Origin of the sequence: Streptomyces spongiicola (assembly GCF_003122365.1) — a bacterium.
GTDB classification, from domain to species: domain Bacteria; phylum Actinomycetota; class Actinomycetes; order Streptomycetales; family Streptomycetaceae; genus Streptomyces; species Streptomyces spongiicola.
The window spans coordinates 6,326,418-6,383,539 of sequence record NZ_CP029254.1; the positions used below are offsets into that span (position 1 = coordinate 6,326,418).

At 73.0% G+C, this 57,122-nt stretch carries 50 protein-coding genes and 2 pseudogenes (1 of these 52 only partly in view); 20 read left to right on the plus strand and 32 right to left on the minus strand.

The features are described 5' to 3' along the window. Positions 1-18: 18 nt before the first annotated feature. Complete coding sequence (locus tag DDQ41_RS27580; protein ID WP_109296891.1) at positions 19-252, minus strand: DUF397 domain-containing protein; 234 nt, start codon at positions 250-252, stop codon at positions 19-21. A gap of 155 nt (positions 253-407) precedes the next feature. Here DDQ41_RS27580 and DDQ41_RS27585 point away from each other — a divergent pair, with 155 nt between their 5' ends. Beyond that, entirely contained in the window at positions 408-965 is a 558-nt protein-coding gene (locus DDQ41_RS27585) for an ATP-binding protein (RefSeq protein WP_245991408.1), read from the plus strand. A 562-nt stretch (positions 966-1,527) separates the two neighbouring features. Here the strand turns inward: DDQ41_RS27585 and pssA are convergent. The 9 genes and pseudogenes from pssA to DDQ41_RS27635 form a co-directional block, all read right to left on the minus strand. Further along, on the minus strand, positions 1,528-2,397 hold the full coding sequence (gene pssA / locus DDQ41_RS27590; protein ID WP_172607787.1) for a CDP-diacylglycerol--serine O-phosphatidyltransferase: 870 nt from the start codon (positions 2,395-2,397) through the stop codon (positions 1,528-1,530). Next, positions 2,384-3,031 (minus strand): phosphatidylserine decarboxylase, encoded by a 648-nt coding sequence (locus DDQ41_RS27595; RefSeq protein WP_109296894.1) that lies wholly within the window; start codon positions 3,029-3,031, stop codon positions 2,384-2,386. Before DDQ41_RS27595 ends, pssA begins: the two co-directional genes overlap by 14 nt. A gap of 182 nt (positions 3,032-3,213) precedes the next feature. Then, positions 3,214-4,428: an acyl-CoA dehydrogenase family protein gene (locus DDQ41_RS27600; protein WP_109296895.1), complete on the minus strand. Its 1,215-nt coding sequence runs from the start codon at positions 4,426-4,428 to the stop codon at positions 3,214-3,216. Positions 4,429-4,430: 2 nt separating this feature from the next. Next, complete coding sequence (locus DDQ41_RS27605; RefSeq protein WP_109296896.1) at positions 4,431-5,012, minus strand: MaoC family dehydratase; 582 nt, start codon at positions 5,010-5,012, stop codon at positions 4,431-4,433. Between the two features lie 3 nt (positions 5,013-5,015). Continuing rightward, positions 5,016-5,981 carry an HpcH/HpaI aldolase/citrate lyase family protein gene (locus DDQ41_RS27610; protein ID WP_109296897.1) on the minus strand — a complete coding sequence of 322 codons (966 nt, stop codon included), beginning with the start codon at positions 5,979-5,981 and terminating at the stop codon, positions 5,016-5,018. Beyond that, positions 5,978-7,993, minus strand: a pseudogene (locus DDQ41_RS27615) (protein meaA); the annotation flags it as partial. The gene DDQ41_RS27610 and the pseudogene DDQ41_RS27615, both read right to left, overlap by 4 nt. Positions 7,994-8,005: 12 nt before the next feature. Further along, positions 8,006-9,343, minus strand: a complete 1,338-nt coding sequence (gene ccrA, locus DDQ41_RS27620) for a crotonyl-CoA carboxylase/reductase (protein ID WP_109296899.1) — start codon at positions 9,341-9,343, stop codon at positions 8,006-8,008. A 974-nt stretch (positions 9,344-10,317) separates the two neighbouring features. Further along, entirely contained in the window at positions 10,318-11,148 is an 831-nt protein-coding gene (locus DDQ41_RS27630; protein ID WP_217364451.1) for a TetR family transcriptional regulator, read from the minus strand. 295 nt (positions 11,149-11,443) lie between these two features. Then, positions 11,444-13,225, minus strand: coding sequence for a 3-hydroxyacyl-CoA dehydrogenase family protein (locus tag DDQ41_RS27635; protein WP_109296901.1), 1,782 nt, complete (start codon positions 13,223-13,225; stop codon positions 11,444-11,446). A 592-nt stretch (positions 13,226-13,817) separates the two neighbouring features. Between DDQ41_RS27635 and DDQ41_RS27640 the strand changes: the two genes are divergently transcribed. Continuing rightward, positions 13,818-14,393: a HEAT repeat domain-containing protein gene (locus DDQ41_RS27640; RefSeq protein WP_109296902.1), complete on the plus strand. Its 576-nt coding sequence runs from the start codon at positions 13,818-13,820 to the stop codon at positions 14,391-14,393. On the opposite strand, the pseudogene DDQ41_RS32760 reads toward DDQ41_RS27640, so the two are convergent. From DDQ41_RS32760 to DDQ41_RS33145, 8 genes and pseudogenes are all read right to left on the minus strand, one after another. After that, positions 14,342-14,485 (minus strand): annotated as a pseudogene (locus DDQ41_RS32760) (GNAT family N-acetyltransferase); the annotation flags it as partial. The gene DDQ41_RS27640 and the pseudogene DDQ41_RS32760 overlap by 52 nt on opposite strands. A gap of 89 nt (positions 14,486-14,574) precedes the next feature. Beyond that, positions 14,575-14,970 (minus strand): D-ribose pyranase, encoded by a 396-nt coding sequence (gene rbsD / locus DDQ41_RS27650; RefSeq protein WP_109296903.1) that lies wholly within the window; start codon positions 14,968-14,970, stop codon positions 14,575-14,577. A 166-nt stretch (positions 14,971-15,136) separates the two neighbouring features. Further along, positions 15,137-15,310 carry a hypothetical protein gene (locus tag DDQ41_RS27655; RefSeq protein WP_174720331.1) on the minus strand — a complete coding sequence of 58 codons (174 nt, stop codon included), beginning with the start codon at positions 15,308-15,310 and terminating at the stop codon, positions 15,137-15,139. Positions 15,311-15,331: 21 nt separating this feature from the next. Further along, positions 15,332-16,189 carry an ATP-binding cassette domain-containing protein gene (locus tag DDQ41_RS27660; RefSeq protein WP_109296904.1) on the minus strand — a complete coding sequence of 286 codons (858 nt, stop codon included), beginning with the start codon at positions 16,187-16,189 and terminating at the stop codon, positions 15,332-15,334. 12 nt (positions 16,190-16,201) lie between these two features. Beyond that, complete coding sequence (locus tag DDQ41_RS27665; protein ID WP_109296905.1) at positions 16,202-17,161, minus strand: ABC transporter permease; 960 nt, start codon at positions 17,159-17,161, stop codon at positions 16,202-16,204. A gap of 7 nt (positions 17,162-17,168) precedes the next feature. Further along, on the minus strand, positions 17,169-18,245 hold the full coding sequence (locus DDQ41_RS27670; RefSeq protein WP_109296906.1) for a sugar ABC transporter substrate-binding protein: 1,077 nt from the start codon (positions 18,243-18,245) through the stop codon (positions 17,169-17,171). Positions 18,246-18,672: 427 nt separating this feature from the next. Beyond that, a complete protein-coding gene (locus DDQ41_RS27675) occupies positions 18,673-19,716 on the minus strand; it encodes a LacI family DNA-binding transcriptional regulator (protein ID WP_109296907.1) in 1,044 nt (347 codons plus the stop codon). Positions 19,717-20,262: 546 nt separating this feature from the next. Continuing rightward, the gene (locus DDQ41_RS33145; protein WP_361691165.1) at positions 20,263-20,445 is read right to left on the minus strand and encodes a hypothetical protein; all 183 of its coding nucleotides are present in this window, start codon (positions 20,443-20,445) and stop codon (positions 20,263-20,265) included. Between DDQ41_RS33145 and DDQ41_RS32765 the strand changes: the two genes are divergently transcribed. From DDQ41_RS32765 to DDQ41_RS27715, 7 genes are all read left to right on the plus strand, one after another. After that, entirely contained in the window at positions 20,372-20,650 is a 279-nt protein-coding gene (locus tag DDQ41_RS32765; protein WP_262508699.1) for a hypothetical protein, read from the plus strand. The genes DDQ41_RS33145 and DDQ41_RS32765 overlap by 74 nt on opposite strands. Positions 20,651-21,158: 508 nt before the next feature. Beyond that, positions 21,159-21,602 (plus strand): SRPBCC family protein, encoded by a 444-nt coding sequence (locus tag DDQ41_RS27690; protein ID WP_109296908.1) that lies wholly within the window; start codon positions 21,159-21,161, stop codon positions 21,600-21,602. Between the two features lie 655 nt (positions 21,603-22,257). Beyond that, positions 22,258-22,956 (plus strand): nitrogen regulation protein NR(II), encoded by a 699-nt coding sequence (locus tag DDQ41_RS27695; protein ID WP_109296909.1) that lies wholly within the window; start codon positions 22,258-22,260, stop codon positions 22,954-22,956. 220 nt (positions 22,957-23,176) lie between these two features. Then, positions 23,177-24,010, plus strand: a complete 834-nt coding sequence (locus DDQ41_RS27700) for a M55 family metallopeptidase (protein ID WP_109296910.1) — start codon at positions 23,177-23,179, stop codon at positions 24,008-24,010. Between the two features lie 76 nt (positions 24,011-24,086). Beyond that, complete coding sequence (locus tag DDQ41_RS27705; protein WP_109297977.1) at positions 24,087-25,421, plus strand: M20/M25/M40 family metallo-hydrolase; 1,335 nt, start codon at positions 24,087-24,089, stop codon at positions 25,419-25,421. Positions 25,422-25,432: 11 nt separating this feature from the next. Next, positions 25,433-27,433, plus strand: coding sequence for a S9 family peptidase (locus tag DDQ41_RS27710; RefSeq protein WP_109296911.1), 2,001 nt, complete (start codon positions 25,433-25,435; stop codon positions 27,431-27,433). 5 nt (positions 27,434-27,438) lie between these two features. Continuing rightward, on the plus strand, positions 27,439-28,395 hold the full coding sequence (locus tag DDQ41_RS27715) for a S66 peptidase family protein (protein ID WP_172607788.1): 957 nt from the start codon (positions 27,439-27,441) through the stop codon (positions 28,393-28,395). A 185-nt stretch (positions 28,396-28,580) separates the two neighbouring features. Here DDQ41_RS27715 and DDQ41_RS27720 read toward each other — a convergent pair whose 3' ends face one another. Then, on the minus strand, positions 28,581-29,693 hold the full coding sequence (locus DDQ41_RS27720; protein ID WP_109297978.1) for an adenosine deaminase: 1,113 nt from the start codon (positions 29,691-29,693) through the stop codon (positions 28,581-28,583). Positions 29,694-30,304: 611 nt separating this feature from the next. Continuing rightward, positions 30,305-31,057: a GntR family transcriptional regulator gene (locus DDQ41_RS27725; RefSeq protein ID WP_109296913.1), complete on the minus strand. Its 753-nt coding sequence runs from the start codon at positions 31,055-31,057 to the stop codon at positions 30,305-30,307. A gap of 465 nt (positions 31,058-31,522) precedes the next feature. On the opposite strand from DDQ41_RS27725, the gene DDQ41_RS27730 reads away from it, so the two are divergent. After that, entirely contained in the window at positions 31,523-32,170 is a 648-nt protein-coding gene (locus tag DDQ41_RS27730; protein WP_109296914.1) for a GNAT family N-acetyltransferase, read from the plus strand. Between the two features lie 192 nt (positions 32,171-32,362). Here the strand turns inward: DDQ41_RS27730 and DDQ41_RS27735 are convergent, their stop codons facing one another. From DDQ41_RS27735 to DDQ41_RS27750, 4 genes are all read right to left on the minus strand, one after another. Then, a complete protein-coding gene (locus DDQ41_RS27735) occupies positions 32,363-33,016 on the minus strand; it encodes a DUF4232 domain-containing protein (protein ID WP_162602748.1) in 654 nt (217 codons plus the stop codon). A gap of 660 nt (positions 33,017-33,676) precedes the next feature. Next, on the minus strand, positions 33,677-34,057 hold the full coding sequence (locus tag DDQ41_RS27740) for a VOC family protein (protein ID WP_109296916.1): 381 nt from the start codon (positions 34,055-34,057) through the stop codon (positions 33,677-33,679). A 360-nt stretch (positions 34,058-34,417) separates the two neighbouring features. Further along, a complete protein-coding gene (locus DDQ41_RS27745) occupies positions 34,418-35,230 on the minus strand; it encodes a class I SAM-dependent methyltransferase (RefSeq protein ID WP_109296917.1) in 813 nt (270 codons plus the stop codon). Positions 35,231-35,370: 140 nt separating this feature from the next. Next, positions 35,371-37,002: a bifunctional phosphatase PAP2/diacylglycerol kinase family protein gene (locus DDQ41_RS27750; RefSeq protein WP_109296918.1), complete on the minus strand. Its 1,632-nt coding sequence runs from the start codon at positions 37,000-37,002 to the stop codon at positions 35,371-35,373. Positions 37,003-37,511: 509 nt separating this feature from the next. Between DDQ41_RS27750 and DDQ41_RS27755 the strand changes: the two genes are divergently transcribed. The 3 genes from DDQ41_RS27755 (at position 37,512) to DDQ41_RS27765 (ending at position 41,612) form a co-directional block, all read left to right on the plus strand. Further along, entirely contained in the window at positions 37,512-38,084 is a 573-nt protein-coding gene (locus tag DDQ41_RS27755; protein ID WP_109296919.1) for a TIGR03086 family metal-binding protein, read from the plus strand. A 698-nt stretch (positions 38,085-38,782) separates the two neighbouring features. Then, positions 38,783-40,000, plus strand: a complete 1,218-nt coding sequence (locus DDQ41_RS27760; protein WP_109296920.1) for an aminotransferase class I/II-fold pyridoxal phosphate-dependent enzyme — start codon at positions 38,783-38,785, stop codon at positions 39,998-40,000. Between the two features lie 628 nt (positions 40,001-40,628). Then, on the plus strand, positions 40,629-41,612 hold the full coding sequence (locus DDQ41_RS27765) for an MBL fold metallo-hydrolase (RefSeq protein WP_109297979.1): 984 nt from the start codon (positions 40,629-40,631) through the stop codon (positions 41,610-41,612). On the opposite strand, the gene DDQ41_RS27770 is transcribed toward DDQ41_RS27765, so the two are convergent. Together DDQ41_RS27770 and DDQ41_RS27775 are read right to left on the minus strand one after the other, a co-directional pair. Further along, on the minus strand, positions 41,592-42,230 hold the full coding sequence (locus DDQ41_RS27770; RefSeq protein ID WP_109296921.1) for a DedA family protein: 639 nt from the start codon (positions 42,228-42,230) through the stop codon (positions 41,592-41,594). The two genes, DDQ41_RS27765 and DDQ41_RS27770, sit on opposite strands and share 21 nt — an antisense overlap. Beyond that, positions 42,227-43,000: an MBL fold metallo-hydrolase gene (locus DDQ41_RS27775; protein ID WP_109296922.1), complete on the minus strand. Its 774-nt coding sequence runs from the start codon at positions 42,998-43,000 to the stop codon at positions 42,227-42,229. Before DDQ41_RS27775 ends, DDQ41_RS27770 begins: the two co-directional genes overlap by 4 nt. A gap of 183 nt (positions 43,001-43,183) precedes the next feature. On the opposite strand from DDQ41_RS27775, the gene DDQ41_RS27780 reads away from it, so the two are divergent. The 5 genes from DDQ41_RS27780 (at position 43,184) to DDQ41_RS27800 (ending at position 48,722) form a co-directional block, all read left to right on the plus strand. Further along, the gene (locus DDQ41_RS27780; RefSeq protein WP_109296923.1) at positions 43,184-43,600 is read left to right on the plus strand and encodes a recombinase family protein; all 417 of its coding nucleotides are present in this window, start codon (positions 43,184-43,186) and stop codon (positions 43,598-43,600) included. Positions 43,601-44,048: 448 nt separating this feature from the next. Further along, positions 44,049-46,202 (plus strand): alkaline phosphatase family protein, encoded by a 2,154-nt coding sequence (locus DDQ41_RS27785; protein ID WP_109297980.1) that lies wholly within the window; start codon positions 44,049-44,051, stop codon positions 46,200-46,202. 315 nt (positions 46,203-46,517) lie between these two features. Then, the gene (locus tag DDQ41_RS27790; RefSeq protein WP_109296924.1) at positions 46,518-46,862 is read left to right on the plus strand and encodes a hypothetical protein; all 345 of its coding nucleotides are present in this window, start codon (positions 46,518-46,520) and stop codon (positions 46,860-46,862) included. A 91-nt stretch (positions 46,863-46,953) separates the two neighbouring features. Then, complete coding sequence (locus DDQ41_RS31805) at positions 46,954-47,118, plus strand: hypothetical protein (RefSeq protein ID WP_167450287.1); 165 nt, start codon at positions 46,954-46,956, stop codon at positions 47,116-47,118. A gap of 1,298 nt (positions 47,119-48,416) precedes the next feature. Then, a complete protein-coding gene (locus DDQ41_RS27800) occupies positions 48,417-48,722 on the plus strand; it encodes a 4a-hydroxytetrahydrobiopterin dehydratase (protein ID WP_109296925.1) in 306 nt (101 codons plus the stop codon). Between the two features lie 176 nt (positions 48,723-48,898). Here the strand turns inward: DDQ41_RS27800 and DDQ41_RS27805 are convergent, their stop codons facing one another. The 5 genes from DDQ41_RS27805 to DDQ41_RS27825 form a co-directional block, all read right to left on the minus strand. Beyond that, positions 48,899-49,945 (minus strand): YeiH family protein, encoded by a 1,047-nt coding sequence (locus tag DDQ41_RS27805; protein WP_109296926.1) that lies wholly within the window; start codon positions 49,943-49,945, stop codon positions 48,899-48,901. After that, the gene (locus DDQ41_RS27810; protein ID WP_109296927.1) at positions 49,942-50,514 is read right to left on the minus strand and encodes a cysteine dioxygenase family protein; all 573 of its coding nucleotides are present in this window, start codon (positions 50,512-50,514) and stop codon (positions 49,942-49,944) included. Before DDQ41_RS27810 ends, DDQ41_RS27805 begins: the two co-directional genes overlap by 4 nt. 238 nt (positions 50,515-50,752) lie before the next feature. Continuing rightward, a complete protein-coding gene (locus DDQ41_RS27815; protein WP_109296928.1) occupies positions 50,753-51,658 on the minus strand; it encodes a LysR family transcriptional regulator in 906 nt (301 codons plus the stop codon). Positions 51,659-51,948: 290 nt separating this feature from the next. Beyond that, on the minus strand, positions 51,949-52,785 hold the full coding sequence (locus DDQ41_RS27820; RefSeq protein WP_109296929.1) for an aldo/keto reductase: 837 nt from the start codon (positions 52,783-52,785) through the stop codon (positions 51,949-51,951). A gap of 342 nt (positions 52,786-53,127) precedes the next feature. Then, positions 53,128-54,927 carry an AMP-dependent synthetase/ligase gene (locus DDQ41_RS27825; protein ID WP_109296930.1) on the minus strand — a complete coding sequence of 600 codons (1,800 nt, stop codon included), beginning with the start codon at positions 54,925-54,927 and terminating at the stop codon, positions 53,128-53,130. A gap of 10 nt (positions 54,928-54,937) precedes the next feature. Here DDQ41_RS27825 and DDQ41_RS31490 point away from each other — a divergent pair, with 10 nt between their 5' ends. Beyond that, entirely contained in the window at positions 54,938-55,114 is a 177-nt protein-coding gene (locus DDQ41_RS31490; protein ID WP_162602749.1) for a hypothetical protein, read from the plus strand. A gap of 252 nt (positions 55,115-55,366) precedes the next feature. On the opposite strand, the gene fdhD is transcribed toward DDQ41_RS31490, so the two are convergent. Continuing rightward, positions 55,367-56,206 (minus strand): formate dehydrogenase accessory sulfurtransferase FdhD, encoded by an 840-nt coding sequence (fdhD, locus tag DDQ41_RS27830; RefSeq protein ID WP_109296931.1) that lies wholly within the window; start codon positions 56,204-56,206, stop codon positions 55,367-55,369. Between the two features lie 503 nt (positions 56,207-56,709). Between fdhD and DDQ41_RS27835 the strand changes: the two genes are divergently transcribed. Next, positions 56,710-57,122 carry the beginning of a beta-ketoacyl-ACP synthase III gene (locus tag DDQ41_RS27835; RefSeq protein WP_109296932.1) on the plus strand. It continues 532 nt past the right edge of the window, so the window shows 413 of its 945 coding nt (coding positions 1-413); the start codon lies at positions 56,710-56,712; its stop codon lies off the right edge, out of view.

The window sequence follows — 57,122 nt, forward strand, 5'->3', positions numbered from 1 at the left end:
ATGGTGAGAGCCTTCTTTTCAGCCAATCACATCATCGAAATCGCCGCCGCGGGCCCCGGCGACGAAGGCCTCCACCTCGTCCCGCGTATAGACGAGCGCGGGCCCGTGCGGGTCGCGGGAGTTGCGCACGGCCACCCGTCCGCCGGGGAGTGCTGCCAGTTCCACGCAGTTGCCGGTGGCGTTGCTGCGGCTGCTCTTGATCCAAGTCACCGGACCGAGCTTCCCCGCCGGCATGCCATTGGTGAACTCCATCCCCAACAACCCCTCCCTTTTCGCACGCTCGTTCGGCCCGAATCCGGTCAATGCAATCTCAGATGCAATTGCATTTTCTTGGCCGACTCGACAATACTCGGTCAGCACCGGTTGCCGCAGCGTTCAACACCCAGGCCTGCAGGGGGACATGACCAGTGACGACTCACGTGTCAACCATCTCCACCACGACGGCCGGGCACGGAAGTCGGCGCGCGACACAGCGGTGCGGCCCGAAACCGCTGCCCGAGGGCCCTTGTGCCACACCCCAGGAACCCGCCCTGGAGGGACTTCCGCCGCTCGGCGGCTTCGCGGCCTGCGGGCTGGACGGCAGTCTCCGCAATCCGTGCCAGGCGCGGCGGTTCGTCGCCCATACCCTGCACCTCTGGGAACTGCCGCTTCTGGTCGCGGACATGACGCTTGTGGTCAGCGAGCTGGTGACCGGCGCGGTCCGGCACGCGCTGCTCGCCGAACCACAGGAGCACCCCGTGGACTACCCCCTGTGGCTGGGGCTCGTCCGCCACCCGGACCATGTCGTGTGCTCGGTCGCGGACCCGAACCCGGAACCGCCTGGGAGGCGCGACGCCGACTCCGGCGACTTCGAGGGCTTCGGCCTGGAGCTGATCGGCGCGCTGAGCGAGAGCTGGTCCTGGTCGCTCACCGAGCCCAGGGGCAAGACCGTGTGGGCGAGCCTGGCCCTGCCCGGCCGGGACTGAAGCCGGACCGAGCCGGACTGAGCCCGCGGCGCGCCGGGGGAGTCGCGCCCCCAAGGAAGGTGCGCGCGCACCCGCGCACCCGCGCACTCCGGCGCCGGCCGTCGCCCCGCCGGACCCGGGCGGGTCCCTGCGGCCGGTACGCTGCCGGGTCCTGCCGGGTCCTGCCGGGGTCCTGCCGGGTCCTGCCGGGTCCTGCCGGGGTCCGTTGGGCATGGAACCGGCGCCGACCGGCCCTGTCCCGGCGCCGGCCGGCAGCCGCTCGCCATCCCCCAGCCCGTCTGGGCGGGGCCCGCGCACACGGGCTGGGGGGACACCGTATGCCCGTGTGGGCTCCCCACCGCCGCACGGCCGGTTCCTCAGCGGGCCGGGCCCTCAGCCCGCGGAGCCCGCCCGCGGCCCCCGCACCCTCCCGGGCCGTCTGTCGATTCCCGTCCACCCGGCCCCGGCGTCACCGCCCCGGCCCCGGCGTCACCGCCCCGGCCGCGGCGGCACCGCACGGCGAGGGGCCCGGGGCGCATGCGTCGCATGCGCCCCGGGCCCCTTTGCCATGCCCCGCCGGCCCTCAGGGAAGCTGTGCCGAAGCCCTCGCCTCGCGCCGGTTGTCCCGGAAGGTGTTCACCCGCCGGGCCGTCGCGAACAGCGGGATCGTCGCCGCCAGCACGATCTGCAGTGCGCAGCCGGTCTGCAGCAGCAGCTGTCCGCCCGGCGCGTCGAAGGCCCATGCCGCCAGCAGGCCCATCGCCCCCACGATCCAGCTGAGCATCGCGACCGCCAGCTTGCCGCGCGGCTTCGGGTACTCGACCCGGCTCACCATCAGCCAGGCGGTACCGATGATCGCGAGCAGTGTCGGGATGAACGGCAGCTCCAGCAGCACGATCGACACGACCGTCAGCGCGCCGAAGGGGCTCGGCATGCCCTGGAACATGCCGTCCTTCATCGTCACGCACGAGAACCGGGCCAGCCGCAGCACGACCGCCAGCAGCACCACGATCGCGGCCACCGCCGAGACCTTCTGGTGGGCGTCGTCGGCGACCATGCCGTAGACCAGCACGAAGTACGCCGGGGCCAGTCCGAAGCTGATCAGGTCCGAGAGGTTGTCCAGCTCCGCGCCCATCGGGCTGCTGCGCAGCTTGCGCGCCACCAGCCCGTCGAACAGGTCGAAGACGGCGGCGCACAGCATGAGGATCACCGCGGTCGCGGCGGAGTGCCGGGCCATGCCGCTCTCGCCGCTGCCGACGAGGTGCGGGATCAGGATCCCGGTGGTGGTGAAGTACACCGCCATGAAACCGCAGGTGGCGTTACCGAGAGTGAGCGTGTCCGCTATCGACAGCCGGAGTGAGAGGGGCATCTCCTCCGCGTCGTCCGGCGCGCCGGACCGGGGCTCGGCCCCGTCGGCCCAGCCCGCCTGTGTGTCGGGATCAATCACGGTCAATGCGAGTCACCCCCGCGGTCGTGACCTGACCCACTTCGACGCCGGCCTCGACACCTTCCGGGAGGTAGATGTCGACACGCGAGCCGAAGCGGATGAGGCCGATGCGCTCGCCCTGCTCGACCTTGGTGCCCTGGGGGATGTACGGGACGATGCGGCGTGCGACGGCGCCGGCGATCTGGATCATCTCGATGTCACCGAGTTCGGTGTCGAAGTGCCAGACTACGCGCTCGTTGTTCTCGCTCTCCTTGTTGAACGCCGGAACGAATCCGCCGGGCACATGCTCGACGGAGGTCACCGTGCCGGCGAGCGGGGCACGGTTGACGTGGACGTTCAGGGGGCTCATGAAGATGGCGACGCGGGTGCGCCCGTCCTTCCACGGCATGATGCTCTGCACCACACCGTCGGCCGGGGAGATGACCCGGCCCTGGGCGATCTCGCGCTCGGGGTCGCGGAAGAACCACAGCATGCCCGCCGCGAGAGCGGTGGTGGGCACGGCGATGGCCGCGGCGCGCCTCGACCGGCGCGCACGCGCCAGGCTGAGCGCCGCGGTCGCGACGGTCGGCAGGAGCCACGGCGATGCTCCGCGCGCGAGGCGGACGCGGCCGCGAGGTGCAGAGGTTTGGCTGTGGGGCATGGTTGACCTTCGTAGCGGATGATGCCGCGCTGGCAACAAGGAGGACGGCGGCTTTCCGGCGATGCTATCGGTTGCGGGCCGCAACTGGGAAAGCCAGAAGCCGAGTCGGTCGGCCGGAAGCCTTCGGCAAAGGCTGCCGGAATGTGATCTTCTTCGCGGCCGAACCGACTCAAAAGCCTCATTCAGCCCTGGAGCCGGTATTCCTCGAGGAGCCGGCGCCCAATGATCATTTTCTGGATCTCGGCGGTACCTTCGCCGATCAGGAGCATCGGGGCCTCCCGGTAGAGGCGCTCGATCTCGTACTCCTTGGAGAAGCCGTAGCCGCCGTGGATCCGGAAGGAGTCCTCGACGACTTCCTTGCAGTACTCGGAGGCGAGGTACTTCGCCATCCCCGCCTCCAGGTCGTTTCGCTCCCCGGAGTCCTTCTTGCGGGCCGCGCTCACCATCATCGCATGGGCCGCCTCGACCTTGGTGGCCATCTCCGCGAGCTTGAACTGGATGGCCTGGTGCTGGGCGATCGGCTTTCCGAAGGTGTGGCGCTGCTGTGCGTATCCGATACCGAGTTCGAAGGCGCGCTGAGCGACGCCGCAGCCACGGGCCGCCACATTGACGCGGCCGACCTCGACCCCGTCCATCATCTGGTAGAACCCCCGGCCGGTCGTGCCGCCGAGGACGCGATCAGCCGGAACGCGCAGTCCGTCCATGATGAGCTCGGTCGTGTCGACGCCCTTGTAGCCCATCTTGTCGATCTTTCCGGGGATGGTCAGGCCGGGCCGCACCTCCCCGAAACCGGGCTCCTTCTCGACGAGGAAGGTCGTCATCGACCGGTGCGGGGCCGCGGCCGCCTCCGCGGGGTCGTGTCCTTCGTCACTCCGGACCAGCACGGCCACCAGCGTCGACGTACCTCCGTTGGTCAGCCACATCTTCTGGCCGGTCAGGACGTACTCGTCGCCGTCCCTGACCGCCTTGGACGTGATGGCCGACACGTCCGAGCCGAGCCCCGGCTCGGACATCGAGAACGCGCCGCGCACCTCGCCGGCCGCCATCCGGGGGAGGAAGCGGTCCTTCTGCTCCTGCGTGCCGTGCTGCTTCAGCATGTACGCCACGATGAAGTGCGTGTTGATGATGCCCGAGACGGACATCCAGCCCCGGGCGATCTCCTCCACGCAGAGCGCGTACGTGAGCAGGGACTCGCCCAGGCCCCCGTACTCCTCGGGGATCATCAGGCCGAAGAGGCCGAGCTCCTTCAGGCCGTCGACGATCTGCTGCGGGTACTCGTCGCGGTGCTCCAGCTCGGTGGCGACCGGGATGATCTCCTTGTCGACGAACGCGCGGACCGTCGAGAGGATCTCCTGCTGGACATCGGTCAGACCGTGGGTCTGGGCGAGTCGGGCCATGGCTACTTCTCCGCCTTCGTGGTGGGCTCGGTCGGGCCGTCGCCGGGGCCGGCTTCCCGCGAAGGCGCCGTTCGCGGGTGCTGCGGGGAGACGGCCGGGCGGCCGGGCTGCTCCCCGCCGCGCTCCTTGACGTACGTCTCGGTGGGGACCATCACCTTGCGGCGGAACACGCACACCAGGGTGCCGTCCTGCTTGTAGCCCCTGGTCTCCACGTGGACGATCCCGCGGTCCGACTTCGACTTCGAGGGGGTCTTGCCGAGGACGGTCGTCTCGCCGTAGACGGTGTCGCCGTGGAACGTCGGGGCGACATGGCGCAGCGACTCGATCTCCAGGTTGGCGATCGCCTTGCCCGACACGTCGGGTACCGACATGCCGAGCAGCAGCGAGTAGACGTAGTTCCCCACGACGACGTTCCTTCCGAAGTCCGTCGTCCGCTCGGCGTAGTTCGCGTCCAGGTGGAGGGGGTGGTGGTTCATGGTCAGGAGGCAGAAGAGGTGGTCGTCGTACTCGGTGACCGTCTTCCCGGGCCAGTGCTTGTAGACCGCCCCGACCTCGAACTCCTCGTACGTGCGTCCGAACTGCATCGCTCAGGCCTCCGGTGCTTCGAACTTCGAGGTACGGGTCATTCCGGCGGCCCGGCCCTTACCGGAGATCACCAGGGCCATCTTGCGGCTGGCCTCGTCGATCATCTCGTCGCCGAGCATCGCCGAGCCCTTCTTCCCGCCGGCCTCGGACGTGCAGTAGTCGTACGCGTCCAGGATCAGCTCGGCGTGGTCGAAGTCCTCCTGGGAGGGCGAGAAGATCTCGTTGGACGCCTCGACCTGGCCCGGGTGCAGCACCCACTTGCCGTCGAAGCCCAGCGCCGCGGCGCGCTGCGCGACCTCGCGGTAGCCGTCGGTGTTGCGGATCTGGAGGTAGGGGCCGTCGATCGCCTGGAGGTCGTTGGCGCGGGCGGCCATCAGGATCTTCATCAGGATGTAGTGGTAGGCGTCCGCCGGGTAGCCGGGCGGCTGCTCCCCGACGACCAGCGACTTCATGTTGATGGACGCCATGAAGTCGGCCGGGCCGAAGATGATCGTCTCGATGCGCGGCGACGCCTCGGCGATCGCGTTGACGTTGTTGAGGCCCTGCGCGTTCTCGATCTGCGCCTCGATGCCGATCCTGCCGACCTCGAAGCCCATCGTCTTCTCGATCTGCGTCAGCAGCAGGTCGAGGGCGACGACCTGCCGGGCGTCCTGGACCTTCGGCAGCATGATGCAGTCGAGGTTCCGGCCGGCGCCCTCGACGACCGTGACCACGTCGCGGTACGTCCAGTGGGTGGTCCAGTCGTTGACCCGCACGACGCGCGTCTTGCCCGTCCAGTCGCCCTCGTTCAGGAACTTCACGACGGTGTGCCGGGCCTCCGGCTTGGCGAGCGGGGCGCAGGCGTCCTCGAGGTCCAGGAAGACCTGGTCGGCAGGCAGGCCCTGGGCCTTCTCCAGGAAGCGCGGGTTCGAACCGGGCACCGCGAGGCAGGAGCGGCGCGGGCGCAGCCGGTTGACGGGGCTTGTCATGCGGGGACCTCCAGGGGGTCGAGCTTGTTCGCTTGGCGGATCTCGTCGACGATACGGCCGATGATCTCCGTGATGCCGAAGTCCTTCGGGGTGAAGACGGCGGCCACACCCGCACGCCTCAGTTCCTCGGCGTCGCCGTTCGGGATGATCCCGCCGACGATCACCGGGATGTCGGCGGCGCCCGCCTCACGCAGCCGCTCCAGCACGTCCGGCACCAGCTCGGCATGGGAGCCGGACAGGATCGACAGGCCCACGCAGTGCACGTCCTCCGCCAGGGCGGCGCTGACGATCTGCTCGGGGGTGAGCCGGATGCCCTGGTAGACCACCTCGAAGCCGGCGTCGCGCGCCCGCACGGCGATCTGCTCGGCGCCGTTGGAGTGCCCGTCCAGTCCCGGCTTGCCGACCAGCAGCCGCAGCCGGCCGGAGCCGAGCTCCTCGGCGGTGCGGGACGCCTTCTCGCGGACGAGGGCGAGCGGGGTGCCCTGCTCGGCGGCGACGGCCACGGGGGCCGACGACACGCCGGTCGGGGCGCGGAACTCGCCGAAGACGTCCCGCAGCGCCCACGCCCACTCCCCGGTCGTGACGCCGGCGCGGGCGCACTCGACCGTGGCCGCCATCAGGTTCGCGTCGCCCGCCGCCGCTGCCTTGAGCGCCGCCAGGGCGTCCTGGGCCCGGCTCTCGTCCCGGTTGTCGCGCCACTCGTGGAGCGCTGCCACGACACGGGCCTCGTTCGCCGGATCGACCGTCATGATCGCGGTGTCGAGGTCCGCGGTGAGCGGGTTGGGCTCGGTGGTCTCGAAGATGTTGACGCCGACGATCTTCTCGTCGCCGGCCTCGATCCGGGCCCTCCGCTCGGCGTGCGAGGCCACCAGCTGCGACTTCAGATAGCCGGACTCGACGGCCGCCATGGCGCCGCCCATCTCCTGGATGCGCTCGATCTCCGCGAGGGAGTCCGCGACGAGGGCGTCCACCTTGGCCTCGATCACGTGCGAGCCGGCGAAGATGTCCTCGTACTCCAGCAGGTCGCTCTCGTGGGCGAGGACCTGCTGGATGCGCAGCGACCACTGCTGGTCCCAGGGGCGGGGCAGGCCGAGCGCCTCGTTCCACGCGGGGAGCTGGACGGCGCGGGCGCGGGCGTCCTTGGAGAGCGTCACGGCCAGCATCTCGAGGACGATGCGCTGGACGTTGTTCTCCGGCTGGGCCTCGGTCAGTCCGAGCGAGTTGACCTGGACCCCGTAGCGGAAGCGCCGCTGCCTGGGGTCCCCGACGCCGTAGCGCTCGCTGGTGACCTTCTCCCAGATGCGGCCGAAGGCCCGCATCTTGCACATCTCCTCGACGAAGCGGACGCCCGCGTTCACGAAGAAGGAGATCCGGGCGACGACGTCGCCGAACTTCTCCGGCGGTACCTGTCCGGAGTCGCGCACCGCGTCCAGCACCGCCACCGCCGTGGACATCGCGTAGGCGATCTCCTGGACGGGGGTGGCCCCGGCCTCCTGCAGGTGGTAGCTGCAGATGTTGATCGGGTTCCACCTGGGGATGTTCGCCACCGTGTAGGTGATCATGTCGGTGGTCAGCCGCAGCGACGGACCGGGCGGGAAGACGTGCGTCCCGCGCGACAGGTACTCCTTGACGATGTCGTTCTGCGTCGTCCCCTGGAGTCTGGTGGCGTCGGCGCCCTGCTCCTCCGCGACCACCTGGTAGAGCGCCAGCAGCCACATGGCGGTGGCGTTGATGGTCATGGAGGTGTTCATCTGCTCCAGGGGGATGTCGTGGAACAGCCTCCGCATGTCACCGAGGTGCGAGACCGGCACCCCGACCCGGCCGACCTCGCCGCGGGCGAGGACGTGGTCGGGGTCGTAGCCGGTCTGCGTCGGCAGGTCGAAGGCGACCGACAGTCCGGTCTGGCCCTTGGCCAGGTTCCGCCGGTACAACTCGTTGGACGCCTCGGCCGTGGAGTGGCCGGCGTATGTGCGCATCAGCCACGGCCGGTCCTTCTGGCGCTCTGTCATCTGCGGACCTCTGACTCAGACGTTCCGGAAGCGGTTGACGGCGTCGAGGTGCCTGGCGCGCATCTCCCCGTCCTGCACGCCCAGGCCCTCCTCGGGCGCCAGGCAGAGCACGCCGACCTTGCCCTGGTGCGCGTTGCGGTGGACGTCGTGGGCGGCCTGGCCGGTCTCCTCCAGCGGGTACACCTTCGACAGGGTGGGGTGGATCTTGCCCTTGGCGATGAGGCGGTTGGCCTCCCATGCCTCGCGGTAGTTGGCGAAGTGGGAGCCGATGATGCGCTTCAGCGACATCCACAGGTAGCGGTTGTCGTACTCGTGCATATAGCCCGAGGTCGAGGCGCAGGTGGTGATGGTGCCGCCCTTGCGGGTGACGAAGACCGAGGCTCCGAAGGTCTCGCGGCCCGGGTGCTCGAAGACGATGTCGATGTCCTCGCCGCCGGTGAACTCGCGGATGCGCTTGCCGAAGCGCTTCCACTCCTTCGGGTCCTGGGTCCGTTCGTCCTTCCAGAACCTGTAGCCCTCGGCGTTGCGGTCGATGATCGCCTCCGCGCCCATGGACCGGCAGATGTCGGCCTTCTGCGGCGAGGAGACCACGCAGATCGGGTTGGCGCCGCCGGCCAGCGCGAACTGGGTGGCGTAGCTGCCGAGACCGCCGCTGGCGCCCCAGATCAGGACGTTGTCGCCCTGCTTCATCGCCGCGCCGTTCTGCGAGACGAGCTGGCGGTAGGCGGTCGAGTTGACCAGGCCGGGGGCGGCGGCCTCCTCCCAGCTGAGGTGCCTGGGCTTCGGCATCAGCTGGTTGGACTTCACCAGCGCGATCTCGGCGAGGCCGCCGAAGTTGGTCTCGAAGCCCCAGATCCGCTGCTCGGGGTCGAGCATGGTGTCGTTGTGGCCGTCCGAGGACTCCAGTTCGACGGAGAGGCAGTGGGCGACGACCTCGTCGCCCGGGTTCCAGGCGTTCACTCCGGGGCCGGTGCGCAGCACCACACCCGCGAGGTCGGAGCCGATGATGTGGTACGGCAGGTCGTGGCGCCTGGTCAGCTCGGAGAGCCGGCCGTAGCGCTCCAGGAAGCCGAAGGTCGACAGGGGTTCGAAGATCGAGGTCCACACGGAGTTGTAGTTCACCGAGCTGGCCATCACGGCCACCAGGGCCTCACCCGGCCCGAGCTCGGGCAGCGGGACCTCGTCGAGGTGCAGGGACTTGCGCGGGTCCTTCTCGCGCGTGGTGAGCCCCGCGAACATCTCGGTCTCGTCCTTGTGCACGGTCACCGCACGGTACGACTCGGGGAGCGGCAGTGCGGCGAAGTCGGCGGACGTGGTGTCCGGCGACTGGATCGCGTCCAGGATTTCCTTCACGGTGTGCCTCCGGCGAATGGTCCCCCCGGCCCGGGGGCCGAGGGGGGTGCGTCTCGCGGACGAGAGCGCTGAGGGGCAGGTAGGGGAAGAGCTGCTTCTCTGGAGGTGTGCCGTCGGTTCGGCGGGTGGTGCCGGCTGCGCTGGTGTGCGCGGGAGGGTGCCTGTGACGCAGGCGTCCGGGCGCGCGAGCGGGAGGCTTGCGGGGACAGCCGGCGTACGGTGCCTCTCTGCACGCCGGCCGCCCGGACAACATCAACGTATGGCACGCCGTGCCATCCCGCAAGACACTGCGTGCCAATAGTTTCACTCGTATGCAATCTCGGCGTCACGGATGAGCGATGATCGATCGAATGGCCGGCTGAGCTGCGGAGACGACGGCTTGCCGGAGATGCCCCTCACCCGCGACGGGCAGCCGTGCACGTCCCGTGACGGGTGTGGGGGATGTGTCATGCACGGGGTGGACGGGGCGTGGAGGTGGTGGAGGTGGTGGGGGTGGCGGACGGGGTGGACGGGGTGGACGTGGCGTGGAGGCGGCCCCTGGATCGCGGTGCCGTCCTCGGGGGTGCGGGCCGGTCCGCCGCGGTCCCGCCCTCGGCGAGCCGGGCACCGCGCCGGGCTCGCCGAGGGCGGGACAGCCGTCCCGCCCGTCCGCGTCCCGCTCGTCGCCGCGGGCGGCACCGCACGGTCGGCACGGCCCCGCCGCGGTGGGGCCGTGGCCCGGACCGCCCTCGCGGGCTTCCACCCGGTGTGTCCCACCCGGTCTGTCCCACCCGGTGTGTTCCGCTCCCGCTCGACCCGATGCGCCCGCGAGCCCCGCGGCGGCGTGCGGCAGTACCCATGCCCGGGGGCGCCAAGCAGGGAAGTTCGCCAGAACCCGCGCGAGTGCGCGAGTGCGCGGGAGCGCCCCTCCGTGATCTGCCGTCAGCTGCCCGGTCCACGCCCACCGCCCGCCGGCCCCGGCCGGAACGGCGGTGTCAGCGGCGGCGCAGCGCTTCCTCGATCGTCCGCATCACCTCGGGCAGCGGGGCGTCCGTGCGGGCCACCGCCACCAGGACCCCGTCGCCGGTCCGCGGCTGCCCGTCGGCGGGAGCCTGCTCCGCCCCGGCGCGCCCCGCGCCGATGTTGGAGCCGAACGTCTCGCGGACGATGGCGAAGGCGTGGTCGAGCTGGGTCTCCACGTCGCCCCGGCCCCCCGCCCGCAGCCAGCGCCTGAGCACATGGTTGTGCGCGGTGACCACCGCGGACGCGGCCACCTCGGCCAGCAGCGGGTCGTCGTTGCCGTCGTGATGGTCACGCTCGTCGAAATGGCCCAGCAGATAACGGGTGAACAGGCGCTCGTAACGGGCCACCGAAGCGATCTCCCGCTCCCTGAGCGTCGGCACCTCGCGGGTCAGGCGGTACCGCTCGACCGACACCGCCGGCGACGCCGCGTACATCTTCATGACTTCCTTGATGCCCCGGCAGACGGTGTCCAGCGGATGCTCGTGGGCCGGAGCGGCGTTGAGCACGGCCTCGGCCCGCACCAGCGTGTCGTCGTGGTCGGGGAAGATCGCCTCTTCCTTGGAACGGAAGTGCCGGAAGAAGGTGCGCCGGGCGACCCCGGCCGCCGCGGCGATCTCGTCGACCGTCGTCGCCTCGTATCCCTTGGTCGCGAACAGTTCCATCGCCGCCGCGGCCAGCTCCCGGCGCATCTTCAGCCGCTGGGCTGCCGCGCGGCTGCCCGCGGCGCTCTCGGGGGCGTCGGACGTGGTGGGCGCGGAGGAGGTCCGGGCGGTGCGTCGGCGGGCGTCAGCGGGCTGGGGCATGCCCTGAACGTACTGCATCCGCGCAGGGGGCTGCGCCTTCGGGGGCGGGCCGCGCACTCCCTCCAGCAGCCCGCCCCACGCCGGGCGGCCGTCACCGGTGTCCGCGGGGCCGCGGGCCGGTGACGGCCGCCCGGCCGCGTTCGGTTCGCCGCGGCCGGCGCCTCCCTCACGGCCCTTCAGCCGGGGGAGGGGGCCGGAGCGTCCGCCTTCTCCGCCGTGCCCCGCCCCGTCCTCGGGCCGCTCCGTGACCCGCGCTCCCCGCCGTCCGCCGCCCGCTCCGTGCATGTCGCCGGAATCAGCGCCGGGCATATTCGCGGAAGCCGCGCCCCGTCTTGCGGCCGAGGCAGCCCGCGGCCACAAGGTGCTCGAGCAGCGGCGCCGGGGCCAGACCCGGGTCGCGGAACTCCCGGTGCAGCACGTTCTCGATGGCCAGGGAGACATCGAGACCGACCACGTCGAGCAGTTCGAAGGGCCCCATCGGGTACCCGCCCCCGAGCTTCATCGCCGCGTCGATGTCGTCGAGCGACGCGTAGTGCTCCTGCACCATCTTGATCGCGTTGTTGAGGTACGGGAACAGCAGCGCGTTCACGATGAAGCCCGCGCGGTCACCGCAGTCCACCGGGTGCTTCCCGATCCTCTCCGTCACCCCGCGGACCGTGGAGTGGACGTCGTCCGAGGTCAGGACCGTACGGACCACCTCGACCAGCTTCATGGCCGGGGCCGGGTTGAAGAAGTGCATTCCGACGACGTCCTGAGGCCGCGAGGTGGCGCGGGCACAGGCGACGACGGGCAGCGAGGACGTCGTGGTGGCCAGGACCGCTCCCGGCTTGCAGACCTTGTCGAGCGTCGCGAACAGCTGCCGCTTGACCTCCAGGTCCTCCGCGACGGCCTCCAGCGCCAGGTCGACCTCGGCGAACGCGTCCAGCGAGCCGGCCGGAGTGATCCGCGCCAGCGTCTCCTCCCGGGCCTCGGCGGTCATCCGGCCCTTGTCGACAGAGCGCGAGAGCGACTTGCCGATACGGGACTTGGCGTTCTCGGCCTTCTCCTGTCCGCGGGCGGCGAGGACCACGTCGTACCCGGCCTTCGCGAACACCTCCGCGATACCGCTCGCCATCGTGCCGGAGCCGGCCACACCGACCGACGCCACCGGACGGCCGCCGGCGGAGGAGCCGGTCCCCGCCGGCGTCAGCGCGTCCGGGACGACGGTGCCGCTGTCCCGCGCCTCGTAGGTGTAGAAGCCGCGGCCCGACTTGCGGCCGGTCAGCCCCGCCTCGCTGAGCTGCTTCAGGATCGGCGCGGGGGCGTGCAGCCGGTCGTGGGACTCGGCGTACATGGCATCGAGGACGGTGCGGGCCGTGTCGACGCCGATCAGGTCGAGCAGTGCCAGCGGACCCATCGGCAGCCCGCAGCCCAGCCGCATCGCGGCGTCGATGTCCTCGCGGGAGGCGTACCTCGACTCGTACATGGCGGCGGCCTGGTTGAGATAGCCGAAGAGCAGGCCGTCGGCGACGAAGCCGGGCCGGTCGCCGACGGCGACGGGCTCCTTGCCGAGGTCCCGGGCGAGCGCGGTGACCGCCGCCACGGCCTGCGGGGCGGTCAGCACCGAGGAGACCACCTCGACCAGCCGCATCGCGGGGGCCGGGTTGAAGAAGTGCATCCCCAGGACCCGCTCGGGCCGGGCCGATTCGGCGGCGAGCCGGGTCACCGACAGCGCGTTGGTGCCGGTGGCCAGGATCGTCCCCGGGCGGACGACGGCGTCGAGTTCCCGGAAGACCTGCTGCTTCAGCTCGTACGACTCGGGCACCACCTCGATCACCAGGTCGGCCTCGGCGGCCGCCCGGAGTTCGGAGAAGGTGCGGAAGCGGGCCAGGACGTCCCGCCGCTCCTCCTCGGTGAGGCGCTCACGCCGCACGGCCCGTGCGGTGGACGCTTCGAGGGCGGAGACGGCGTGGCGCGCCGCGGCCTCGCTGACGTCGATGCCGATGACCTCGCGCCCGGCGCGGGCGAGGACCTCCGCGATACCGGTGCCCATGGTGCCGAGACCGACGACGGCGATGGTGGAGAGAGAGGTGTCCATCACGGGACTCCAGGAGTGAGTGACGACTGAGGGTGGGCGTGCTCCGCGAGGCGCCCACGCTGCGGTCCGCGAGAACGGACCGGAGGGAGCGAGGCGCTCGCGGCATGCGTGTCGCGATGAAGGAGGCGACGGACCCTGTCCCGGAGCCACGCCGTACTGAACTGCCGAACCGACCGGCTCTCCCGGCCGCACGGCCTGGGAGCCACCCCTCGACGGCTGCGTCACCAGGCCGCCGAGAGCAGAGCGGGTGTTGCCCGCTCACCTGAGATTAACTCGCGGGTAACGAGCGCGCCAGCCCTCCGAGGATGTGATGTGCGCCGCCACCCGGCGAACCGTCCCGGGCGAAGACGCGGCGGCGGCGCGCACAGCGGCGACACGGCGCGCAGACGGCGCGCACAGCGGCGAAGGGCTCCACCGGGCACGGACCGCGGTCCCGGTGGGCTCCCGGTGAACTCCCGGCCCGCGGTGCGCCGGGGAACGGGCTCCGGCCGGGAGTGGGCCGGCACCCCGCGCCGCCGGGCCGCGCTCCGGCCGGGGGCGGCGTTCCGCGAAGGGCTCCATCAGCCCGGTGCGCGCCCCCTACGCTGACCGTATGGAAGCGGATCTCGAGGATCTGACCCGCCGTACACGCCGCGAGCTGACCGGGCCGGCGGACGAGGAACTGCACCGGCGGCTGACCGCCATCGCGGATCCCGACGCCCTGGCCACCGTGCTCACCCAGTCCCATCTGCCCCTGTGGGCGCGGGAGATAGCCGCCTTCCGGCTCGGCTGCGCCGGCGACCGCCGCTCCTTCGAACCCCTGGTACTGCTGCTCAACCACCGAGACCCGGACCGCTGCCTCTCCGCCTCGTACGCGCTGGGCAGGCTCGGCGACCCCCGGACCGCGGCGGCCGCCGCCGCTCTCGCCACCAACGAACTGCGCGTGGCCTACGCCCTCACCCCGGTGCGGCTCCTCACCACCCTGCGGGCACCCGAGTCCGCGCCCGCGCTCATCACCGTCCTCGGCAGGAGACTCGCCCCCGGAGACCCGCACTGGCGCGTCGCGCTCGCCTGCGTGGAAGGGCTGGGCGCACTCGCCGACCGGCGCGCACGCCGGGTCCTGGAGGCGGCCCGGGCTCACCCCCGCCTGTCCGCCGCCGCTTCCGCGGCACTCAGCCGCCTGCCGTAGCGCACCTCGGGAACCATGACGCCGACCGCCTCGAACGGCTCCTCCGCTCCGTCGGGCGCGAACCCCGCCTTCTCGTAGAACCGGCGGGCACGCCGCTCGACCCGCACCAACGCTCGCAAGCCCAGGCCGTTTTCCGGAGAGTGACCAGGAGATGCGGGGCTCGTCGTCACGCAGGCGGCGGTCACGGGGTGAAGGGGACCCCCGCGCGGCAGAGCACGTTGGCGTAGAAGGTGTCCTCACCCGTCCGTACGGCGAACCTGACGTCCCGGACCCTGGCCTTGAACTCGTCGTGGTCGACGGGTTCGGGGTCGAGCCCGAAGGAGCGCAGGCCGGCGTGGACGGTGGGGTTGACCTCGCGGACCTTGCCGGTCACCCAGCTGTGCTCGACGACGATCTCGTGGAGCACGGTCTGGACGACGTCCAGGAACGGGGGGTGGCCGTACCGGTAGCCGAGATCCACGACGGGGGTGTCGGGTGCCAGGGGGAGCCCGGCGTCGCTGATCACGAAGGTGTCGGTGTGGCGGAGACCGGCGATCAGCCCGGCCAGCTCGCGGTGGATGATGCCGCTGCGTTGCACGGGTTCAGTCCTCTTCGGTAGGGGGAGTGGCGGAGGGCGAGGGCGAGGGCTCGCGGTGCCGGCAGGCCGGCGTGCTGTTGGGGCGCGCCGGCGACCCGTACGGCCGGCGACCCGTACGGCCGGGGAGCCCGCGGCGGCGTCCGGGCGGGCGGCGTCCGGGAGCGAGTCACCGGCGGCGAGCCGGTCGGCGAGCACCGCTGCCGCCGAGGTTGACGTACGCGGTACGGCCGAGGAGGGTCTCGCCGGGGGAGGGGACGGCGTCGGCGGCGACGACGTGGCCGGCGTTCACCGGGCCGATCACCACGACGAGGGGTGACGTACCCGTGAGGGGCTCGGGCACGGGGCGGATGAGCGACCGGCCTCAGGCATCCGCGTCGCCCTGCACGGCCCCGGTGATCAGCCCGACCAGCTCGTCACCCGTGGTGGCGCAGACGGCCCGCCGCGCGGCAGTCCGGCCTCGGCGCAGTACGTACGCGGTGTCGGCGACCCGGAGTACCTGCGCCATGTCGTGGCTGATCAGCAGCACGGTCACCGACGCCTCGCGGAGCCGGTCGACGAGTTCCTCCACGGCCGCCGTCTCCCGGACGCCCAGCGCTGCGGTCGGCTCGTCCATGATGACCAGGGTGCGGCCCCAGTTGGCCGCGCGGGCGATGGCGATGCACTGTCGCTGACCGCCCGACATCCGCCGTACGGTGGCCCGTACGTCCGGGACGTTCACGTCCAGCCGGGACAGGATGGCGCGGCTCTGGGTGATCATGGACTTCTTGTCCAGCAGCTGGAACGGGCCGAAGCCTCTGGTCAGCTCGTGGTTGAGGTAGAGGTTCTGCCAGACCGGGAGGTCCTCGATGAGGCCGAGGGTCTGGAACACCGTCTCGATGCCCAACTGCCGTGCGTCGTCGGGGGAGTGGAACCGGATCTGCTCGCCCCGGAAGCGGATCTCGCCCGCGTCCGGCGGGTGCACCCCGGTCAGGCAGCGCACCAGCGTGGACTTGCCAGCGCCGTTGTCGCCGAGCAGCGCGGTGACCTTGCCGGGGGCCAGCTTCAGGTTCACGCCCTGGAGCGCGTGGACCGCGCCGAAGGACTTGCGCAGCCCGGTGATCTCCACGAGCGGGGAGACGACGTGACCGGCCTGGGTGGCGTCCTGGCTGGCCTGGGCGGCGTCCTGGCTGGTCGGGGCGGCGGCGGATATGCCCGTCGCACGGGCCGGAGTGTCCGTCATGGCTGGCTTCTCCTACTTCTGGAACCGGGAGATGAAGGCCGCGCCGAGTACGACGGTGCCGACCGCGATGGGCTGGTAGTACTGCGAGATGCCGACCAGGGTGAAACCGTTGATGAGGCTCTGGAGCAGCAACGCGCCGGTCACCGTGCCGAGCACGGAGGCCTTCCCGCCGAACAGGCTGGACCCGCCGAGGACCACCGCCGCGATGGAGCTGAGCAGCAGGTCGGTCTGGAGGCTGGGGTCGGCGCCGCCCGTGCGGGCCACGAACAGCACGGCCGCGACCCCGCAGGCCAGCCCGGAACTCGCGTACGCGATCAGCCGGATACGGTCGACGTGGATGCCCACACCCCGCGCGGCCTCGATGTTGCCGCCGGTCGACAGCAGATAGGTGCCGGTACGGGTGCGGTAGAGAAGGAAGCCAACCAGCGCGGCCACCACGAAGGCCAGTACCCAGAACCAGCGCAGCGGGCCGATGCCGTCGATCGCCAGACCGCGCAGGAAGTCCGAGTTCACGGGGACGGTGTTGCCGCTGGTCAGCAGCAGGGTGAGACCGCTGACCACGGAGAGCGTGCCGAGGGTGACGATGAAGTCGGTCATGTTCAGCCGGGCCACCAGCAGACCGTTCACCACGCCCGCCGCCAGCCCGGCCAGCAGGGCCAGGCCGATGGAGACGGCCAGTCCCCAGCCACTGGTGTAGGCGTACCCGAGGACCGCCGCCGACCAGGGCAGGTTGGAGCCCACCGAGAGGTCGATACCGGCGACGGTGACCACCAGCTGCTGACCCATGGCGAGGACCAGCAGGATCGAGGCGGACACCAGCAGGTCGCTGATGTTGGACATGGTGAGGAAGTCGGGCGTGGCGATGAAGAAGACGAGGAACACCACGCCCAGCCCGATCGGGGCGGCGAACCGTGCCGCCGCCCCGAACGAGAAGCCCGGGTCGAGCCGACCCGGTGCCTGGGTGTCAGCCATGATCAGCTCACTTCCCGGCCGACGCGAGCGGGTTGTCGAACGGGACGAACGGCTGGGGGAAGGAGCTGATCGCCTTGTCCACGTTGCTGGAGTCGATCAGGGCGATCGGGGCGACGATCCGGGTGGGCACCTTCTTCTCGGCGACCAGGTCGATACAGGCCTGAACCGCCAACTGGCCCTCGGCGTACGGGTACTGGGAGATCGTGCCGCTGAGGGTGCCCGCCTTGACCGCCTCCAGCGCGGCGGTGATGCCGTCCACCGAGATGATGGAGACCTTGCCGGTCAGACCTGCGTTGCGGACCGCCTGCGCGGCACCCAGCCCCATGGTGTCGTTGGCGGCGAATATACCGGTGATCTTCGGGTGGGCCTTGAGGATGGCCTCGGTGACCGTCTGCGCCTTGGCCTGGTCGTAGTCGGCGGGTTGGGTGGCGACGATGTCCAGCTTGCCCGCGACCTTCTCCGAGAAGCCCTTCTGGCGGTTGATGCCGTTCTGCTCACCGGCGATGCCCTGGAGGAGGGCCACCTCGCCCTTGCCGCCCATGAGCTTCAGCAGGGCCTCGCCCGCCTGCTCACCCGCCGCCAGGTTGTCCGAGCCGATGAAGGAGGCGTACGACACCCCGGCCTGCTCGGAGGCCTTGGCGTCGATCTGGGTGTCCAGGTTGAGGATCGGGATCTTCTTCTGGGCGACCGGGACGAGGGGGGTGATCACGTTGGTGGCGTTGACCGGTACGACGCCGAAGCAGTTGTAGTCCTGGCCCGCGAGGGTGGAGATCTTGGCGTTCTCACCCGTGCTGTCGGTCTCCGACGCGCCGGCCTGGACCTCCACCTTGACGCCCTGCTTCTTGCCCTCGGCTATCGCGCCGTCGCGCAGCGCCGCCCAGTAGGGGTTGGTGAAGTTCCGGGTGACGATGGCGATCTTCGCCTCGTCCGTCGTGCTCTCGCTGCCGGAGCTGTCCCCGCCCCGGCCGCAACCGGCCACCACCAGCAGCATCGTGGTGGCGGCGACGACAGCGGTGGCGGAACGGACCCTGCGTGCGCTGCGGTTGGCGGTGGCGCCGGAGCGGGCGGTGACGTTGGTGTTCATGGGTGTGCCTTTCGTCGCGTCATTGCGTAGAAGCGGGGTGGGGCGGCGCGGGGGTGGTCCGGACTCCGAGGCCGGGAGGCTGGGGCGGAGTCCGGGAGTCCGGGAGTCCGGGAGTCAGGGGTCCGGGAGTTCGTAGGTCCGGGAGGCCGGGAGTCAGGGGGTCCGGGAGTTCGTAGGTCCGGGAGTCCGTAACTCTGCGACCGGGGGCCGGGTTTGAGGTCGGGGGCCAGGTGAGCCGGGGCCATGGTGAGGTCGTGGTCCGTCGTACGGGTCAGGCGGGTCGTATGACTCGTGCGCGGCGTCCGCGGCGTCCGCGGTGTACGCGGTGTACGCGGTGTACAGGGCGTCCGCGGCGTCCTTGCCGGGTATGCCGGTGTGAGCCGGGCGTCACAACCGGTCGCCCGCTCTCACTGCCGGCCCGCCGTCGCTATAAGCGCTTACCGATCATCGATTCGCCCCCGACGGGGTCCGGGCAGCCGCAGGAGCCGCGGGCGATCAGCGTGGTGGGGTGGGTGATGCGCTGTACCGGGAGGGCTGGGTCGGCGATCTTGGCCAGCAGCCACTCGACGGCCGAGCGGCCCAGCTCCTCGAAGGGCTGCCGCATGGTGGTGAGCGCGGGCACCGTGTACTCGCTGCCGTCGATACCGTCGAAGGCGCAGACCGCCACGTCGTCGGGGACGCGCAGCCCCAGTTCGGCGGCGGCGCGCAGGACGCCGATGGCCTGCTCGTCACTCGCCACGAAGAGCGCGTCCGGATGTCCCGAGTGCGCGAGCATCCGCCGGCCGGCCCGGTACCCGTCGCCCCGCCCGAACGGCACATGCGTCAGCGGCGCGTTCCCCGGATCCCGCCCGGCCTCGACGAGGGCCCGGCGCCAGCCCGCGACGCGGTCGACCGTCGGGTGCACGCCCTCAAGCCCGGCGATGCACCCGATCCGCTCCCGGCCGTGACCGAGCAGATGGGTGGTCGCCCGGTACGCGCCGCCCTCGTTGTCGGTGAGCACCTGGGTCGCCCCCGGCAGCTCCAGTTCGCGGTCGAGCACCAGCCGGGGCACGGTCGTCCGGTCGGACAGCTCCGCGACCCAGCTGTGCGGGCCGTGGATCGGGACCACGATGAGCCCGTCCACCCGCCGGTCGAGCAGGGTCCGGACGTACGTCGCCTCACGGGCGTCGTCACCCATCGCGTTGCCCAGCAGCATCGTGTAGCCGGAGGCGAAGCCGACATCCTCGATGACCCGGGCCAGCTCGGCGAAGAAGGGGTTGGAATTGTCGGGTACGACCAGCCCGAAGGTCATGGTCCGCGAGGTCTTCAGGGACCGGGCCACCGCGTTGGGGCGGTAGCCGAGCTCGTCTATCGCCGCGAGGATCCGCTCGCGGGTGGCGGGGGCGACCTTGCGGGGGCCGTTGTTGAGGACGTAGCTGACCAGGGCCTCGGAGGTGCCCGCCAGGCGCGCCACGTCGCGGCGAGTTGCCATCAGACCCTCCTTGGGCTCGGGCTGCGTCCGGTCGGCATCAACTCGTGTTGTCAACACGAGTTGATGCGGTTGCGTTGGATGAATATCGACCCCCGGTCCGCCGATGCGCAAGAGGTCGTCCGGAATCCTTTGGTAACGAGTTCGAAACCTTCCTTTGCAGGTGCAACCCTGGCGGGGTCTTGGTCATCACCGCGGTGATCACCTGATCACCTGATCACCTGATCACCGCGACGGGAGGCAATCCGCCGCCCCCGCGGTGGTGGCCTTCCGAGGACCACGACCAGGAGGTCGCCGGCGTAGCGGCGCAACAAGGGGAGGCGCCCATGGCGGGCTGGCGGGCTGGCGGGCAGGCGGGTGGGCAGGCTGGCTGGACGGGACGGGACGGGACGGGGCGGGGCGGGGCGGGGCGGCGCCGACGCGGTGACCCAGGGGTCGCAGCTAGCCATCCCCTCCCCGAGCCCGTCGCGGCCCTCCTGCGGTGAAGCGTCCTCGGCGGGAGGCGCAGGCCTCGCGAAGTGAAGCCCCCTGTTCGTGGACAGCGGTTGCCTACGCTGCGGGGGTGAAGCCTTGCTGCGGTCTGGCTCCGGTTTCGAGGGGGGTGAGGTATCCGAACTCGGGGTGCCTGCGGAGCCTGGTGCGGTTGTAGTCGACCTCGATGAAGCGGAAGACGTCGGCACGGGCCGCTTCGCGGCTCTCCCGGACGGTGGTGCCGATCTCCGCCTTCAGCAGCCCGAAGAAGCTCTCAGCTGCGGCATCGTCAGCCAGGTCGATGGCGGTGGCCAGGTACCGCCAGCCCTCGATGGTCGGCAGTTACGTGCTGTCCCCGACGATCTTCGTGCCCGGCTCGGCGGCGGTGAAGTCGCGCCCGACTTGGATCCGGGGACAGGTCCCGACACCGCCGATGCCCTCGGCGAAGACGAGCGTCTTCCGGTGAGCCTGCGCCCACTTGGCTGGGTCGTGCTTGTCGCCCAGGGACCGGATGGCACGGTCAAAGCGCCACCACACCAATCACGTCAAGCTCGTCCGGACGGGCGAGCCACGACCCAGGGGCGGGACGGTCGAGCGGGGAAGTCTTGCTCGCGGACACGTGACGGACAGGTTCCCGTTACCGGGCTTGACCAGGACCGATGCCACCATGCCGACACTCCGGAACCGCTGGGACGGAGTGTTGGGAGATCCGGAGGGGAACGAGTTCTGCGTCCTCGCCGACCGCCGCCCCTGAACGGAGGCCGCACACCGCGCCGGTCCTGCTGCGGGTTGTCCGCCGCGGTCGCTCCCATACGACGGGAAACGAGCCGTTCCGAAGGCGGAAAGCGGTGATCCGGTCGGGTTCGAACTCCACGGCTGTACGTCGGGTGACACGGCGCCCCCGGTTTTGGGCGGCCGCAGCGGAGGTGGTTGGCTTGGCCGCACCGCAGGAACCGAGTGCTGAAGGAGAAGCGATGGCGCAGGTCGAGGCCACGACGGAGCGGATCGTCGCAGCGGACGCGGAGAACGTGTTCGACGCGCTGGCCGACTACAAGGACACCCGCGCGAAGCTCCTGCCCGGGCAGTTCAGCGAGTACCAGGTGCGCGAAGGCGGCGACGGTGAGGGCACCCTGGTCCACTGGAGGCTCCAGGCCACCAGCAAGCGCGTCCGCGACTGCCTCCTCGAGGTGACCGAACCGACCGACGGCCAGCTCGTCGAGAAGGACCGCAACTCCTCCATGGTCACCACCTGGACCGTGACGCCCGCCGGGGAGGGCCGCTCCCGCGTCGTGGTCACCACTGCCTGGAACGGCGCGGGCGGTATCGGCGGGTTCTTCGAGCGCACCTTCGCCCCCAGGGGACTCGCCCGCATCTACGACGAGGTGCTCGCCAAGCTCGCCGCCGAAGTGGAGAAGTGAGGCCGGTCGGCACCGCCGGAGTGGTCGGCGCCGAGAGTGCCGACCACTCCAGGCCGACCACTCCGGGCCGACCACTCCCGACACCGGGGCCGGACGCTCCGGGCCCCCGGCCCCCGTGCCACCGCGCCGGCCGCTCCGGGCCCTGGGGCCTTCGGGGCGGCTTGCCCGGCTGCGGCCGCGCCCACCGGGCATGCGCGTCCCGGAATGCCGCATTCCGCAGAGGTGCCGCCCTGCCCGATCCGGGCCCGGCGGACGCCCGGAACCCGCTGACGCCGGATTCGCCGGCGGCCCGGGATCGGTGGCTGTCCGGTGCCGGCGCCCCTGCGTGTGCGGGGCACCGCCGGTCACGAACGCGACCCGCACCCCAGCCGGTGCCGTGCGGGTGCGGGCTACCGAGAGTTGGTAGAACAGAACGATGGTTGGCCGGTGCCGTGCGGGTGCGGGTGCTGGTGCGCGACGTGAGTCAGGGCACGGCGGGAGGCGGCACGGCAGGGGGCAGGGCACGGCGGACCACAGGGGCGCAATGCGCCGTTCTGTCTCGCTGTGCGGTGGCAACCGGCCGATTCGCCGCGATGACCGGCGGGTCGCCCTCGCGGGGGCCTACTGTTGAGTCACTTGCCGCGAACCCCGCGTCAGAGGAAGGAGCCCGTCAGCAATGGACGTTGGCGTTCCGCCGGTGCTGGAATGGCGGTCGGTGGCGCTGGGCCCGACGGGCCTGGCCGTGGTCGTCGCCGACGGCGGCGGCCGCGTCGCGCACTGGTCGGCGGGTGCGCGGGTGCTGTTCGGCCACGAGGAGGCGACGGCCGTCGGTCAGCCCGCCGAGGAACTGCTGCCCGTCGCGGGCGCTCTGTCGGCCGGCGCCTCGCGGTTCCCGTCCCGGCGCGGCGGCGGTCCCGGCCCCGCACCGGCGACCTTCTCCGAGGTCCCCGTGTTCCGCCCGGCGGCCGGGCGCGCCCGGCTCGGCGCGGGCGGAGGGCGGCCGCGGGAGGAGCGGATCGACGTCCTGTGGTGGGCGTATCCGCTCAAGGGCCCGGGACCGGAGCGGCTGCTCGTCCTGGCCGCGGACGCCGGCCGGTTCGGCTCCGGCGCCCCGTCGCGCGCAGGTGCCGGCGGCGGTGAGCGCCTCGCTCCGGGATTCGCCTCGCACGTGGGGCTCTTCGACTTCGGCGACCTGGTCCGCCGGCTCACCGGGATCCTGTCCCGCCTGGGGCTCCGCGACCCGGTCGGCATCATCGACCGGGTACGGGAACTGGGCTGCCCCGTAGTGGAGTTCGGGTACCGCGAGCGGGTGCCGGTCCCATCCGGGCGGGGCGTGCCGAGGTGCCGGTCGTTCGCACCCGGCGGTGTCGGGTGAAGGCGCGGGTAGCGGCCTGACGGGGTGACTGGACGGGGTGACTGGACGGGGTGACTCGACGGGGCGACGCGACCGGGTGACTTGACGCGGCGATCCGGGGCGTCGACTTGAGGGCGAACTGCCTGGTCGGAGGGCGGAACGGGTGATGGTACAGGTCTGAACCACCCCTGGTTATCCACAGGGCTGGTCGGTGCGGCGGACGGCGCGTACGGTTCCTGGCATGAAGATCCTGATCAGTGCCGACATGGAAGGCGCCACCGGTGTCACCTGGCCGGCCGATGTGCTGCCCGGCACTCCCCAGTGGGAGCGCTGCCGGTCCCTCTTCACCTCGGACGTGAACGCGGCGGTGCAGGGCTTCTTCGACGGTGGTGCCGACGAGGTGCTTGTCAACGAGGCGCACTGGACTATGCGCAATCTCCTGCTGGAGCATCTGGACGACCGCGCGGAGATGCTGACGGGGCGGCACAAGTCGCTGTCCATGGTCGAGGGCGTGCAGCACGGGGACGTGGACGGCATCGCCTTCGTCGGCTACCACACGGGCGCGGGCGCCGAAGGCGTGCTCGCGCACACCTACCTGGCGAACTCGATCACAGGCGTCTGGCTGAACGGCGTCCGGGCGAGCGAGGGCCTGCTCAACGCCCGTGTCGTCGCCGAGTACGGGGTCCCGGTGATCCTCGTCACCGGTGACGATCTGACCTGCGACGACGCCCTGGGGTACGCGCCGGCGGCCCGCAGGGTCGCGGTCAAGGACCATGTCTCCCGGTATGCCGCGGTGTGCCGCGCGCCCGCGCGCACGGCCGCCGACATCCGCGCGGCCGCCAAGGAGGCCACGGCCCTCGCGGTCCGCCACGAGCCGGTCAGCGGCGGACCGTTCACCGTGGAGCTGGAGTTCGACGCGGAGCACCTGGCCGCGGCGGCCACCCTCGTACCGGGCACCGCCCGCGCCGGCGAGCGCCGCACCGCCTACACCAGCGAGACGATGTATGAGGCCGTTCGCACCTTCAAGGCCGTCACGACGATCGTCTCCGCCGCGGTGGAGGAGGAGTATGGCTGACGTGCCCCGCCGCTCCGCCGAGACCGCCACGCCCGCCGCAGCCTCCGACTCCCCGCACACGGACAGGTCCCACGACATGACAACGGCCGCCGCACCCGTCGACGACACCGCCCTCGGCGAGGCGGTGACCTTCACCTCCGAACTCATCCGCATCGACACCACCAACCGCGGAGGCGGCGACTGCCGCGAGCGCCCCGCGGCCGAGTACGCGGCCGAACGCCTCGCCGCCGCCGGTCTCGAGCCCGTGATGCTGGAGCGCACCCGGGGCCGCACCAACGTCGTCGCCAGGATCGAGGGCACGGACTCCTCGGCCGACGCCCTGCTCGTCCACGGTCACCTCGACGTGGTCCCGGCCGAGCCGGGGGACTGGACCGTCCACCCGTTCTCCGGTGAGGTCCGCGACGGCGTCGTCTGGGGCCGCGGCGCGGTCGACATGAAGAACATGGACGCGATGATCCTGGCCGTCGTCCGGGCCTGGCACCGCACGGGCGTCCGGCCGCGCCGGGACATCGTCGTCGCCTACACGGCGGACGAGGAGGCCAGCGCGGAGGACGGAGCGGGCTTCCTCGCCGACCGGCACCCCGATCTCTTCGAGGGCTGCACCGAAGGCATCGGCGAATCCGGGGCCTTCACCTTCCACGCCGGCCCCGGAACGGCGCTGTACCCCGTCGGCGCCGGTGAACGCGGCACGGCATGGCTGAAGCTCACCGCCCGTGGAAGGGCCGGGCACGGCTCCAAGGTCAACGGCTCCAACGCCGTCACCAGGCTGGCCGCCGCGGTCAGCAGGATCGGTGAGTACGAGTGGCCGGTCCGGCTCACCCCCACGGTGCGCGCCGCCCTGTCGGAACTGGCGGCCCTCCAGGGCATCGCCGCGGACCTCGACGCGCCCGACTTCGACGTGGACGCCCTGATGGCCGAGCTCGGCCCCGCCGCCAAGCTCGTCGAACCGGTCGTCCGCAACAGCAGCAACCCGACGATGCTGGACGCCGGATACAAGGTCAATGTGATCCCCGGTCATGCCGGTGCCTTCGTCGACGGGCGGATGGTGCCCGGCGGCGAGGAGGAGTTCCGGGAGACCCTCGACCGCCTCACCGGACCCGACGTCGACTGGGAGTTCCACCACCGGGAGGTCGCCCTGGAGGCCCCCGTCGACTCCCCGACCTTCGCCAAGCTGCGCGCGGCGATCGAGCGGTTCGACCCCGAGGGCCACGTCGTCCCGTTCTGCATGTCGGGCGGCACCGACGCCAAGCAGTTCTCGCGCCTCGGCATCACCGGATACGGCTTCTCTCCGCTGAAGCTGCCGCAGGGATTCGACTACGCGGCGATGTTCCACGGCGTCGACGAACGCGTTCCCGTCGAAGCGCTGCACTTCGGCGTCCGCGTCCTCGACCACTACCTGAAGTCCGCATAGGGGGAGTTGGCATGGTACCCACGGAGGCCTACGGCACCTGGCCGTCGCCGATCGACGCCGCGTTGGCGGCCTCGCACGACGGCCGACCCGAATTCATCGGCATCGTCGGTGACGAGGTGTGGTGGACCGCGCCGCGCCCCACGGAGGGCGGGCGCAGAGAGCTGGTGCGCCGGAGAGCCGGCGGAGCCGAGGAGTCCGTCCTGCCCGCTCCGTGGAACGTGCGCAGCCGGGTCATCGAGTACGGAGGCCGGCCGTGGGCTGCCGCGGACCGCCCCCGGGGCGGTCCGCTCGCCGTCTTCGTCCACCATCCCGACCAGCGGCTGTACGCGTTCGAGCCGGACGGTGCCGGCGAGCCGCGACCGCTGACGCCGGTTTCCGGGGCCGGCGGAGGGCTGCGCTGGGCCGACCCGGTCCTCCACCTCGCCCGGGGGGAGGTCTGGTGCGTGCTGGAGGAGTTCACCGGCGAGGCTCCCACCGATGTGCGGCGTGTCGTCGCGGCGGTCCCGCTGGACGGCTCGGCGGCCGACGACCGCTCCGCCGTCCGGGAACTCACCGACGACCGGAACCGGTTCGTCACCGGCCCCCGGCTGTCGCCCGACGGGCGCCATGCCGCCTGGATCGCCTGGGACCATCCGCGGATGCCCTGGGACGGCACGGAAGTGATGGTGGGCGAGGTGTCCGGCACCGGACCGTTCACCGCGGTGCGTTCCGTCGCCGGAGGCCCCGAGGAGTCGGTCGCCCAGGTCGAATGGGCCCCGGACGGTTCACTGCTGCTCGTCTCCGACCCCGGCAACTGGTGGGAGCTGCGGCGTATCCGGCCGCACGCCCTCGAAGAGGGCGAGCCGACCGTCACCGGCCTGTGCGAGGGCCGGAACGAGGAGTTCGGCGGCCCGCTGTGGAAGATCGGGCTCCAGTGGTTCCAGCCCCTCGACAGCGGACTGGTCGCGGTCGTCCACGGCAGGGGGTCCACGGCCCTCGGCATACTCGACCCGGAGACGGGCGAACTGGTCGACGCGGCGGGCCCGTGGACGGAGTGGGCCCCGACGCTCGCGGCGCACGGCACCAGGGTCGTCGGCGTCGCGGCAAGTCCCCGCACCGGATACGAGGTCGTGGAACTCGACACCCGTACGGGCCGGACCCGTGTCATCGGCGCCGCACACGTCGACGCCGTGGATCCCGCCTACTTCCCGGAGCCCCAGATCCGCACCTTCACCGGGCCCGACAACCGGGAGATCCACGCACACATCTACCCGCCGCACAACCCGGACCGGGTCGCCCCAGACGACGAGCTGCCGCCCTTCGTCGTCTGGGCGCACGGCGGCCCGACCGGCCGCGCCCCACTCGTACTCGACCTGGAGATCGCCTACTTCACCTCACGCGGCATCGGCGTCGCCGAGGTGAACTACGGAGGCTCCACCGGCTACGGCCGTGAGTACCGCAACCGCCTGCGTGAGCAGTGGGGCGTCGTCGACGTCGAGGACTGCGCGGCGGTCGCCGAGGCCCTGGCCTCGGAGGGCACCGCCGACCCGGACCGGCTGGCCATCCGGGGTGGCAGCGCCGGCGGATGGACCGCCGCGGCCTCGCTCACCAGCACCGACGTGTACGCCTGCGGCACGATCATCTATCCCATCCTGGACCTGATGGGCTGGGCCACCGACGGGACCCACGACTTCGAGTCCCGTTATCCGGAGTCGCTGGTCGGTCCGCTCGCCGAGGTGCCCGGCCGCTACCGGGACCGGTCGCCCATCGAGCACGTCGACCGGATCTCCGTGCCGTTCCTGCTGCTCCAGGGACTGGACGACCCGATCTGCCCGCCCGTCCAGAGCGAGCGGTTCCTCGCCCAGACGGCGGGCCGGGGCACAGCGCACGCGTACATCGCCTTCGAAGGAGAGAGCCATGGATTCCGCCGCGCCGACACCATGATCCGAGCACTGGAGGCCGAACTCTCCCTGTACGCACAGACCTTCGGCATCCCGCGCAGCGACGTCCCCAGGCTCGAACTGAGGAAGTGAAGCGCATGCACCAGCACTCCGGCACGGCGGCCCCGACCGCACTGACCCGCCCCCCGCGCCTCGCCCCCGGCGCCCGGGTCGCCGTCGTCGCGACGAGCGGTCCCGTCCCGGCCGAGGCACTCGAACCGGGGCTGGACGTGCTGCGCGGATGGGACCTGGACCCGGTCGTCATGCCTCATGTACTCGACGAGCACCCGGCCCTCGGGCATCTGGCGGGGACGGACGAGGACCGTGCCAGGGACCTGGAACGGGCGTGGTGCGACCCCGCCGTATCGGCGGTGATCTGCGCCCGCGGCGGCTACGGCGCACAGCGCATGGTCGACCTCGTGGACTGGGCCGCGATACGCGCGGCCGGACCGAAGGCGTTCGTCGGCTACAGCGATGTGACCGCGCTCCACGAGGCCTTCGCGGTCCGGACCGGGCAGTCCACCCTGCACGGTCCCATGCCGGCCACGAAGGCGTTCCTCAAGGACACCGCCGCCCAGGAGTCCCTGCGCGCCACGCTGTTCGAGCCCGAGTCGGTGATGACCCTCGGACCGGGTGCGGGCGGCGGCGCGCTGGTCCCGGGGCGGGCGAGCGGCATCACCCTCGGCGGCTGCGTCAGCCTGCTCGCGGCCGATCTCGGCACCCCGCACGCACGGCCCTCGGCACGAGGCGGGCTACTGCTGATCGAGGACGTGGGGGAGGAGGCATACCGCCTGGACCGGGTCCTCACCCAACTGCTGCGCTCCGGGTGGCTGGACGGTGCGGCGGGCCTCGCCCTCGGCTCCTGGGAGGACTGCGGCCCCTACGAGGAGGTCCGGGCGCTGCTACTGGACCGGCTCTCCGGACTCGGAGTACCGATCACCGAGGAGCTGGGCTTTGGGCACGGACCCGGCTGCCTCACCGTACCGCTCGGGCTTCCGGCGGTGCTGGACGCCGACGCGGGGACGCTGACGCTGAACGTCCCGGCCCTGAGCTGACGCCGGACGGCGCCGCCGGCCCAGGGGCGGCTCCGGGACGACTCGGGGACGGTCCGGTCCGGTGCTGGGCGCCGACCCCGAGCCGGGCGCGCGGACGGCTGCCGGCGCGCCGTACCGGCGGCGCGCCGCGGCCGGCCCCGGGGGTCCGGCAGCCAGATCCGGCCGCGGCGCGGACATCGGCACGGTCAGCCGAGTGCCGCATAGCCCGGCCGGATCACCTCGCCGATGATGCGGCGGCGTTCCGGGAGCGGCAGGAACGCGGACTCGACGGCCGCGACCGTGAACCGCTCGAAGACCTCGGGCCCGTAGCCGAAGGCGTCGGCCATGTGCTGGAACTCGCGGCTCATGGTCGTACCGGAGACCAGGCGGTTGTCGGTGTTGAGCGTCACCCGGAAGCCCAGGCGGTGCAGCAGGTCGATCGGATGTGTGGCGTAGTGCTTCGCCGCCCCGGTCTGCAGGTTGGACGTCGGGCAGACCTCCAGCGCGATGCGGTTGTCGCGGACGTATGCGGCGAGATGGCCGAGGACGGCCGTGCCGTCGTCCTGGACCTGGATGTCGTCGGTGATCCGCACACCGTGGCCGATGCGCTCCGCGCCGCATACCTGGACCGCTTCGTGGACGGACTCCGCGCCGACGGCCTCGCCGGCGTGGATGGTGAAGTGGCAGTTGTGCCGCTTCAGGTACTGGAAGGCGGGCAGGTGGTCGGCCGGCGGGTTGCCGATCTCACCGCCCGCTATGTCGAAGCCGGCGACACCGCGGTCCCGGTGCGCGACGGTCAGCTCGGCGATCTCCAGCGAGCGCCGGGTGTGCCGCATACCGGTGAGCAGGGCCCTGACCGTGATTCGGCCTCCCGCCCGGCGCTCGCCCTCGCGGAAACCCTCGTTGACGGCGTCCACGACCTCGTCGAGGCCCAGCCCGCGCTCCTGGTGCTGCTCGGGCGCGTAGCGCACCTCGGCGTACACGACGCCGTCCGCCGCCAGGTCCTCGGCGCACTCCGCCGCGACCCGGAAGAGCGCTTCGCGGGTCTGCATCACCGCGCAGGTGTGGACGAAGGTCTCCAGATAGCGTTCCAGCGAACCGGAGTCCGCCGCGTCACGGAACCACAGGGCGAGAGCCTCGGGGTCCTCGGTGGGCAGTTCCCCGTAGCCGCAGTCACGGGCCAGTTCGATGATCGTCGAGGGGCGCAGACCGCCGTCCAGATGGTCATGGAGGACGGCCTTCGGCGCCCGGCGGATCCAGTCGGCAACGGGGCCGGGGGCGGCTGCCGACTCGGCGGCGGAGTTGTCAGACAAGTGCATGCAGCTGGAGTGTACGCCACGCGGCGGTCCGGTGCCGCGCGGCCGCCGGGCCCCGGTCGGGCTCCCGCCGAGCCCGGCCCGCCACCCGGCGCCGACCGGCCGGTCCCCGGCGCGCAACGCCCGGCCCTTCCCGGTCCCCTTCCCGGTCCCCTTCCCGGTCCCCTTCCCGGTCCCCTTCCCGGTCCCCTTCCCGGTCCCCTTCCGGGTCCACGCCCGGCCCATGCTCTGCCCCTTCCCGGCCCGGTTCCGGCCCCCGGTTCCGGGTCCAACCCCCGGTTCCGACCCCGCCCCCGACCCGGGTTCCGCGTTCCGGATTCCGGGTTCTGGAGGACACGAGCCCGCGCCGGGTTCCACGCAGCAGGCAGGGGGAGGGGGGTCGTGCCCCGCGAAGTGGTGTAGGTGATCAAGTGCTTCACGTTCCGGTTCGAGGCCCATGGCGATCTCCGTGGGGACGGCAACCCACGAAGCGTCCCGCTGAAACGGGTTGAACATCCAGTCCGGCCGAGTCACCGTCTCCGACCTGCGGCTTCCGCCGTCCTGATCCCCTACACCACCCGGCGGGACGCGATCGGGAGGGGTTCGCTCCCGGCGCTGCCGCTGCCGCCGCGCCGTCAGGTCGACTGGATGACGGGCAGGGCCGGAGCGCCCGTCGGAAGCATGTGCTTGGCGGCCAGCACCGGCACGCCACCGGACCGCACGACCTGGGTGACCAGGACCGCAGGAGTGTCGGCGGGGCGGTTCAGCTGGGCTCCGCGACGGCGCCCCAGCAGCGTCGCGGTGATGCCCGAGTGCGCCGTCAGCGGCACTCCGCGGGAGGCCCCGGTCAGCACGGCGAGCATCGACGTCCCGGTGTCGTCCCCCGTCTCCCGCAAAGCCTGCGCGAACGGCGGATGTGCCCGTTCCAGGACGTCGTCGGACGCCGCCCACTCCTGGCTGAGCGCCGCCGCGGCGCCCTCGCCCGACAGCAGCGACTCCCAGAACCGCAGCTCGGCCCGGGCGGGGGCGAGCAACTGCTGGGTGGTGAAGTCCGTCGGCTCCTCGACCGCCCGAAGCAGCGCCCGCACCCGCAGGGGCGGCGTACCGGCCGAGAGCTGTTCCTCCAGTGGTCGGACGTGCTCGAAGCCGCGGCGAGGAGGACTGTCGTTGACGGTCCTGCCGACCCCCCGCCGCACCGTCAGCAGCCCGTCCTCCTGCAGCAGCAGCAGCGCCTCGCGAAGCGCGGGCCGGCTGACGCCCAGGTCGGCCGCCAGCCGCGGTTCGGACGGCAGGGTGCATCCCGGCGGATAGGTGCCGTCGTGGATGGCGTCCGCGATCCGCTCGTACAGGACGACGACCGGTCTCCGTTGCTGTCCGCTGACTACCACGAACCCTCCTCGGTTCACTTGTCAGGCCGCACACCCGGGCACTTGTCCGTCACACGACCCCTGCCCGCGTCGGTGACGGCGAGGCGCGTGCCGGGTCTGAACACCGCTTCACCGGCCCCAGACCGGCGCGTCGCCTGACACATGCGGCCGCGGCGCCCTCGCGTCCTGCCACCCACCGTAGTTCACGCCCGAAGCAGCGCGAGGCCGTGCCCAGACGGCTTCCCCGTGAATGATCACCACCTGTCAGACAAGACTGCTTCAGCAGGCGCGGGGCCGCCCTCGCGCCCACGACACGTCGGCGGATCTCGACAACCGGCGCCCCCGGCAGGGGGCACCCGCCGTCCTGAGGCCGCCCTCCCCTCGGACCGGGCAACTGCCGGGGCACGGGCGATCGCCGGTCGTCCGCGGCGCCACCCCTCCCTGTGTCACGCCCGGACGACCCGGGGCCGACGTTAGCCTGACGCCATGTCCGAAGCACCGAGTCCCGCTCCCGCCCCGGGCGACCGCCCAGCAGCCGCCTCCGTCAGCGGCGCGGGCGGCGGCCCGGGGGAGGGCTCCGGAGCCCTCCTCGGCCCCGCCGCGATCGCGGTGGGGCCGAGGACCTTCATCCGCCACTACCGACTCGACGACGCCGCCCGGTTCACGGCGCTCGCACGCGAAAGCACCCGGCTGCACCGGCCCTGGCTCTTCCCGCCCCGGACCGGCGCCGAGTACACCGCCTACGCCCGCAGACTCCTCGAGGACCCCACCAGGATCGGATATCTCGTCTGCGGCCGTGATGACGGGCGGATCGCCGGATTCATCAACATCAACAACATGGTCCTGGGGGCCTTCCTCAGCGGAGCGCTCGGCTACGGGGCGTTCGCCCACGCCGCCGGTCGCGGACTGATGACGGAGGGGCTCGGACTCGTCGTCCGCCATGCCCTCGGGCCGCTGGGACTGCACCGGCTCGAAGCCAACATCCAGCCCGGCAACGAGTCCTCCCTCGCCCTCGTGCGACGGCTCGGCTTCCGGCTGGAGGGCTTCTCACCGGACTTCCTCTTCATCGACGGTGCGTGGCGCGACCACGAGCGCTGGGCCATCACCGCGGAGATGGAACTCCGCGCACCGTAGCCGTAGCCGTAGCCGTAGCCGTAGCCGTAGCCGGAATAGGAACAGGACCGGGAATCAGGGCCAGGACCGGGAGCAGGAACAGGGCCAGGACGGGAACGGGAATGCCGTCCGGGCGCCGGGCGGTGTCGCCGGCGCCCGGACGGACTCCGGCACCGTGCCCCGTGGTGACGTGCGCTCAGGGTTGAGAGGGGCTCAGACCGACACCACAGGACCCACGAAGTTGCGGGGCGGGTCCCCCGGCACCTGCTCGGCGACGGGTCCCCAGCGCCAGCGCATGTTCGTCGAGGCGGTGTTGTTGGGCGGGGTCACGATCGCGGTCACCGGTTCGATCGCCCCGCCCTGGCCCGGCTGCCCCTGCCGGAACGTGAGGGTGAAGCGGGCGCCCGCCCCGGGCTCGAGGACGACGGCCGAGTGCGGCGCCGACTGCTGGTCCAAGAGGTTCTCCGTGGAGGCACCCCGGGCGAGTGTCACCTTCGGGAACCCGTCCAGCAGACATGTGCCGCTCCCCCCGTTCCGGAGGTCGACCACCGCGGTCCTGATGCTGCCCGGCTCCGCCCCACCGGACACCGCCGTACCCCCGGGAGCCCAGGAGAGCGCCAGGTCCGAGGTCAGACACGGTGGTGGTGGCGCCGCCACCGCGGGTGCGGCGGGAACCAATGGCGCGGCGAGAGCGGCCACGGCCAGGGCGCCGAGGACCCGCGCGCGGGCGCGGGCGGCGGCACGGGAGGGGAGGGGACGGGTCGTGCGGGCACCCGGCTCCGGGACACCCGCTGCGGCGGTAACAGAGACGTGACGGCCCCGTGCCGCGCGGCTGCTGCCCGTGCGGGTGCGTATCGGCCATGACATGCGGCACCTCCGTGTTCGGCTGCTGGGGCTCCGCTCGCGGCGCGGCGCGAGGGCGGCTGCCCGGGTGGCACGGCCCCGTGCCGCGCGACTCACACCGGGCATGGCCACGGGAGTGCGGCCAGGCGGGCACGGTGCCCCGGTGCAGCACCCGGGTACCCGGTCGCACCGGGGCGCCCGGAGGGCGTGGGCGCAGCGTGCATGCTCTTGAGCGCAATCGAAATCACCTTAGATCAGCCATTCAGGTGATGCATCCGGGCGAATCTCCTCGCGTCGTCCGCGTGTCATGCCGACCGGCCGCCCATCCGCCGCGACGCTCGCCCCCGCCTGCCCGCCTGCCCGCCTGCCCGCCTGCCCGCTTGCCCGCTTGCCCGCCCGCGTCCGGCTGTCCGCGTCCGGCTGTCGTTGTGGCAACCCCGCCCACTGCCGCGGCCGTTGCCCGCTCCCGGTGGTGCAGTCCCGGCTCGGCGCCGACCTTCTCAACCCGGACCGGGCCCGTGACGGCCCGGGGCGGCACCGGTGAGGGATGGGATCGAGTAGCCGCCGGCTCCGGGCGCCGACTGCCCGCTGCTGCGCGGGCGGGCGCGGCTCAGGCCGCCGGAGGTCCTGCCGCAGGACGGGGAGGTGGTACGTGCACCCCCCGGTCCGCCGTTCGGCCGGCCCTCAGCGGGCCGGTGTGCCGGAGGGGTCGGCGGCGGTGGCCTTCCGGTCGACATACTCGAACACCGAACCGTCCGGGTGGACGGCGATGAGGTTGCGGCCCGCCGGCGTCGGCACCGGTCCGGCCACCACCTTGGCGCCGACCTCGGTGAGCGTCGCGAACGCCGAGTCCACGTCCTCGACCGCGATGGTCGCGGAGACCTTGCGGAGTACCTCCAACTCGGCCTCGGGACCGCTCATCAGCAGGAAGCAGCCCACCGCCGCCACGGACACGCCGCCGCGTTCGAAGCGGAGCGCGCGCGTGCCGGTGAGGCGTTCGTAGAAGCCGGACGCGGCCTCGAGGTCGTCGACGCAGATACGCAGCGTGGTTCCGAGGATCTCCATACAGGCGAGGGTAGTTGGCGCCGGGAAACCACGAGATCGTTTCCCGGTGCCCGGTGCCCGGTGCCCGGTGCCCGGTGCCCGGTGCCCGGTGCCCGGTGCCCGGTGCCCGGTGCCCGGTGCCCGTCACGGCCGCCGGGGAGTGCGGCATGAGTCGGCATGAGTGAGCCGCGGGGAGGCTCGCGAGGGCGGGCACGCAGGGCCACCGCCGTGTGCGGAGGGCTCCCGCCTGGAGCGCACGGCTGACGACGACGGGCAGGTGGCTCCCGCGAGGGCCGGGTGGCATCTGCGCGGGCGACCGGACCGGGCCGGGCCGGCCTGCTCGGGCGCGTTCGGCTTCCGCTGCCCGGGACCCGGCACGTCTCAGGGAACCCGGCAGAGGAGTTCGCCGTGCGGGACCATGAACCAGCCGTCGTCCTCGCGCCCCCAGGCGCGCCAGGCCGCCGCGATGCCGTCGAGTTCCTCCTGGCGGGCGTGCCCGCCCTCCAGGGCGAGGGCGGCGTATGCCGAGGTCGTCGTGCGGTCCGCCCACAGCCCGCTCCACCAGGCGCGTTCCTCCGGAGTCGTGAAGCACCAGGCGGAGGCGGTCGCGGTGATGTCGGTGAAGCCGGCGGCGCGCGCCCAGGAGTACAGCCTGCGGCCGGCGTCCGGTTGGCCGCCGTTCGCCCGGGCCACCCGGTGGTAGAGATCCAGCCACGCATCGAGCTCCGGGATCTCGGGGAACCAGGCGAAGGCGCCGTAGTCGCTGTCGCGGACCGCGACGACACCGCCCGCCCTGCACACCCGCCGCATCTCCCGCAGCGCGCCCACGGGGTCGCCGACGTGCTGGAGCACCTGGTGGGCGTGGACGGCGTCGAAGGAGCCGTCCGGGAAGTCCAGGCAGTGGACGTCGCCGACCGCGAAGCGGACGTTGCGCACTCCGCGGGCTGCCACGGTCTCCCTCGCCTCCTCCAGCACGTCCGCGACGGCGTCGACGGCCGTGACCGTGCCGCCGGGGACCAGGGCCGCCAGATCGGCGGTGATCGTGCCCGGACCGCACCCGACGTCCAGCACCTCCGCCCCTGGCCGGAGTTCGGGCACCAGGTGGGCGGCGGAGTTCGCGGCCGTGCGCCAGCGGTGCGAGCGCAGCACCGACTCGTGGTGGCCGTGGGTGTAGACGGCGGTCTTCCTCGTCATACGGCCGAACCCCTCTCCAGACGCGATGAGGCCACGATACTCCCACCCTCCACATTCCGAGACTTACGTCTTGCCATATGGACTGAGCCGGCGCGGTCCCGGGCGTCCGGACCGGGTGCGCGCCACGGACCCCGGGCACGTCAGAGAAGCGGTGCGGTCGGCGACGGGCGGTAGACGACCAGTGCCTCCGAGAGCTTGTCCACCGTCAGATCCGGCGGCGCCTGGGCGATCTCCCCGTCGTACGCGAGCAGCGAGCCCGGCGCCAGGCCGGAGACGCGCAGTTTCCGCAGCCGTCCGGCCGCATGGAACGGGGACCGGCTCAGCGGACCGGAGAGGGCCGCGGCGAGCAGCCTCACGCCGGGGAAACGCCCGCCGTGCACCACGCGGACGTCGAGCAGTCCGTCGGCGAGGTCGTATCGCCGCCCGGGAGTGGGGCCGAGACGCTGGTAGCTGCCGTTCCCCGCGAACAGCAGCCACAGCGGCCTGCGGCGCCCCGAGATCCCCGCCTCCAGCGGGTGCTCCCCGCGCAGGGTCCGCAGCGCTGCCAGCACCCCGGCGGGCCAGCCCCCGATCCGCGGTGACCACCGCTCCCGGACGCGCACCATCTCCGGGTACACGCCGAGCGAGAAGGTGTTGACGAAGTGGCCCTCGCCTGCGCCGTCCGGACCCGGGGCGAACCGGCCCAGGTCGACCCGTACGGCATCGCCCGACGCCAGTGCCCGGCAGGTGTCGTGGACCGTCTCCAGGCCGAGGTCGTAGGCGAAGTGGTTCAGGGTCCCCCCGGGGAACACGGCGAGCGGCAGCCCGTGCCGGACCGCGGTGGCCGCGGCGAGGTTCACCGTACCGTCGCCGCCGAGCACGCCGAGGGCCCGGCAGCCGCCGCCGGCAGCCTCCTCCAGGGCGCTCGCGATCTCCTGCGGCGCGCACTCGACGATCCGCGCCAGAGGCAGCGCCTCGCGTACCAGCGCCGTGGCGTCGTCCCCGGCCGCGAGCGCACCGAGCGGACCGTTGCCCGGGCCGGAGGAGCGGTTGGCGACCACGACGAGGCCCTTGCCCGCCGGCAGCCGGGGCGCCCGGGTGTGCGGCCGCCCGGCAGGCGGCAACTGGTCCCGGGTGGGGACCAGCCCGCGCACCGCGAACGCCGCACCGACCCCGAGAGCCGCCCCCACCAGCACATCGCTCGGGTAGTGGACCCCGGTGTAGACGCGCGACAGCGCGACCGCGGCCGCGACCGGGGCCACCACCGCACCCCAGCTCTTCGACTCCATCGCCACACCCGTGGCGAAGGCCGCCGCCGACGCCGAGTGGCCCGAGGGGAAGGACGTGGTGAACGGCTGCCGCTTGAGCTGCCGGACGAGCGGCACGGTGCCGAGTACCGGGCGCGCCCGGCGCACCGACCGCTTGGCCACGGTGTTGATCGTTGCCGAGGCGAGCGCCAGTGAGGCCACACCTCGGACGGCGGCCCTCCGCGACCGCGCGCCGCGTCCGAAGACGGCCATCCCGGCCGCCGTGCCCAACCACAGGAGGCCGTGGTCGGCTACCCTGCTGAGCCTGGGCAGCACGGGGTCGGCACCCGGCCAGTGACGGGACGCGACCGCGTGGAGGACCCCCCGGTCCCACCCCGTGAGGGTCGAGGCGATCCGCCTGGCGCGCGGTGAACGCGGCGAAAGCCCCTCGGGAACCGCCACAAGGCGGGCGGCGGCACGGGAGAGGGACCGCGGAAGCAGGTGCGCGGCGGAGCGCGTCGGGGTGTCTCGGTGGGAGGCCGGCATGGAACGCGGTTACCCCGGGTCCTCGCGATCCAAGCGGGCCCCGCGCACACGCCACCCCGCCGCGCGCGGCCGCACCGGCCGAGGCCGTGCGCGGGGTCGTGCGGGGTCATGGGCGGGGTCACGGGCGGGGTCAGGGGCAAGCGCCACGGGCGAGGTCACGGGCTGGGCCGTGCGCGAGGTCAGGGGCAAGCGCCGGGGGCAGGGGCAAGTGCCGGGGGCGCGGGCGGGCACGGCCGTCGCCGCTGCCACCGCGATGGCCACCGCCACGCCACCGCCATCCACGGGGGACCGTACCCGCTACTGCTACTGCTACTGCTCGTGCTCCCGCTGTTGCCACTGCTGCTCCCGCCACGGGCGCCGTGCCCGCCGGCCGCCGCTTCCCGCGGTACGTCCGCCCACCCGGAAGCGCTCCCGCCGGCCGCCGCCGTCTTCCGCGGTGCCGCCGCCGCGGGCCGTCAGCGCGCGCTCGCGACTTGGCATCGCCGGGCGGCCGGAGCACAGTGGATCTCATGGACAACCGCCTGCTGGACCGGCATGCCGAAGCCCTGGCGCTCTTCACGGAACGGGTGCACGCCGTCCGCCCGGAGCAGTGGGAGGCGCCGACGCCCTGCACCGGATGGTCAGTCCGGGACCTGGTCAACCATGTGACCGCCGAGCAGCTCTGGGTGCCGTCGCTGGTGGGCGAGAACCGTTCGATCACCGACGTCGGAGACTCCTTCGACGGCGACGTGCTGGGCGGGCACCCCGCCGTCAGCTGGGACCGGGCCGCCTCCGCCGCCAAGGCGGCCTTCCACGAGCCGGGCGCCCTGGACCGCACCGTGGGGCTCTCGTACGGCGAGAGCACCGCCGCCGCCTACTGCTCGCAGATGACGACCGACATGATCGTGCACGCATGGGACCTGTCGAGGGGCATCGGCACCGACGACACCCTTCCCGGCGCGCTGGTCGACTTCGCCGCCGGGGAGGTGGCGCCGTACGCCGCCGAGCTGTCCGGTAGCGGCCTGTTCGCACCCCCGGTGGAACCGCCGGAGGGCGCGGACCCGCAGGCTCGGCTGCTCTGCCTGCTGGGGCGCCGTCCCTGAACCGCTCTCCGCCCTGAACCGCTCTCCGCGGCGCCGGTAGGGAAGCGGAGCCGCTCTCCGGCCGGCGCACCGGACACCCGCGCCGAGACGGTCGGAGAGGAGCGGCGGGCACCGCGCGTCCGCCGCGGCGGCCCGGTGCGCCGGCGGCCGCCAGCGGGAGCCCCGGGCCCGGACCGTGCCGCCGATCCGGTGGCGGCCCGCGCGGCCCGGTGGCAGGGCCCGCGCGTGACGCCCCGTACTACGCCTCGCACGGTGCTCCGTGCTACGCCTCGCACGGTGCTCCGTGCTACGTCGTGCTACGCGCATGTCGTGCTACGCCTCATACGGGGCACCGCTCATACGGGGCACCGCGCGGCCGCACCCCCGGCCCGAGCCGGCCCGAGCCGGCCCGAGCCGGCCCGAGTCCCTCCCACCGGGGCCGGCCACCGGACGCCCCCTTGGCCGGCCCAGGGCGGGGCGGGGTGGCCGCCCTACGGTGACCGGGGTCCCGGCCGGCCGTCACCGACGGCGCTTGTGCGGACCGCTTGGGCCGTCGCCCGCGCCCGCGAACGGCCCCGGCCGCGGGTGCGCGGTGGTCCCTGGTGGTCCCATGGACTGCCGAACGGCCCGCCCGGAGCGGCGGGCGGGCCCGAACCTCCGTATAAAGGCCTCGTGGGCCGGACCGGGTTCGCCGGCCCGGGAATACGGGAGGTGGGCGCATGCGGCAGTCGGATCCGGAAGGCCACGGCCCGGTCCGCTACGGCCCGCCCGCACCTGACCCCGGTCTGCCCGTGCTCCCCGAACTCGCCGACGTGCTCGCGTCCGCCGCCGTGCGCACCTCCTCCGAACCGCCGGGCGGGGGGCCGGCGCTGCGCGAGGCCGTCGCGGGCTACTGGTGGCGGCGCGGGCTGCGCAGCCGTCCCGACGACGTCGCCGCCGCCCCCGGCGCCCAGCCGCTGCTGCTCGCGCTGCTCGCCGCGCACGGCGGTGACGTCCTCATGCCGCGCCCCTGCCCCGCGTGGTGGACCCCGCAGGCCCGGCTCCTCGGCCGGCCCGCGTTCCATGTGCCCACCTCCGCCGAGAGCGGCGGTGTCCCCGATCCGTACGCCCTGCTGGAGACCGTGCGCAGGATCCGGGCGGAGGGCGGCAGTCCCCATGTCGTGCTGCTGTCGGTCGCGGACGACCCCACCGCCACGGTCGCACCGCCCGAACTCGTGCGGGAGGCCTGCGAGGCGGCGGTCGGCGAAGGGCTGCACATCGTCAGCGACGAGACCTGGCGCGACACGGTGCACGAGCCGCTCGACCGGCCCCTGCTCAGCCCCGCCGAGATGTGCCCGGACGACGTGACCGTCATCAGCGATCTGTCGGGCGCCCTGCTGCCGGCCGCGTGGCCCGTCGCCGCGGCCCGGTTCCCGACGACGGGGCCCGGCGCCGGCCGCAGGGCCCGGGTGCTCGACATCCTCACCGCCCTCGGGGGGTTCGTCGCCGGCCCCGTGGCCGCGGCCGCGGCGCACGCCCTCGACGAGCCCGGTCCGGTGACCGCCCGGCGGGGCCGGGCCAACGCCCTGCACGCCGCGGTCGCGCAGGCGGTCCGCGACCTGGTGCTCACCTCCGGCGCCCTCGCCGGCCCGGCCCAGGCGGGTCGCCATCTCTACGCCGACCTGGGCCCGTTGCGTGCCCGGCTCGCCGAACTCGGCGTCACCGACTCGATGGAGCTGGAGGACTACCTCAGCCGACGCCTGGGCACGCCGGTCCCCGGCGGCCACCGCTTCGGCGACGAACTGGGTGCCCTGCGCGTCCGTATCGACACCGGCCCCTTCCTCGGCGCGAGCCCGGAGGAGCGCCTCGAAGCCCTCGAGTCCGCCACCCCGCTGGCACTGCCGCATGTCGCCAGGGCACTGAAGTCCCTCGGATCGGCCTTCCGGGAACTGCGATGACCAGGCACCGGAGACCTCGGCCCGCGAGCACCCACCGCGATGAACGGAGCCGCAGATGACGGAACAGACGGAGCAGCCGCCTCCCGCCTCCCCGGCGGCCCCTACCCGCCGGACCACGGGAGGAGCCCCCGACCTGACCCCTGCCCCGAAGCCGGACCTGACCCCTGCCCCCAACCCGGCGGACCGGCCCGCGACGGCCCGCCCGGGCGCGGCGGACGACCCGGGCGCGGCGGACGACCCGGGCCGCGCGGCGCTCCCGTGGGAGTCGTACCGACCGGAGTCGAGCCTGTCGGAGTCGTACCGACCGGAGTCGAGCCTGTCGGAGCCGTACCAACCGGAATCGTGCCGGTCAGAGCCGTACCGACCGGAGCCGTACCAACCGGAGCCGTGCCTGTCGGAGCCCTTCCCGCCGACCGGGTCGGCGAGCGGGTCGACGAGCGGTGGCGGGGGGCCCGGAGCGGCGTCCGGAGCGGCGTCCGGAGGGGCGTCCGGAGGGGTCGGCCCGGGAACGCCGGCGCACGCCGGCCGCTCCGCCCGGCGCGGCCGGTCGGACGCCGGGACCGGCACGGCCGCCCCGCCGGATGCCGGGCCGGGGTCCGCTCCCTCGACCGGGCCGGGTTCCGCTCCCCTGACCGGGCTGCGGCCGCTGGGGCTCACCCGGCGCTGGCCGCGGTCCTTCGCCGACCGGCTCACCGCGCCGCTGCCCGGTGTACGGGCCATGGCGCGCCTGGCGCGGGAGGGCGCGCTCCGCCCGGCGGCCGCCGGCCTCAGGGACGTCCCCCGGCTGCCCTTCGCCCCGGGGACCCTGCCGGAGGCGGAACCGGGCACCGTCGCCGTGACCTGGGCGGGCCACGCCAGCTGGGTCGTCGCGATCGGCGAACTCACGGTGCTCACGGACCCCGTCTGGTCCCGCAGGATCCTGGGCACACCCGCCCGGCTCACTCCCGTGGGCGTGCGATGGGAGGACCTGCCCCCCGTCGACGCCGTCGTCATCAGCCACAACCACTACGACCACCTGGACGCGCCCACCATCGCCCGGCTGCCCCGCCGCACCCCGGTGTTCGTGCCCGCGGGGCTCGGCGGCTGGTTCCGGCGCCGGCGCTTCACCCGCGTGACCGAACTCGACTGGTGGGAGGCGGCGGAACTGCCCGCCGGAAGCGGGGTCGGCTCGGTCCGGTTCGAGTTCGTGCCCGCCCACCACTGGTCCAAGCGGACCCTCACCGACACCTGCCGCTCCCTGTGGGGCGGCTGGATCCTCACCGACCAGCGCGGCCGCCGGGTGTACTTCTCGGGGGACACCGGATACGGCCACTGGTTCAAGGAGATCGGCCGGCGCCACCCGGGCATCGACCTGGCGCTGCTGCCGATCGGCGCGTACGCACCCCGCTGGTGGCTGAGTTCGGTGCACACCGACCCGGAGGAGGCGGTGCAGGCGTTCGAGGACCTCGGCGCCCGGAACCTGGCCCCGATGCACTGGGCCACCTTCGTGCTCTCTTCCGAGCCGGTGATGGAGCCCATCCGCCGGCTGCTGGCCGCCTGGGAGCGGACGGGCCTGCCGCGTGAGCGCCTGTGGGACCTGCCGGTCGGCGGCTCACGCGTGCTGACCGCCTGACGTCCGCCCCCTTCGGACCCGGTGCCACAGCGCGGGCACCCCGCTCAGCACCAGCGTCAGCCCCACGGCCGCCAGCACCCCCTGCCAGGGCTCGTCGAACAGCGAGCCGCCGAGGATCCCGATCGCCCCGTACGCGGCGGCCCACGCGAGGCAGGCGGGCGCGTCTCCGCGCGCGAAGCGCGCCAGCGGCATCCGCGCCATCAGACAGGCCAGCATCACCGGAATCCGTCCGGCCGGAACCAGCCGGGACAGCACGAGCACCGTCCCGCTGTGGTCGGCGAGTCTGCGCTGGGCGCCCGCCAGCCGGTCCGGGGCCGCGCGGGCCCGCAGCGCCTCAAGCCACTTCGAGCCGTTCCTCGACCCGAGGCCGCGTCTGCCGAGCCAGTACAGCGTGATGTCACCGAGGAACGCGGCGGTCGCGGCGACCACGAACACCAGGAGCACCGCGAACGGTGCCGTCTGGTGGAGCGCCACCACCGCCGCCGTGCTCACCAGCGCACCCGTCGGCACCACCGGCACCAGCGCGCCCAGCGCCACCAGCAGGAACAGGGTCGGATAGCCGACGGCCTGCTGGGTCGACTCCGGCGGGAGCTGGGCGACCACGTCCTGGAGCTTCACCGGAAGACCTCCGGCCGCACGCTCTCGCCGTGTGCCAGCCGGTGCACCGCCACGTTCGGCGCCCGGCGCGCCGCCTTGCGCACGAACTCGTCGCCCGGCGAGTGGAACTCGTGCGGTCTGACCGCGTCCATCCCGATCGGCCAGTACGTGCCGTAGTGCACCGGCACCGCCGAGCGGGGCCCGAGCGCCGCGAGAGCGCGGGCCGCGTGCTCCGGGTCGAGATGGCCGTGCCCCAGGAACGGCCCCCAGCCGCCGACCGGCAGCAGCGCCACGTCGACCGGCCCCACCGCTGCCGCCATGCCGTCGAACAACCCCGTGTCCCCGGCGAAGTAGGTGCGCGCGCCGCCGTGGATGACGAAGCCGAGCGCGGGGGAGCGGTGCGGTCCCACCGGCAGCCGCCGACCGTCGTGCGCCGCCGGTACGGCCCGTATGCGCACGTCCGCCACGGCCACCTCGTCACCCGGTGCCACCTCCACGACGCGCAGCCCGGCCAGCCTGCGCAGCCCGGGGACGGCCCCTCGCGCGCCCCGGGGCACGATCAGCCTGGTGCCGGGGGAGAGCCGGGCCAGCGAGGGCAGATGCAGATGGTCGGAGTGGAGATGGGAGACGACCACGGCGTCCGCGACGGCGGCCGCGGGCGGCGGCAGTGCACCCCGCCGGCGGCGCAGGTGTGCGAGCCTGCCGACGAACAGCGGGTCGGTGAGCACCCGGACCCCGGAGTCCTCGACCGTGCAGGTGGCGTGACCCCACCAGGTGACCTCGACCGCCACGCACTGCCTCCTCGCCCGCGACCCGGCTCCGCCCGGACCACGGCCGGTCCGTTCGCCGCTGCCGGTACGAGCGTAGGCGCTCGGGGGGCCGGCGGTCTCCCGAGCGCCCCGAAGTGCGCCTCCCCCGCGCGGTCCGCGCCCGAGTAGGGTCGGGCCACGACAGCCGACGCAGAGGGACGGTCCATGACAGGCGCCGGGGGCGGAGTGCGGGTGGCGGCCATCGCCAGCCTGACCCCGCTGGAGGAACTCGACAGCGACCCCTTCCTCGTCGACACGCGCAGCCAGCACGCGATGTGCGCCCGCTGGGCGGCGGACCGGGGATACAAGGTCGCCCGTGAACTGCTGTTCTACGGGTTGCGCCCCGACCACTGCGTCCTCTGGGCCGATGTCGAGGCGGGTCTGGTCGATCTCTTCGTCGCCCCGAACGAGCGGGTGCTGGCGCGCGCGCTGACGTCCGTACCGGATTTCTCCGCCGAGTGCGAGCGCCGCGGTGTCCGGTTGGCGACGGCCGGTCTGGACGAGCCCGCGTACGACGCCGCGATGAAGGCCAGCGTGCACCGCCGGCTCTCGATGCCGACCGCGGGCTACGACGGCTGCTGACCGCACCCCGCCCGGGAGCGGAGGCCCGGGGGCCCGCCCGGCCCCGGGCTTCCGACGCCCGCTCTCCTCGACCCCGAACCCCCGGCGCCGATCCGGTCCCCTGGCGCCGATCCGGTCCCTTGGCCGTTTCCCCGATCTGTTCCTCGATCCGTTCCCCGGCGCCGATCCGGGACCCGGCCCGTCCCATTACCCCGTTCCGATCCCGGTTCTCATTCCCGTTCCGGTCCCCGTTCCGGTCCCCGGCCCGTTCCACGGCACCGGCACCGGCACAGGCATCGGCACAGGCACCGGCGCCGGCATCGGTTTCCGGTGTGCAAGGCGCGGTACCGGACCGCGGCCGATGCCCTGCTCGGGGAGTCAGGGGGGCTCCCGGGACCGGAGGGCCGGTCCGCGTGACACGCTGGACGCAGGCGAGCCGAGAGAGGTGACGTGAGTGGGCCTGCCGCGGGTGGGTGAGGGGTGGCGCTGGAGGTCCGCCGGGGGAGCGCTGCTGAGGGTGGTCGTGGTGTGGGCGGTGTCCACCCTGACGCTGCTCGCCCTCGCCGGGATCCTGCCCGACTTCCAGCTCCGTTCGGACAACGGCGAGAGCATCACCTGGACCGCCGTCGCAGCGGCCTGGGGAGCGGGAGCGTTCGGCCTGCTCAGCGCACTGGTCTGGCCACTGGTCGTACGCGCGTTCCTGCTGGTGCCCGCGCTGGTGCTGGGCCTGCTGGTGTTCTTCCTCAACGGCTCCCTGCTGCTGCTGGCCCTGAGGCTCATCCCCGACGGGAGCGGTGCCGCCGCGCCCGAGACCGCGGTGGTGGTCGCCGCCGTGATGTCGGCCGTCGCCTCGGCCACCTCCACCGCGCTGGCCGTCCGCGACGACAACGCCTACCGCCGGCGGCTGTCCCGCCTCGCCACCCGAAGGCGCGGCAGACACGCCCAGCCGGCGGACGGCGAGACGCCGCCCGCAACGGTGTTCCTGCAACTCGACGGCGTGGGCCACGCCGTGCTCGTCCAGGCCGTGAAGGACGGGCTGATGCCCACCGTCGCGAGATGGCTCGAGACCTCGCACCGCCTCACCCGCTGGCACACCGACTGGTCCAGCCAGACGGGCGCCAGCCAACTCGGCATCCTGCACGGCTCGAACCACGACGTGCCCGCCTTCCGCTGGTACGAGAAGGACACCGGCCGGATCATGGTCAGCAACCGGCCCGCCAGCGCCGTCGAACTCCAGCGCCGCGCCGCCCGGCGGACCGGGGACGCCGGGCTCCTCAGCCTCGACGGGGCCAGCCGGGGGAACCTCTTCACCGGCGGCGCCGAGCAGCTCGCACTTGTCCTGTCCGCCGCCGCCCGCCGCGGCCGGGCCAACCGCTCCAGGGCCGGATACTTCGCCTACTTCTCCGATCCCGCCAACGCCGTCCGGACCGCGGTGTCGTTCGTGGCGGAGGCCGGCCGCGAGATCGGGCAGTCCGTCCGCTCCCGGGTGCGCGGCGACCGGCCGCGCACCCGCCGCGGCGGGCTCTACCCCTTCATCCGGGCCTTCGCGACCGTCGTCGAACGAGACGTGGTGGTCGCCGCCGTGATGGGCGACATGCTCGCCGGGCGTACCTCCGTCTACGCCGACCTCGTCGCCTACGACGAGGTGGCCCACCACTCGGGGCCGCACAGCCGAGACGCCGCCAAGGTCCTCCAGCGGATCGACCGCGCCGTCGCACTGATGGCGAAGGTCGCCGAGCACGCGCCCCGCACCTACCGGATCGTCCTCCTCTCCGACCACGGCCAGAGCCCCGGCGAGACCTTCCAGGACGCCTACGGGCTGACCCTGAAGGACCTCGTCCGCGCCGGCTGCGGGCTGCCCGTCTCCCGCCGCGCGGGACGTACCAAGAGCGGCGCGGAAGCGCGGGACGCCGCCCGGCACGCGCTGCTCGGCGCGCTGCACCGGCCGATGGGCGACGACGCGGCCGAGGAACGGCCCTCGCCCGGCCCGGAGCCCATCGTGCTCGCCTCGGGGAACCTCGGCCTCATCTCCTTCCCCGACCTCCCGGGCCGGCTCAGCCGCGAGGAGATCGACCGCCGCCACCCGGCGCTTCTGCACACCCTCGCCGGGCATCCCGGCATCGGCTTCCTCCTGGTGCGCAGCGAGCGGCACGGCTCGGTGCTGCTCGCCCGGGGCGGGGACGGGACCGTGGAGATCCCGCTGGCCGGCCTCGACGGGTCGGGTCCGCTCGCGGTGTTCGGGCCGGGTGCCGCCGACGCCGTCCGGCGCACCGACTCTTTCCCGCACGCCGCCGACATCATGGTCAACTCGATGTACGACCCGGACACCGGCCGGGTGCACGCCTTCGAGGCCCAGATCGGTTCGCACGGCGGGCTCGGCGGCGAGCAGTCCCACGCCTTCCTGCTGTCGCCGCTCGAACTGTCGGAACCCGTCCCGGGCGGTGGCGAGCCGGTCGGCGCCGAACAGGTGCACACCGTACTGCGGCGCTGGCTGGACGAGTGCCGGGGCGAGCCCTTCGGCCCGCAGGTGCCGCTGCGTCAGACGGAGGACCACCCGCCTCCGGGCCGGCCGGAGGCAGCTCTTCCCGTGGCGGGGCACGACCTGCCGGAGCAGAAGGACTGATCCGGCGGGAGTGCGGAACCGTCACCGCGCACCGGGGCGATCCGGTCCTGTTCACCCGCGTTCCCGCGTTCCCGCGTTCCTGCGTTCCTGCGTTCCTGCGTTCCCGCGTACTCGCGTTCCCGCGTTCCCGCGTACGTCTGCCCGGACTCCCGGACTCCCGGACCCCCCGGACGGCGGACAGGACGGCGGACAGGGCGGAGAACCGGGCGGCGGATTCGGCCGACCGGGCGTCGCCCGATAGGGCGCATTCAGGGCGTGGGCGGCGCGTCGGCGCCGGATCACGGGCACAGCTGGCATGTCCAGGAGGTTGTGCCCGTGAACCGACCCGTGCACTGCGCCGACCGTGTCGTGCTCGCCGTCCTCATGGCGCTCGTCGCCGTCCTCGGGACCCGGGCGGGCGCCGCGGCAGCCGAACCGGCCGGCCCGGAGCGCCCACCGGCCTCCGCACCCGCCGATCCGGCGGGAGAGGCACCGCAGGACAACTCCGCCCCGGAACAGCCCGCGCCGGCCCGTGCGGAGAGACGGACCGCACGCGCCTGCGCACCGCCCGAGGACGGGACGGCGGGTGGCCAAGGCCCCCGCCCGCACGTCCGCGCCGACGCCGAATCCGCCGCTCCACCTCAGCCCCCGGCGACGAGGTCCGTGGTCCTGCGCTGCTGAGGACCCGTACGGGGACGGCAACTCGCCGCGCCCTGCCCCGCACTGACGTCCACCCCCATACGAATCCCCCGTCAAGCGCCAGGAGACAGCCATGCCCATCGACCCCCTCGCCGCCGTGAACGCCCTCATCCGTGCCGAGGTCGTCCGCACCGGTCCCGACGAGCACCACGCACCCGGAGCGGCTGCACGGGAACCCGAACCTCCCGAGCTCTCCGATCCCCGCCGCGGCGACGGCGGGGCCCAGGACGCCCACTGACTCCGCCGCAGCCGGGCAGGGCCCACCCATCCGATACCCGGCACCACGGGACACACGGCGCCACGGGCCGGCATCGGCCACCCGCCCTCCTGCCCTCCTGCCCTCCTGGCCTCACGGCCGGGGTCGCCCGCGGCCGCCGTCGGGTTCGTCGTCGGCGTCAACGCGCTCTGGGCACCGCTCGGCATCGCCGCGGTCGAGCTGTGGCTGGAGCCCACGGCCGCGGGTGCCGTGGGGACCCCCCTTCCAGACGCTGGCCGCCGCCCGCTTCGCCGCCCTCCAGTGGTCGGCGCGGCGCGGCGCGGGGCGGCTCACGGCGTGAGTGACCGCGGGTAGTCCACCGTCGCGGGGCCGGCGGGCAGCAGCGTCCCGACGGCCGGCTCCGCGACGTTCACGTCCATCGGCGCGTCGAACGTCGAGATCGACGGGACGTACGGTAGCGCCCTCCCGTGGTGCTCGACCCGAAGCGGCAGGCGAGCTACGCGTGCGCCGGCCTCACCGCCGGATTCTCCCCCGCCGCGCCCCGCCGCGCCCTCGCCGCAACCTCCTCCGTGCCCTGCGCCCCGGCTTGGCGGCCGTCCCCCGCGGGAGCGCACGCCGGCGGGTCGGAGTCGATCTCGTCGTACACCCGGCTCCCTCAGCTCCCTCAGCTTCCCCCTCAGCTCCCCCCGCTCCCTCAGCGACCGCGAGCGAACCGCGGCGACCTGGCGTTCCGTCCGGGCCGCCGCTGCGGATGCCCGCACCAGTCACGCAGATCGCGGATTCGCGGGGCGAGACCCTCCGGGTGCAGGGTGGTCCGCATCGCGTTCAGCGGAGGCGTGAGCAACCGCTCCGGCGGGCCCTCCAGGAGCATCGCGACGCCCCGCTTCGCCGCGACGACCGTGAACGTGCCGTCACCACGAGCGCCGGGACACGGCTCGTAGCCCCTCGGCAGCCGCTCGGCAGCCGCTCGACGGCTGCTCAGGAGCCGCTCGCAGCGAGTCCATCGCCGGGGCGTAACGGTGTCCGCCCGAACCTCGAAGGGCAACCGGTCCCCGGCAGCGGCGTGTTCCGGTCCCGCACCCGCACGTCCGACTGCTCGGCCAGCCGCAGGAGCATCCCCTCGCCGAGCCGCGACCTGCCCGTTCCGGCGAAGCCGATGCGACGGGCGGAGGAGCCGGCGCGCGGCGCCAGCCCAGCCGGCTCGGCCTGCGCCGCTCCCGCCAGCCACGCAGCAGTGCCCCTACTCCCGTGTTGGGCGCGACAGTTGCCAAGACGGAACCGTAACGTCACCGGCACACACATCCGAAGGGAGCTCGCCCATGCCCACCGAGCCACTGTCCCAGAAAGAGATCGAGGACCGGCTGCGCGAACTGCCGGGCTGGTCCCAGGAAGGTGACCGGATCGCCCGTACCTACCGGCTGGGCGGCCACTTCGCGGCCACCGCGCTGGTCGTCCACATCGCCCGGATCCAGGAGGAGCTCAACCACCACTCCGATCTGCTCCTCGGGTACAACACGGTCAACCTCACGGTGAACACGCACTCCGCAGGCGGCGCGATCACCGAACTGGACTTCGAACTCGCCCACCGGGTCGAGGGCGCCGCCGCGGGCCACGGCGCGGGCTGACCCCCGACGGACGACGAGGGCCTGATGCTCCGTCTGGACCACTTCACGCCGGCAGCCCGCACGGTACACACGGCACTGAATGCACCGCACCGCACCGCACGGCAGCACTGCACCGCACGGGCAGCGGACGGGGCCGTCGGCGCCGGTCGGCGCCGGGCCGGGCGTCTTCCCGCGAATCACGAGGTGAGCAGCACCCCGCCGTACGCCGCAGTCGCGATCAGCACCCATGAGGTGAGCCCGAGCAGGGCCACCCGCGGGCCGGTGCGGGTCAGGGACGGCAGATGGACCGCGCTGCCGAGGCCGAACAGCGCTGCGGCAAGCAGCAGTTCCTGGGCCGTACCGGCCGCGGCGAGGACCTGCGCCGGCACCAGCCCCGTGCTGCGCAGGACCACCAGCGCGAGGAAGCCCACGACGAACAGGGGGACGAGCGGAGGCCGTGCGGACCCGGCGGCGTGGCGGCCGCGGCGCCGGGCCGCGACGACGAGCACGGCGGCCAGCGGCGCCAGCAGCGCCACCCGGAGGAGTTTCACCATGACGGCCTCGCCCAGCGCCGCCGGTCCGGCGGTCTGGGCGGTGGCCACCACCTGGCCCACATCGTGGACTCCGGCGCCCACCCACCGCCCGAACTCGGCGTCCGTGAGGCCGAGCGGCCCGTGCAGCAGCGGCAGGACGGCGATGGCGAGAGTGCCGCAGAGCGTCACCAGCGCCACGGACGTGACCATGTCCTCGTCGTCGCTGTCCTGCACCGAGCCCACGGCCCCGATGGCGGAGGCTCCGCAGATGGAGTAGCCCGCGGCGATCAGCAGCGGCTGGTCGCCCGGCAGCCCCAGCCGCCGCCCGAGCCACCAGGTGCCGCCGAAGGTGGCCGCGACGACGGCCAGCACCATCACGACCGTCGCCCATCCCAGCCCCAGTACGTCCGCGAGGCTCAGTTTGAGACCGAGCAGCACGATCCCGGCCCGCATCAGGCGTTTCGCGGCCAGCGACAGGCCGCCGCGGCAACTGCCGCGTACCCGTGCGGCCAGCCACGGCGTGTGTGCGGCGGCGACACCCAGGACGACGGCCGCGGTGAGCATCGGGAGACCGGGCACGGCACGGTGTGCCAGCCAGGCCGCCAGCACCCCGGCCGCGGCGAGCACCAGCCCGGGAACCGGTCCGGCGGGACCCGCAGGCCGCTTCCGGGCGGTGACGAGCCGGGAACCGGGGCCCGTGAGGGCCGTCACCGGTCCGCTGGCAGGTCGTAGACGCGCCGGACGCTGGTGCCGAGGCGGACGACGTCGGCACCGTACACGTGCAGGGACACGGCCTTGCCGGTGCCGGCGTTGCGGACGAGGTGGATGTCACCGGGCGGGGCGAACGCCGCGACGGTCCCCGCCGGGTTCACCACGTCCTGCGCGGCGACCAGCCGGGCGGTCATGCCCTGCGGCACCAGCCGGTAGCGCCGCTCGTGCTCCTCGCCCCGGTGCACACCGGTCACGCACCACGACACATGGTCGTGCACGGGAGTGCTCTGGCCGGGCAGCCAGACCAGGGCCACTACGGAGAAGCTGCCGTCGTGCTCGGCGTGCAGGACGTGCTGGCGGTAGTGGGCGGAGTCGCCCTCGTACTGCCCCTCGGTGAGCAGATCGGGTCTGCCGAGGTGCGGCAGGAGCCTCTCCGCCACCATGTACGCCGTGGGCTCGGGAGGGAGGCCGCGGTTCACGGTCTCCCGTATCTCCGCCACCAGGGAGCGGAGCCGGGCGGTCGCGGGGGTCGCGGGGGTCGCAGCGGTGGCCGTGTGCGCAGTCGTCATGTCCGCAGCGTCCGCCCCTCGTTCCGGGGCGTCCAGGCACGATCGCTTGCGGGGTCCTCAACGGTCCCTTATGGATGGGGAGAAACGGACGGGGAGGAGGAGCCCCGAACGGCCGGGTCCCGCGGCATCTGCGGCACCCGCGGCACCTGTGGCGCACCCGGCGCGAGGGCCGGACGTGAGGGTCGGGTGCGAGGGCCGGGCGTGAGGGCCGGGCGTGAGGGCCGGACGGCCCCGGGGCTCAGCAGCCGATCCGGCGCTGGGCCACCGCGACGAGCCGGTCCAGCACCAGTGCGACGGCGGGGACGCGCAACTGCTCCCGGAGCACATACGCGCCGACCCGGCGGCGGGTGTGCGGTTCCACGATCCGCCCCGTGACCTTGCCGTGGCACAGGAACGACAGCACGAGTTGCGGCACCATGGCGATGCCCACCCCCGACGCCACGAGGCTCTGCATGACCAGGTTGTCGTCGGTGGTGCAGGCGATGTCCGGGGCGAAGCCCTCCTCCGCACAGGCGTGCAGGAAGTTGGCCCGGCAGCGCAGGCACCCCGCTATCCAGCGCTCGCCGGCGAGATCCGCCAGCCGCACGGCCCGCCGCCTCGCCAGCGGGTGCCCGGACGGCAGCAGCACCGTGAGGGGATCCTCCAGCAGCGGCTCGGCGGCCAGCTCTTCCGGGACTTCGGCGGTGTGGCCCGGGTAGCTGAAGGACAGGGCGATGTCGCAGTTGCCCCGGGCGACCAGCCTCAGGGACTCCGGTGGTTCGCTCTCGGTCAGCTCGATACGGATGCCCGGATGCTCGGCCGCGACGGAGGCCATCATCTCCGGGATGAGGGTCGCACAGGCGCTGGGGAACGCGCTCACACGAACCCTTCCGGCGCGCAGTCGGGTGATGGCGTCGATCTGCTGCTGCGCCGCCGCGAGGCTGTCGAGGATCGTGCCCGTGTGCCGGGTCAGCGCCTCTCCGGCCTCCGTGAGCCTGATGCCGCGGCCGATCCGGGTGAACAGGGGAGTGCCGACGTCCCGCTCCAGCGCCTTCATCTGCTGGCTGACTGCGGGCTGGGTGTAGCCGAGCGATCGGGCGGCTGCCGAGTACGAGCCGGTCCTGACCACCTCGTGGAAAGTCCTGATGTACCGGGAATCGAACACCGCAGAAGCATAAGCAGATTTTGGGGCCCCGTAGGCGAACACCCTTCGCCCCGCGCCGATTTGGGCTCCGCGGGGGACGGCGCGCCCGTACGGGCGGGACAACGGGGGCGCGGGCGAAGGGTGTTCGCCTCCGGCGCCCCTCGTGACGGCGGGAACCCGTGGCGGGGTGGCGGGCGGGTGGCACGGCGACGGATGGTGCAGCGGCGGATAAAGCAGCGGTGGGCGGCACCGCGGCGCGGCCGCCTGCACGGCGGCCGCGCCCGGCCCGGACCAGGCGTGGCGCCGGTGCGTCAGGCGCCCATGTCGAACGTCGCCGGGTCGGGGCCGAGGCGCCGGCCCTCGTCCAGAGCCGCGAAGGCAGCGAGGTCGTCATCGTCCAGTTCGAAGCCGAAGACGTCGATGTTCTCCCGGATCCGCGACGGTGTCACGGACTTGGGGATCACCACGTTGCCGAGCTGCACCTGCCAGCGGAGCACGACCTGCGCCGGGGTCTTCCCGTGCTTCTGCGCGACCGCCACGATCGTCGGGACCTCCAGCAGTCCGCGGCCCGAACCCAGCGGCGACCACGCCTCGGTGGCGATGCCGTGCTTGGTGTGGAAGGCCCGCGACTCCGCCTGCTGCAGCTGCGGGTGCAGCTCGATCTGGTTCACCGCCGGGACGGCCGAGGTCTCGCCGAGCAGCCGCTCCAGATGCTGGGGAAGGAAGTTGGAGACGCCGATGGCCCGGGCGCGGCCTTCGGCGAGGATGGTCTCGAACGCCTTGTAGGTGTCCACGTACGTATTCCGGGCAGGCATCGGCCAGTGGATCAGGTAGAGGTCCACGTAGTCGAGGCCGAGCCGGGAGAGGGAGGCGTCGAAGGCGCGGAGCGTCGCGTCGTAGCCCTGGTCGCTGTTCCAGAGCTTGGTGGTGACGAACAGCTCCTCGCGGGGGATCCCGGAGGACGTGACGGCCGCCCCGGTCCCCCGCTCGTTCTCGTACACGGCTGCCGTGTCGATGCTGCGGTAACCGGCCTCCAGGGCCGTGCCGACGGCCTTCGCCGCCTCGTCGTCCGGCACCTGCCACACGCCGAAGCCGATCTGCGGCATGGCGACGCCGTTGCTGAGGGTGATGGAGGGGACCTTGCTCACGAGCGGTCGATCCTTACGTCGGTCGGGTGTTGCTCTCAGTCTCAACGATCGGTCCGGCAGACGCATTCCCGACGGCGGAAACGGTCCTCGCTCCGGCCGCCTCCCGACGCGGAACCGGACCGAGCCGCTGCCCGGCGGCCCGCCTGCCGCGACCCTACTGCACGGGTCTGAACGTGGTACATGAACGTGAACGCCCGAGGCCGGTCCCGCACCGTCGGGGTCCGTCCCCCCGCCACGGGCCTCCGTCACCCCGCCGCCGGGGCCGGGCCGCCGGGGCCGGGCCGCGCCAGGCGCAGCGGACGCCGCCCGGCGTCCCGCACAGCGCCCCTGATCGGGCGCGCCTCAGCGGTACAGCGCGTCCACCTCGCCCGCGTACGCCGTCTCGATCGCCTTCCGCCTCAGCTTCAGCGACGGCGTCAGCAATCCGTGCTCCTCGCTGAACGGATGCGCCAGTATCCGGAACGTGCGAATGGACTCGGCCTGGGACACCAGGGCGTTGGCGGCCACCACCGCCCGCCGTACCTCCCGCTCCAGGTCCGGGTCGCGCACCAGGTCCACCGGCTTCATCGGCGGCCGGTCCCGCATCATGAGCCAGTGCTCCACGGCTTCCCGGTCCACCGTGACCAGCGCCGCGATGTAGGGGCGGTCGTTGCCGACGACCAGGCACTGGGCCACCAGCGGATGCGCCCGTACCCGCTCCTCCAGCCCGACCGGGGACACCGTCTTGCCGCCCGACGTCACCAGGACCTCCTTCTTCCGGCCGGTGATGGTCAGATAGCCGTCCTCGTCCAGCACCCCCAGATCCCCGGTGGCCAGCCAGCCGTTCCTGAGGACGGCCCTGGTCGCCTCGGGGTCGTTGAGATAGCCGGAGAACACCTGCGGACCGTGCAGCCAGACCTCGCCGTCCTCGGCGATGCGCACCGTCGTCCCGGGGATCGGCTGCCCGACCGTGCCGTACCTGGTGCGCTCCGGGGGATTGGCGGTGACCGCGGCGGAGGACTCCGTCAGCCCGAAGCCCTCGAAGATCGTGATACCGGCGCCCGCGAAGAACAGCCCGAGCCCGCGGTCCATGGCCGAACCGCCTGACATCGCGTGCCGCAACCGGCCGCCCACCGCCTCGCGGACCCTCGCGTAGACGGCCTTCTCGAAGAACTGGTGCTGCAGGCGCAGACCCGCCGACGGGCCGGGGCCGAGACCGAACGCCCGGTCCTCCACGGCCTCGGCGTACCGCACCGCCACATCGACGGCCCTGTCGAACACCCCGGCCTTCCCCGCGGCCTCCGCCGTGCGCCGGGCGGCGCTGAGGACCTTCTCGAAGACGTCCGGGACGGCCAGGACGAAGGTCGGACGGAACGAGGCGAGACCGGACATCAGGGCGCCGGCCTCGAGCAGCGGCTGGTGGCCCAGCTTGACCCGGCCCAGGATCGCGGCGACCTCCACCATCCGGCCGAAGACGTGCGCGAGCGGCAGGAAGAGCAGCGTCGCCGCCTCGTCTCCCGGCCCGGAACGGAACACGGGCTCCCAGCGGCCGACGAGTGTCCCGGCCTCGTACATGAAGTTGGCGTGGGTGATCACGCACCCTCGGGGGCGGCCGGTGGTGCCCGAGGTGTAGACCACCGTGGCGACACACTCCGGGGTCACGGCCCTGCGGTGGCGGTGCACCACCTCGTCGTCGATGTGCGCGCCCGCGGCGACGAGGTCGCCGACCGCCCCCTTGTCGAGCTGCCACAGCCGCTTCAGGCGCGGAAGCCGGTCGATGACCGAGCCGACCGTCATGGCGTGGTCCTCGTGTTCGACCACACAGGCCGAGACCTCCGCGTCCTGCAGCAGCCACAGCACCTGCTCCGCGGATGAGGTGGGGTAGACGGGTACGGACTGGGCGCCCACCGCCCACAGGGCGAAGTCGACGAGCGTCCACTCGTACCGGGTACGGCACATGATCGCGACGCGGTCGCCGAACCGCACGCCCCCCGCGAGCAGCCCCTTGGCGAGCGCGAGCACCTCGTCACGGAACGCGGCGGACGTCACATCACGCCATTCGCCGTCGTCGCCCTTCCGGCTGAGAGCAACCCGGTCCGGGTCGGTCCGGGCGTGGTCGAACACCGCATCCGCCAGCCCGCCGACAGGGGGTGCCGTCGCCAAGGGGGGAACCGTGAAATCACGCAATGACCTGCTCCTTGTGGCGCTCCGCACAGCGCCGGTGACGGTACCCCACCAGGCGTTCGTACGGGAGAGTCCCGAGCAGCCCGGCATATTCCGCGTCCACCCCGGCCGGGCGACGGATTCGGCCAAACCCGGTGCGGTGGGCATGGCCCCGACCGGGGAGTGAGCGGTACTCGGCGAATCCGCCCCGACTCCGTACGCGGTGAGCACGCCCCGGTCCGCCGTCTGTGTCCGGTTCGGAGTCTTGCGGATGTCCGCGGACGGCGACGGGGTGTTCCGGCTCGGTGCTCGGTGCTCGGTGCTCGGTGCTCGGTGCTCGGTGCTCGGTGCTCGGTGCCTGTGCCGGTGGCCGGTGCCGGTGCCGGTGGTGGCCGGTGGCGCTGGCGGGTGCCGGGCGTTCGGGGCCGGGGCCGGGCTGTCACACCTCCGAGCGGAGGGCGATCCGTTCCTCACCCGCGTACACGTTCATGTCCGGGCCCCGGAGGAAACCGACCAGCGTCAGCCCGCTCTCGGCCGCGAGGTCGACGGCCAGCGAGGACGGTGCGGAAACCGCCGCGAGCACCGGGATCCCCGCCATCACCGCCTTCTGCGCCAGCTCGAACGACGCCCGCCCCGACACCAGCAGGATCACCCGCGACAGCGGCAGCAGGTCCTCGCGCACCGCGCGGCCGATCAGCTTGTCCACGGCGTTGTGCCGGCCGACGTCCTCCCGTACGTCGAGCAGCTCGCCCTTCTCCGAGAAGAGCGCCGCGGCGTGCAGGCCCCCGGTGCGGTCGAAGACCCGCTGCGCGGCGCGCAGCCGGTCGGGGAGGCCGGAGAGCAGTCCGGGCCCGATCCGGACGGGGGGCGCGTCGGCGACGGGGAAGCGGGTGCTGGTGCGTACCGCGTCGAGACTGGCCTTGCCGCACAGTCCGCACGACGACGTGGTGTAGACGTTGCGCTCGAGCGTGATGTCGGGGACCGGGACGCCGGGCGCGAGCCGCACGTCGACGACGTTGTAGGTGTTGGTGCCGTCGTCCCGGGCGCCGGCGCAGTACACGATCGACCGCAGCTCCGACGCCGAGCCGACGACCCCCTCGCTGACCAGGAAACCCGCCGCGAGCGCGAAGTCGTCGCCCGGCGTCCGCATGGTGATCGCCAGCGGACGGCCGTTCAGCCGGATCTCCAGCGGCTCCTCGGCGACCAGGGTGTCCGGCCTGGCGGTGGCCGCTCCGTCCCTGATCCGGATGGTGCGGCGGCGCTCGGTGACGCGTCCCATGGTGATCAGCCCCGACTGTGTGCGTGGGAACGTGCGCGGTAGCGCGCACCGCCTCGGGCAGGTGCGGCGAGGCGTGCTCGACGATGTCATTGTCCTGCACGGTCCGCCGAGTCCCGGCACGGTCCGCCGAGTCCTGCACGGTCCGCCGCGCGCTGCACCCGTCCGGCGCGAGCGGTGGCCGCCGGTGCCGTCCCGATGCCGCGCCCCGCCGGGACGAGGTCCGCAGCCGACGCGCCCGGTCGGGACGAGGTCCGCAGCCGACGCGCCCGGTCGGGACGAGGTCCGCAGCCGACGCATTCCCGCCGGGATCGGCCTCGGTCTCCGCACGGGCGGGCGCGAGCAGGGGCGCCGACGAGGCTCCACCCAACCGGCCCGTAGGCGCCGACTGGGTGGAGCCTCCAACACGAGCGGGTGAATCCTGTGGGTTCGGCTGCCCTCGTGCCCGCCCGCCGCTGACCAGACTGGATGGTTCCTGACCTCGACACGAAGGGGGTGCCCGGGCAATGACCGGCACTCGTATCGCCGCGCTCGGGCACCATCGGCCCGCCCGGGTACTCACCAACGACGAGTTGGCGCGGATCGTCGACACCAGCGACGAATGGATCACCAGCAGGGTCGGCATCCGCACGCGTCATATCGCGGGCCCCGACGAACCGGTGGACGAACTGGCCGCCCACGCCGCCGGCAAGGCCCTGGCCGCGGCCGGACTCACCTCCGGCGACATCGACCTCGTCCTCGTCGCCACCTCCACCGCGACCGACCGCTCCCCGAACACCGCGGCCCGGGTGGCCGCCCGGCTCGGGATGGCCTCCCCGGCGGTCATGGACCTCAACGTCGTCTGCGCGGGCTTCACCCACGCTCTCGCCACCGCCGACCACGCGATCCGGGCCGGCTCCGCAGTCCGCGCACTCGTCAT

Coding starts and splice junctions, on each gene's coding strand:
- DDQ41_RS27580 (WP_109296891.1), bottom strand. CDS start 252: ATGGAGTTCACCAATGGCATGCCGGCGGGGAAGCTCGGTCCGGTGACT.
- DDQ41_RS27705 (WP_109297977.1), top strand. CDS start 24,087: ATGACAACGGCCGCCGCACCCGTCGACGACACCGCCCTCGGCGAGGCG.
- DDQ41_RS27755 (WP_109296919.1), top strand. CDS start 37,512: ATGGACAACCGCCTGCTGGACCGGCATGCCGAAGCCCTGGCGCTCTTC.
- DDQ41_RS27810 (WP_109296927.1), bottom strand. CDS start 50,514: ATGACGACTGCGCACACGGCCACCGCTGCGACCCCCGCGACCCCCGCG.
- DDQ41_RS27715 (WP_172607788.1), top strand. CDS start 27,439: ATGCACCAGCACTCCGGCACGGCGGCCCCGACCGCACTGACCCGCCCC.
- DDQ41_RS27745 (WP_109296917.1), bottom strand. CDS start 35,230: ATGACGAGGAAGACCGCCGTCTACACCCACGGCCACCACGAGTCGGTG.
- DDQ41_RS27710 (WP_109296911.1), top strand. CDS start 25,433: ATGGTACCCACGGAGGCCTACGGCACCTGGCCGTCGCCGATCGACGCC.
- DDQ41_RS31805 (WP_167450287.1), top strand. CDS start 46,954: ATGCCCATCGACCCCCTCGCCGCCGTGAACGCCCTCATCCGTGCCGAG.
- DDQ41_RS27635 (WP_109296901.1), bottom strand. CDS start 13,225: ATGGACACCTCTCTCTCCACCATCGCCGTCGTCGGTCTCGGCACCATG.
- DDQ41_RS27760 (WP_109296920.1), top strand. CDS start 38,783: ATGCGGCAGTCGGATCCGGAAGGCCACGGCCCGGTCCGCTACGGCCCG.
- DDQ41_RS27630 (WP_217364451.1), bottom strand. CDS start 11,148: ATGCCCCAGCCCGCTGACGCCCGCCGACGCACCGCCCGGACCTCCTCC.
- DDQ41_RS27780 (WP_109296923.1), top strand. CDS start 43,184: ATGACAGGCGCCGGGGGCGGAGTGCGGGTGGCGGCCATCGCCAGCCTG.
- DDQ41_RS27740 (WP_109296916.1), bottom strand. CDS start 34,057: ATGGAGATCCTCGGAACCACGCTGCGTATCTGCGTCGACGACCTCGAG.
- DDQ41_RS27700 (WP_109296910.1), top strand. CDS start 23,177: ATGAAGATCCTGATCAGTGCCGACATGGAAGGCGCCACCGGTGTCACC.
- DDQ41_RS27610 (WP_109296897.1), bottom strand. CDS start 5,981: ATGACAAGCCCCGTCAACCGGCTGCGCCCGCGCCGCTCCTGCCTCGCG.
- DDQ41_RS27730 (WP_109296914.1), top strand. CDS start 31,523: ATGTCCGAAGCACCGAGTCCCGCTCCCGCCCCGGGCGACCGCCCAGCA.
- DDQ41_RS27660 (WP_109296904.1), bottom strand. CDS start 16,189: ATGACGGACACTCCGGCCCGTGCGACGGGCATATCCGCCGCCGCCCCG.
- DDQ41_RS27690 (WP_109296908.1), top strand. CDS start 21,159: ATGGCGCAGGTCGAGGCCACGACGGAGCGGATCGTCGCAGCGGACGCG.
- DDQ41_RS27595 (WP_109296894.1), bottom strand. CDS start 3,031: ATGCCCCACAGCCAAACCTCTGCACCTCGCGGCCGCGTCCGCCTCGCG.
- DDQ41_RS27750 (WP_109296918.1), bottom strand. CDS start 37,002: ATGCCGGCCTCCCACCGAGACACCCCGACGCGCTCCGCCGCGCACCTG.
- DDQ41_RS27640 (WP_109296902.1), top strand. CDS start 13,818: ATGGAAGCGGATCTCGAGGATCTGACCCGCCGTACACGCCGCGAGCTG.
- DDQ41_RS27735 (WP_162602748.1), bottom strand. CDS start 33,016: ATGTCATGGCCGATACGCACCCGCACGGGCAGCAGCCGCGCGGCACGG.
- DDQ41_RS27800 (WP_109296925.1), top strand. CDS start 48,417: ATGCCCACCGAGCCACTGTCCCAGAAAGAGATCGAGGACCGGCTGCGC.
- DDQ41_RS27605 (WP_109296896.1), bottom strand. CDS start 5,012: ATGCAGTTCGGACGCACGTACGAGGAGTTCGAGGTCGGGGCGGTCTAC.
- DDQ41_RS27670 (WP_109296906.1), bottom strand. CDS start 18,245: ATGAACACCAACGTCACCGCCCGCTCCGGCGCCACCGCCAACCGCAGC.
- DDQ41_RS27720 (WP_109297978.1), bottom strand. CDS start 29,693: ATGCACTTGTCTGACAACTCCGCCGCCGAGTCGGCAGCCGCCCCCGGC.
- fdhD (WP_109296931.1), bottom strand. CDS start 56,206: ATGGGACGCGTCACCGAGCGCCGCCGCACCATCCGGATCAGGGACGGA.
- DDQ41_RS27695 (WP_109296909.1), top strand. CDS start 22,258: ATGGACGTTGGCGTTCCGCCGGTGCTGGAATGGCGGTCGGTGGCGCTG.
- DDQ41_RS27600 (WP_109296895.1), bottom strand. CDS start 4,428: ATGGCCCGACTCGCCCAGACCCACGGTCTGACCGATGTCCAGCAGGAG.
- DDQ41_RS27675 (WP_109296907.1), bottom strand. CDS start 19,716: ATGGCAACTCGCCGCGACGTGGCGCGCCTGGCGGGCACCTCCGAGGCC.
- DDQ41_RS27665 (WP_109296905.1), bottom strand. CDS start 17,161: ATGGCTGACACCCAGGCACCGGGTCGGCTCGACCCGGGCTTCTCGTTC.
- DDQ41_RS32765 (WP_262508699.1), top strand. CDS start 20,372: ATGAAGCGGAAGACGTCGGCACGGGCCGCTTCGCGGCTCTCCCGGACG.